Below are 57,671 nucleotides of genomic sequence, written 5' to 3'. Positions count from 1 at the left end.
CGACCGTGCGTCGTACGAAGTGGGGTCCCGACCGTGTTGCCGCGGCCGAGATCAATCCTGTGTGATTCTCTCAGCATCCGTCAGGAACAATGGATCCGTGGCTGACACCCAACCGACTCGCGTCCTGCTGCTGGGCAGCACCGGTTCCATCGGCACCCAGGCCCTCGAGGTCATCGCCGCCAACCCCGACAAGTTCCAGGTGGTCGGGCTCGCGGCGGGTGGCGGGAACATCGACCTGCTCGCCCGCCAGATCCGCGAGACCGGCGTGAGCCGGGTGGCGGTCGCCGATCCCGCCGCGGCGGCCCGGCTGGACCTGCCCGGTGTGCTGTCGGGTCCCGACGCGGTCACCGAACTGGTGAAGGGGACCGAGGCCGACGTCGTGCTCAACGCGCTCGTCGGGTCGCTCGGCCTCGAACCGACCCTGGCGGCACTCGCGTCCGGCGCGCGTCTGGCGCTGGCCAACAAGGAGTCCCTCGTCGCGGGTGGTCCACTGGTCACCGCGGCCGCCGCACCCGGCCAGATCGTTCCGGTCGATTCCGAGCACTCCGCGCTCGCGCAGTGCCTGCGTGGCGGCCGCGCCGAGGAAGTGGACCGGCTGATCCTCACGGCGTCGGGTGGACCCTTCCGCGGGTGGACGGCCGCGGCGCTCGAGGACGTCACACCCGAGCAGGCCGGCGCGCACCCGACGTGGTCGATGGGCCCGATGAACACCCTCAACTCGGCGTCGCTCGTGAACAAGGGGCTCGAGCTGATCGAGACGCACCTGCTGTTCGGCATCGACTACGACCGCATCGACGTCACGGTGCACCCCCAGTCGATCGTGCATTCGATGGTGACGTTCACCGACGGCTCGACCCTCGCGCAGGCCAGCCCGCCCGACATGAAGCTGCCCATCGCGTTGGCCCTCGGCTGGCCGGACCGGGTGCCGGGTGCGGCCGCGGCATGCGACTTCTCCACCGCCTCGACGTGGACGTTCGAACCCGTGGATTCGGTGGTGTTCCCGGCGATCGACCTGGCGCGCCACGCCGGCAAGGCCGGTGGCTGCATGACGGCCGTCTACAACGCGGCGAACGAGATCGCGGCCGAGGCGTTCCTCGACGGCACGCTCCGGTTCCCCCGAATCGTGCGGACGGTCGAGCGGGTTCTCGCGGCCGGCGGCGAATGGGCCGCGCCTCCCGCTACGGTTGACGACGTGCTCGCCGCCGACGGGTGGGCCCGTGCACGGGCACGCGAGCTCGTGAAACAGGAGGGCTAGAACCGCATGGTCTTCGCATTCGGTGTGGTGCTGTTCGCCCTCGGTATCGGCGCGTCCATCGCGCTGCACGAGGCCGGGCACATGTGGACCGCCAAGGCCCTCGGCATGAAGGTCCGGCGCTACTACATCGGCTTCGGCCCCAAGATCTTCTCGTTCCGCCGCGGCGAGACCGAGTACGGACTCAAGGCGATCCCCGCGGGCGGGTTCTGCGACATCGCCGGCATGACGGCGGTCGACGAACTTGCGCCCGACGAGGTCGACCGCGCGATGTACAAGCAGAAGGCGTGGAAGCGGATCGTCGTGATGTCCGGCGGCATCGCGATGAACTTCCTGCTCGGACTCGTGCTGGTGTTCATCCTCGCGGTCGGCTGGGGCCTGCCGAATTCGGAGGACCGCGCGGTCGTCGAGGGCACCGTGTGCGTGTCGCCGACGCAGAGTGCCGGCCCGGACTTCGCGCTCGCGGAGTGCTCGGGTGTCGGTCCTGCCGAGGCGGCCGGTATCCGTGCCGGTGACCTGATCACCGCGGTCAACGGTGAACCCACCTCGACCTTCGGTGACCTCGTGAAGAAGACGCAGCCGTTGACCGGGACGGCGGACTTCACCGTCGAACGGGACGGGCAGACGCTCGTCATCCCGGTCCAGGTGCAGCAGGCACAGCGGTACGTCAACAACCCGGATTCCACTGAGCAGAACCCGCAGCCCCCGGTTTCGCAGGACGTCGGAGCGATCGGCATCCAGGCGCCCCCGGGCGTCGTGCAGTACTCGGCGCTCGCGGCCGTTCCCGCGTCGTTCGCCTACACCGGTGACATCTTCGTGCAGACCGCGCACGCGCTGACCCAGATGCCGGCGAAGGTCGTGGATCTGTGGACGGCGGTGACCGGTGGCGAGCGAGCGCTCGACACCCCGATCAGCGTCGTCGGCGCCTCGGTCATCGGCGGACAGGTCGCCGAGCGTGGTTTGTGGGAGGTCTTCGTCGGGCTGCTCGCCACGCTGAACTTCTTCCTCGGCATCTTCAACCTGCTGCCGTTGTTGCCGCTCGACGGCGGGCACATCGCCGTGACGATCTACGAGCGCGTCCGGAACTTCTTCCGGAACCTGCGCGGCAAGCCGGACGGCGGGCCGGTCGACTACATGAAGCTGATGCCGATCACATACGTGGTGGTGGTGATCGGCGGCGCCTACATGCTGCTCACCCTGACTGCCGACATCGTCAACCCGATCCAGTTGTTCCCGTGATCTCGGCGCTCGCTTCGAGCCGGACCGTGGAAACTCCCGAACGATAGACTTGCCCCGTACCAACGAAAGAAGGCGAAACGTGACCAGCCCCGTCGGTTTGGGCATGCCCGATATTCCCGCGGTCCTCGCACCGCGACGCAAGACCCGTCAGCTGATGGTCGGCAACGTCGGCGTCGGCAGCGACTACCCGGTCTCGGTGCAGTCGATGTGCACCACCAAGACCCACGACGTCAACGCGACCCTGCAGCAGATCGCAGAGCTTACGGCGTCGGGCTGCGACATCGTTCGCGTCGCGTGCCCGCGGCAGGAGGACGCCGACGCGCTCGCGACGATCGCGAAGAAGAGCCAGATCCCGGTGATCGCGGACATCCACTTCCAGCCGCGCTACATCTTCGCCGCGATCGACGCCGGCTGCGCCGCGGTCCGCGTCAACCCCGGCAACATCAAGGAATTCGACGGCCGCGTCAAGGAGGTCGCGAAGGCGGCCGGTGACGCCGGGATCCCCATCCGGATCGGCGTCAATGCCGGCTCGCTGGACCCGCGTCTGATGCAGAAGTACGGCAAGGCCACCCCGGAGGCGCTCGTCGAGTCGGCGCTGTGGGAGGCGGGCCTGTTCGAGGAGCACGGCTTCGGCGACATCAAGATCTCGGTCAAGCACAACGACCCGGTCGTCATGGTCGAGGCGTACCGCCAGCTAGCGGCGCAGTGCGACTACCCGCTGCACCTCGGTGTGACGGAGGCGGGTCCGGCGTTCCAGGGGACCATCAAGTCGGCCGTCGCCTTCGGCGCCCTGCTGTCCGAGGGCATCGGCGACACCATCCGCGTGTCGCTGTCGGCGCCGCCGGCCGAGGAGATCAAGGTCGGCGGGCAGATCCTGCAGTCGCTGAACCTGCGGCCCCGCAAGCTGGAGATCGTCTCGTGCCCGTCGTGTGGTCGCGCGCAGGTCGACGTGTACACGCTCGCCAACGAGGTGACCGCCGGCCTCGAGGGCATGGAGGTCCCGCTGCGGGTCGCGGTGATGGGTTGCGTCGTCAACGGCCCGGGCGAGGCCCGCGAGGCCGATCTCGGTGTCGCGTCCGGCAACGGCAAGGGCCAGATCTTCGTCAAGGGCAAGGTCATCAAGACCGTCCCCGAGGCCCAGATCGTGGAGACCCTCATCGAAGAGGCGATGCGAATCGCGGAGGAGATGGAAGGCGGCGAGACGAGCGGCGCGCCGGTGGTCACCGTGAGCTGAAATCGGCCCACCTCGACGCACCTTCATGGCAATGTGGTCCCCAGATCCGGCACTGACAGCCCGACGCTGACAGACATCACGCCGAGCGGTCTCACAGAGACGTGTGACGAAGGGGGTGCGTCAGTGCTCAAGCTCCTCGGGGCGAGGCAACTGGGCGGTCGGGACACCGCCGAGGTGCTGCGTGTGCTCGAATCGGACCCCGTCGCGGCATGCATGGTCGCGGCCAGGGTGCAGCATTCGGGGCTCGACCCCCGTGCACTGCAGGGTGAGATGTGGAGCCGCGGGGGCCCGGCGGAGTCGCTGTGTTTCGCGGGCGCGAATCTGGTTCCGCTGCTGGGGGAGCTGGACGACCTCCGGTCGTTCGCCGACCGGGCCAGTCGGTTTCCGCGGATGTGTTCGTCGCTGGTCGGACGGGCCGAGTTGGCGCTTCCGCTGTGGGAGTTGCTGGAATCCGACTGGGGCCCGCCGCGCGAGCTGCGATCCGAGCAGCCGCTGCTCGCACTCCGCGACGAGCCGCTTGTGCGCCCCGATCCGCTGGTGCGGCAGGTGCGGATGGACGAGATCGAGTCGTATCTGCCCGCCGCGGTCTCGATGTTCATCGAGGAGGTCGGGATCGATCCGCGGGCCAGCGACGGCGGGCGGAGCTACCGACGTCGGGTCGCGAACCTGATCGCCTCGGGGCGGGCCTGGGCCCGGTTCGAGGACGGGGAAGTGGTCTACAAGGCGGACGTCGGGTCGATGTCGGCCACCGTCGGCCAGATCCAGGGTGTGTGGGTCGATCCAGCGCGGCGCGGCGAGGGCCTGGGAGCGACCGGCACCGCGGCCGTCGCCGGTGCGGTCACCGCGCGGGGACGCATCGCGAGCCTGTACGTCAACAGCTACAACGAGCGCGCACGCCGAACGTACGCGACGGTCGGGTTCACACAGGTCGCCACCTTCGCGACGGTGCTGCTCGACTGATCGTTCGCCGGCTACGCGTACACGACGGCTCTCGTGACCTGCATCGTCTTTCGGTCGAGGTAGCAGAACAGCACCGCGTGCGCGCCGTCGACGGTGCACGTCGCCGTGACGGCGTCGCCCGCGGCAATGAGCTTCGTGACGTCCGCGACGGCTCGGCCACCGAGAAGATCGAGTGCGGTCCGGTCGCCGCGCTGCGCGGATTCGACCAGCCGGCGAACCGCCTGCTTCCCCCTCTCGCCGACGCTGCGCACCGCGAGTCCGAACGCGAGCGAGCCACCGAGGCCCTGCAGGCGGAGCATGCGCGCGCTCATCGCCGCCGCGACACCGAGTTTCGCGCGGTCGATGCCCGCGACCTGAGCGAACATCGGCGCGACCTCCCAGTGCGCCGCGATCCGGCGGATGCGCGGCGCGCCGTCGTCGAGTGTCGTCTCGTACAGCAGGTGCATCGGGGCCTTCGCGACGACCCCGCCGCCGAGTCGGGTTTCGATCGTGACGTCGCGGACGACGTCCAGTCCGCTGACGATGTCGACGTTCTCGACGTGGAACCGGATGTCGTTGGGCGCGATGAACGTGTCCCAGAAACGGGCGAGGGGCTCGCCGCCGCGGACATGGCTGCGGCGGTCGTAGAGACCACCGAGGACAGGGCGTCCGCCCACCGGGTCCTCGACGACGTGGCGGTCGGCGAACAGCCCCAGCCAGGCCTTCTTGTCGTGCACGGCGACGGCGGCGGGGGACTGCCGCGCCAACTCGAGCAGGTCCTCTGGGGTTGCTGTTCGCGTGATCGTGGTGGGCCCGGCCGGTGTCGCTGACATGGTCGCGAGTATCGCACAGAGGGTGGAACGTGTTCCAGAAAACGGGGACACGTCCGGACGCGGGCTTCGGGTCCTACGGGAGCAGGCCCAGCCGCCGTGCCGCGACGACGGCCTCGCGCCGCGAGTGCGCATCGAGCTTGCTCATGGCGCTGCGCAGGTAGCTTTTCACGGTCTCGGCCTTGACTGAAAGGCGCTCGGCGATAACGGCATTCGAGCAGCCGAGGGCGGCGTGACTGAGGACGTCGACTTCGCGCGGTGACAGAGTGACGGCGAGGGCGCCGCGATCGGGTTCCGGGGTCGATCCCACGCCGGCGAGTCGGCTCGACAGGTGGCGCAGCCGTTCCTGCAGCGCGGGGTCGTCGACGGTGTGCGCGAGGCTGCGGAGTTCGGCGTGGACGTCCCGGATCTCCTCGGTGTCGGCGCCGTTCGGGGCGGTGCGCTCGGCGGCCGCCGCGTCGAGCAGTTGGACCCGCCGGTCCACCTCGTCGCGGATCGCGATCTCGTTCGCGAGGCGGCGACCGGCCTGCATCATGACGTCGGCGATGCGGTCACCCAGTTGTACACGCTCGCGGATCGCGGCGTACATGACTGCGCGGGAGTTCCCGCGAACGACCACCGGCACCGCCAGTACCGAGCAGAGTCCCTCCGCGAGGACCGGGCCGTCGTAGTGGTGGGTGATGGTGCGGGCCCGCCCGTAGTCGTGCACCGCCGCGGGGTTGCGGCGCGCGACGACGTGTCCGCCCAGGCCGGATCTCTCGGAGACGGCCAGGCCGCGCAGGCCGTCGGTGTGGGTGCCGACGAACTCGCCGAGGTGCAGGGTGCCGTCGTAGACCTCCCCGCCGAACACGACCGGAACGATGCCGGTCGCGGCCACTTTTCGTAGTTCGGTGCGCAGTGCGTCGCGGTCACGCGGACGCAGCAGGGCCGTGGTGTGGGTGGGCACCCTCATCACCCCTTTCCGGGGGTAGCCGGTCGATGCTGTGACACGGATCATAGGTGGCACGACGGCCCCGCGGCGACGGGGCCCCGACGACGAGGAGTGACGATGACCGTCGACCCGACCACCCGCCTTCGCGAGCTCGCGGACCGGTACGACACCCCGCAGGCCTGTGCCGCGGAGTTGCTGTGCGATCGGCACCCGGCCGATGCGGTCGCGTTCACCGTCGTCGAGAGTGACCTGTCGTCGACCGATCTAACGTACGGGTGGCTGCGGGAGCAGTCCACCCGCTTCGCGGCCGCGCTGGCGGACCTGGGCGTCGAGCCGGGGGACTGCGTCGCGACCTTGATGGGCAAGTCGGCGGACCTCGTGGTGGCGCTGCTCGGGATCTGGCGTCGCGGCGCGGTCCACGTCCCGCTGTTCACTGCGTTCGCAACGCCGGCGATCGCGTTCCGGCTCGAGGCGAGTGGTGCGCGTGTCGTGATCGCCGATGCCAACCAGCTCGACAAGCTGGCGCCGGGCGAGGACATGCCGGCCGACGCAGCGTGGCGCGTCGTCGTGGCCGGTGGTGCCGCATCCGGCGCGCTGTCGTTCGATGCCCTGGTGCAGGGGCATGCGGCGGACGACCCGCGCGGCGCCGCGGTCACCATGGGCGGCGATGCCCCGATGGTCCGGCTGTTCACCAGCGGCACCACCGGCACCCCGAAGGGTGTCCCGGTGCCGATCCGCGCGCTCGCGTCGTTCCAGTCGTACATGGAGTTCGGACTCGACGTCCGCGAGGACGACGTGTTCTGGAACGCCGCGGATCCGGGCTGGGCGTACGGGCTGTACTACGCGCTGCTCGGTCCGATGGCGGCCGGCGTCCGCAGCATTCTGCTGCACGCCGGGTTCTCGGCGCCGCTCACGTGGCAGGTGATGGAGCGGTTCGGCGTCACCAACTTCGCGGCCGCGCCCACCGTCTACCGCAGCCTGCGCGCCGACGAGACCCCGGTGCCGGAGTCGGTGACGCTGCGCCGCGCCTCCTCGGCGGGCGAGCCGCTCACCCCCGACGTCATCGCCTGGTCGCAGGCCGAGCTCGGCGTCACCGTCCGCGACCACTACGGGCAGACCGAGCACGGCATGTTCATCATCAACGCGTGGGCCGACGGCCTGCGCGAGGACGTCGTCGCCGGGTCGATGGGTCGCCCACTGCCCGGGTGGAGTTGCGCGGTCCTCTCCGACGACGCCGACGAGATCGCCCCGCCGAACACCCCCGGCCGCGTGGTGATCGACACCACCGCCAGCCCGCTCATGTGGTTCACCGGTTACAGCGACGCCCCCGAGAAGACCGCGGCCCGCTTCACGCCCGACGGCCGCTGGTACATCACCGGCGACGCGGGGCAGGTCGACGAGCAGGGCCGGTTCTTCTTCTCCTCGCGCGACGACGACGTGATCATCATGGCCGGCTACCGCATCGGCCCGTTCGACGTCGAGAGTGTGCTGGTGATGCACGACGACGTCGTCGAGGCCGCGGTCGTAGGGATGCCGGACCAGCTGCGCGGCGAGGTGCTCGAGGCGTTCGTGGTGCTGCGCTCCGCCGTCGAGGGCACCGACGAGCTGGAGAAGGACCTGCAGCAGCTGGTGAAGAAGAAGTTCGCCGCCCACGCCTACCCGCGGACCGTGCACTTCGTCCCGCAGCTGCCCAAGACTCCCAGCGGCAAGGTTCAGCGGTACATCCTGCGCCAGGGTCAGTGACGTTCGGCCTGAGCGCCCATTCCTTGTCTCTTTCCGCGGAAGCCCGCGAGATCAGGGCAGGAGTGGGCGCTCAGGCTCGTCGGTACAGCAGGGTCTCGAATCGCGGATCGGCATGCGCTGCTGCGAGCCTCTCGGGATCTCGGGCGACGACGAGGGTGTGCATGTCGTCGATTCCGGTGGCGGCACACCACGAGCGATCTGTCGGCCACCAGAAGTTCGGTGTGCGCTGTCGGACAGCGCCCGTCGCGGCAGGCCTGGTGGCCCGCACCACCTGATACGACAGCCCGGTCGGGTCCTCCCGTACCCGGGCGCACTCGCGGATCGGCTGGTCGAGGAACCCGTTCCACCCGTCCCAGAACAGGCCGTGAGCCGCGTCGTCGAGGTGGGCATAGACCGCGTCGAGCAGTCCGGCCGGCAGGGAGCCCAGCTCGGGCGATTCGTCGAACAGTCCGTCGACGGTCGCGCACCGATCGTCGAATCCACTGAGGTCCTGGAAGGCCATGCCGGGCTCGAGGGGCACATTCCGCGCCTCGGCGATCTCGGCCCAGGTGACCGGTTGCGCCTTCCCGTCCGGGCCCCGGTGAGCGGGGTGCAGGATCCGCAGGACATAGGGGAATCGATCGGCCGGCCACCCGCTCGCCGGCCCGGCATCCGGGTAGCGGTAGGGAGCGAGCCACGTCGCGGCGTCGGGTGACGAATCGCCGACCCATCCGAGGGAACCGGACATGAAGTGATTGTGCGACATCGGCCTGAGCGCCCATTCCTTGCCGGCGTCCGCGGAAGCCCGCGAGATCAGCGCAGGAGTGGGCGCTCGAGCTCGGTCGTTCGGGAGGCGAGCTGACGGCTCCTCGCACACAGCGGACTCATTCGGTCTCCAGCTTGTGCAGGATCGGGCGCAGGCGGGCAACGGTTCGCGCGTCCTCGACAGCGATGTCGCCGGTGGAGTCGAAGCGCTCGTCGCGGTCGACGAGGGAGCGGAGCTTCTTCGCGACCGCGCGGCGGACCGTTTCCGGTGCCGCCGCCAGCCGTTCGGCGAGGCGGAGGCCGAGCTCGCGCGCCCACCGGTCGGTCACGGCCCCCGCGACGACCTTCACGATTCGTGCGGGAGCGTCGGGCAGGGGCAGCCCGACGTCGAGGAGGGCGATCGCGGCGGCGGCGCTCGTCTTGACGATCGGGCCGTTGTAGTCCTTGCGGTCGGTGACGACGAGATCGGTGAGCAGCGCCTCGAAGTCGGTGCACGCCTCGGGCGGTAGCAACTGTCGGGCGCGCCAATCGAGCGCGAGACCGATCGCTTCCTCGATGGGGCCGCGACCGGCGTCGATGATGCTGCGGAGCACAGGCCAGCCGGTTGCGGCCTCGTCCGAGTCGACGGCGGCGAGGATGCGCAGCGCGGTGAGCTGGTTACCTCGCTGGTGGTCGCTTGTCGCGGCCTTCGTGCCTACGAGGCCGCGACACCAGTCGAGGAAGCGCCGGTCGGTGGGGTCAGCCCAGTGCGCGAGCACCTCTGACTCCTTGTGCTCGAGGTCGGCGTCGAGGACATGATGGAAGTCATCCGTGTCCTTCGTCAGGCGTGCGAGAGCGAGCAGCACGGTCGCGTCGCCGGTGACGCTCGCCTCGCGGACACGGTCGATACCGGCGGTGTCGCCCCACGTCGCCAGCGCGTCGGCGGACTGCCTCGGCGCGACCGCGAGAAGTTCCCGGACCTCGGACAGCGCGTCCGCGGCAGCCTCGGCGGGCCAGGAGGCCAGCAACTCGACGAGGTGTCCGGCGCCGTCGCGGGACGGATCGGCAGGAGGCTTCTGCCGCAGCGCCTGCCGGATGCCGGCGACGACCATGGTGGAGGACGGTGCGTGCTCGCGCACGAGCGCGTAGCCGAGCGCGGAACGTCCCGACGCGGAGGTGGCAACCATGAGGCCGCGTGCTGCGGGGTTCGTGAGCAGGGCCTGGGCCATCGGGCGAGCCCACCGTCCGTCGCCGGCCCGCAGCAGGGCGAGCGCGGCATCTGTCCGAGCATCCGTGTCGAAGGTGCTCGACCCGATGGCGGAGGTGTCACCGGTGGTGACCCGCTCGGCGAGGGCAACGAGCGCGTCGCGGACTTCGGGTGTCGCCGGGCACTGCCGGAGCGCTGCGATCATCGACTCCGGCCCGGCTTCGGGGAGCGCCGCGAGTGCGAGCAGACGACGGACCGCGGCCGGAGCGTTGCTCCGGGAACCGACGACGACATCGACGAGCCCGGCGATCGTCGTCTCGTCCGGCATCGGCAGCGCAGCGAGTACGTGAGCCGACGCCTCGGGGTTGGTCGCGCTCAACCACTCCGGAAGGTTTCCGACATCGAACGCGATGTGCGAGGCCACCTCGACGGCGAGCTCCCATCCCGTGACGAGCGCGTCGAGGTCCGTGGTCTCGGTGCTCCCGGCCGCGATCCGCGCGAGCGTCGCCGCCATCATCAGGCCGGGATCCCCGTCGGCGAGAGCCGCCGCGACATCGGCACCGAGAGTCGTGAGCGCGGCGACACATGCCTGCTCGACCTGCGCGGCCGGGCGTGCGTCAGCCCGTGCCGAGAGTGTTTCTACCGCAGCGGAATCGGCCGTGCGGGCCGCGGCCTGCAGCAGTGCCGAGGCCGCGGCTTCCGGGCCGTCGTCGGCGATCAGTGGTCGTACGAGCGCTGCGATTCCGAGTAACGAGTCTCGGGCCGAGCGGACGAGGGCAGCCGTCTCGACGTCGTCCACCCCGACCTGTTCATAGTCGTGCACCGCGTCGGCGAACATCAGCAGCAACCACGCCGTGCCCGCAGCATCCGCGGTCTGCCGGGCGCCGAGCACCGACGCGATGGACGTCATCGCAGGCTCGGTCGAGTCGTAGAGGGTTCCCTGATGCAACACCGCCGACGACAGCTCGTGCAGCGATTCCTCGACTGTCTCCGCCCCGGTCAGTCCCTCGATCCAGCCCGGCACGTCGCTCGCATCACCGTATGCGTGCTCCAGCGTCGGCCAGTCGACGTCGGCGAGGTGGGTGCGCCAGTGCGCGCTGTTCATGGGTCTCCTTGCCGTGGGACAGCCCGATGTCGGGCAGGCCGTTGTACAGCTTCGCCGCGTCCGCGACGGGCTGCACCGAGTCGGTGTGCCGCCGCCTGGCGTCGGTGGTCGCCGAGGAGTCTGCCATTGCCGGCGTGCGCTCGGCGGGGGAGGACGCGAGGTCTAGGCTCGTCGCACCGCAGAAGCTGAGATGAGGAGGGGCCGTGTTCAGTCGGTTCGTGGCGATCGGTGACAGCCAGAGCGAAGGACTCAACGACGGGGACGACCAGCTGGGCTATCGAGGCTGGGCGGACCGGCTCGCCGAGCGGCTTGCGGAGATCAACCCCGAGATGCTCTACGCCAACCTCGCGATCCGGGGCCGGCTGGCCCGCCAGGTGCGGGAGGAACAGTTGGCCCCCGCGTTGGCGCTCGAGCCCGACCTGGCATCCGTCGTCGCCGGCGTGAACGACCTGCTGCGACCGAAGTTCGAACCTGTCGCGATAGCAGCCGAACTGGAGATCGGGTTCGAGGCGCTGACCGCGTCGGGCGCGCGGGTGCTGACGATGGCGTTCCCCACGCTCGGGGCGGGCATGCCGGGCGGCCGGGCGATCATGGCGCGGATCTCGGCGCTGAACGAGGAGATCCGGGCGGCCGCGGCACGGCACGGTGTCGCGGTGATCGACCTCGAGGTGTACCCGGTCGCGACGGACCCGCGGCTGTGGAGCTGGGATCGACTGCACCTCAACGCGGATGGCCACGACCGTCTGGCCGCGGCCGCGGCGACGGCGCTGGGAGTGCCCGGCACCGACCTGCGCTGGCAGGACAGTCTGGGTCCGCTGCCGCCGGTCACCGCACTCGGGCGAATTCGTGCCGACACCGAGTGGGCGGTCCGGTTCCTCGGGCCATGGCTCGGGCGTCGCGTGCGCGGGACGTCGTCGGGCGCCGGGCGCGTCGCGAAGCGACCGGAACTTGCTCCGGTCCGGCGGGATGGCGAGCGGGATACGACATCGGCCTGAGCGCCCATTCCTTGCCTCGTTCCGCGGAAGCCCGCGAGATGAGAGGAGGAGTGGGCGCTCAGGCCGACAGGGGTCAGCGGGCCGCGCCGCGTCCGCGGACCCGTCCGAGCACCAGCAGCGCCACGAGGGTGACCAGGAGCAGCAGGGTGGTGTTCGCGGCGGCCTGGAACACCTGGCCGCGGTCGGTGAGGCCGAAGATGGCCACCGGCAACGTCTTCCACGTCGCCGGGTACACCATGATGGTGGCGCCCAGTTCGCCCATCGACAGCGCGACGGACAGGCCCGCGGCCGCGCCGAGGGCGGGCACCAGCAGCGGCAGCGTGATCCGGAACAGGACCCGGACGGGGCCGGCGCCGAGGGATTCGGCGGCCTGACGGTAGGCGGGGTCGAGACGGTCGAGTGCGGCGGAGACCGAGCTGAACGCGAAGGCCAGCACCAGCACGGCGTGCGCGAGGATGACGATCCACTTGGTGCCGCCGAGGAGCAGCGGCCGCTCGTTGAACGCGATGAGCATGCCCAGGCCGATCGCGACGGACGGCAGCGCCACCGGGAGGTGGAAGACCGCGTCGGTGACCTTGCGCAGCCACACCGGCGCCTCGCGCGCGGCCAACGCGGCCCAGGCCCCGAGGAACAACGCGATGCCGCCGGCAATGATCGCGGTCTGCAGGCTCACCGTCATGCTCGCGAGGTTGTCGTCGGACAGTGCCGCCGACAGGTTCTTCGTCCCCAGGTTCGAGGGCAGTGGGCCGTTCCACGCGCCCGCGAGCGCGGCGGCGATCACCGTCGCGATCGGGGCGACGAACACGGTCATGACGACCGCGCCGAAGAACGCCAGCGTGAGGTACCTAGCGCGTCGGGTCCAGAGCAGCACGGCTGCCTCCCATCAGTCGGGTGAACAGGAACCGGTAGCCGCCGTACAGCGTGAGCGACAGCGCCACCTGGACGGTCGCGATCACCGCGGCGCCGGGGAGGTCGAAGGTGACGATGCCGTGCGTGTAGATCAGCACCGGCAGGGTCATGACGTCCTTGGCTCCGGTGAACAGCACGATGCCGAACTCGTTGAGCGTCAACAGCAGTACCAGCGAGCTGCCCGCCATCAGCGCCGGCCAGGCCTCGGGCAGGATCACGGTGCGCAGCACCCGCAGGGGAGAGGCACCGAGGCTCGCGGCGACGTCGAGTTGCTCGCGGGGCATCTGGGTGAACGCCGCGAGCAGCGGTCGCACCACGAACGGGGTGAAGAACGTGATCTCGGCGGCGATCACGCCGAGCGGGGTGTTGAGGAAGTTCAGTGGCACCCGGTCGGCGCCCGTGATGCGGCTGATCAGTGCGTTCACGGCACCGGCGGTGCCGTACAGGAACGTGAACGCGAGCGTGACGAGGAACGAGGGCAGCGACAGGATGGTGTCGATCAGGCGTCCCACCACCTTCGACCCGGGGAACGGCACGAACGCGAGGACCAGCGCCAGGAACGTGCCGAGCACGAGGCACCCGAGCGTGGAGGCGAGCGCCACTTCGATCGTGCGCCACAAGGCCTTTCGGAACGACGCCGACCACAGCATGTCTGTCCACGCCGACCAGCCCCGGCCGGTGTCGGTGACGGTGGACTCGGCCAGCACTCGCGCCATCGGGTACACCGCGAACCCGATCACCAGCAGCAGCGGCGGAAGCACCCACAGCCCGGACCGCCACCGCGACGGCTCCGGCCGGGTCGGCGGGTCGGCGGCGACCGGGGCCTCGAGGAGGGCGGTCACGACACCGCCTCCGGGGCCGGCACCAGGACGGCGCCCCAATCCGGTAAACGCAGCCCGACCTCGGTGCCCACCGGACGTTCGTCGTGGCCGGGCACGTCGACGTCGATCGGCGTCTCGGGCAGTCCGGGTAGCGCGATCGTGACCCGCGTCGACGACCCGCGCCACACGCTCGCGACGATGCGGGCCGGCAGCGCCCCGCGTTCGGCGGGGGAGGTGAGGGTGATCGCGTGCGGTCGCAGGCACAGCAGGGCGCCGGCGTCGGACTCCCACTCGGTGCGGCCGATCTCGGGCTGGGGTGCGTGCGCGGTGACGGGCGTGCCGCCCACGGACACCAGTGCCGACGTTCCGATCACCCGGGTCACCGTGCAGGGCAGCAGGTTCGCGCCGCCGAGGAACGCGGCGGTGAAGCTGCTCGGCGGGCGCTTCCACAGGTTCTCGGCGGTGTCGACGTCCACCAGGCGGGCGTCGCGCATGACGGCGATGCGGTCGGCGAGTGCCAGCGCCTCGGACTGGTCGTGCGTCACGTAGAGCATCGCGGTGTCCGGGAGCGCCGCCCGCAGTTCCTGCAGTTCGGTGAGCATGCTCTGGCGCAGTTGCGCGTCGAGGGCGGCGAGCGGCTCGTCGAGCAGCAGCACCTTGGGGCGGATGGCGAGTGCGCGGGCGATCGCGACGCGCTGCTGCTGACCGCCCGACAGCTCTCGTGGCAACCGCTTGCCGTAGGCCGACATGCCGACCATCGCGAGGGCGTCGGACACCCGGTCCGCGATCTCCGACCGCGGAACACGCTGTGCGCGTAGTCCGAATGCGACGTTGTCGGCGACCCGCATGTGCGGGAACAGGGCATACGACTGGACGACGACGCCGATGCCACGCTTGGCCGGGGGCAGATCGGTGACGTCCTCGCCGCCGAGTCGGACGGTCCCTGAGGTGGGCCGGGTGAAGCCGGCCAGTGCCTTGAGCGCGGTGGACTTACCCGACCCGCTGGGGCCGAGCAGGGCTACGGTCTCGCCGCGGGCGACCCGCAGGTTGAAGTCGACCAGGGCCCGGGTGGTCCCGCGGCCGCGGCCGTAGGAGACGGTGACCCGGTCGAACGTGATGGCCGGAGCGGAGTGCGCGGTCGCGCCGCCGTTGCGGGCTCTGGTGCCGAGGGACCGCCCGGACTCGAATCGAGACATGTCAGTTACCGGTGGCCTTCTGGTAGGCGGCGATGTCGGCGTCGAGCGAGGCGAGGACGTCGTTCCAGTTCGGGGTCCACACCTCGACACCGTTCACGAGCCCGGTCGGGGTGGACTTGTCGGTGGAGGTGCCCGCCGCGTCACGGACGTCGGTGCGCACCGAGACGCCGAGCGCGTCGGTGGCGACCGTCTTCTGCGCCTTCTCCGACAGCAGGTACTCCATCAGCTTCTTGGCGTCGTCGGAGTGCGGGGCGCCCTTCGCCAGGCCCATCACGTACGGCAGTGCGACCGTGGTGCGCTTGCCGCCGTCGGCGGGGAAGAAGATGTCGAACTTGGAGCCGTCATCCTTGATGGACGCGAGGTTCATCTGGACATCGCCGTTCGCGACGAGCAGCTCACCGTTGCTGACCTTGGGCTGCAGCTTGCCGGTGGACGACGACGGTCCGACGTTGTTGGCCTGCAGCTTCGCGAGGTAGTCCAGCGCGCCTTCCTTGCCCTTGAGGTGCTGGAGCAGCAGCAGGACGGCGGTGCCGTCGCCGGCCTGGCCGGGGGTGGAGTACTGCAGCTTGCCCTTGAACTGGTCGGTGAGCAGGTCGTCCCACGTGGCCGGGGCCGGATTGGCGCCGGGGTTGGCGATGAACGACAGGTAGTTGTCGACCAGGGGTACGTACTTGCCCTCCGGGTCCTGGACGTCGGCGGGGACGGCGGAGGTGTCGATGCCGCTGGGCTCGAGCAGTCCCTGTGCGTCGGCCTTCTGGATGAACGGCGGCAGCGTCACCACGACGTCGGCCTGCGGGTTGGACTGCTCCTTCTCCACGCGGGAGACGACCTCGCCGGAGCCGGCCTCGACGAGGTTGACGGCGATGCCTGTCTCCTCGGTGAACGCGGCGAACTGGGTCTTGTACCAGCCGGCGAGGCCGTCGGCGCTGTAGACGGTGACGGTACCGCCGTCGCCGGTCGCCGCGGTGCCGGTGCCGCCGCAGGCGGTCAGGGTGAGGGCCGCGGTCGTCATCGCGATCGCCGCGATACCGACACGGAAACGCTCGGTGTTCCTGCTCATTCGGATGTCCTTGTCTGGGTGAGGGATTCGAACGGTGACGGGAGGGATCAGTTGGTACGGGAGAGAACGAGATCGGTGAACTCGCGGACCGACGGCACCACGTGGGTGGGATTCGCGGTGCGCAGTTGCTGCTCGTCGTGCGCGCCGGTGAGGGTGCCCGCCACGATGGCGGCGCCGGCACGCAGGCCGCTGGTGACGTCGTTGGCGGTGTCGCCCAGCACCGCAACCTCTTTCACGTCGTCGATGCCGAGACGCATGAGGGCGGTGAGGATCAGGTCCGGGTAGGGGCGCCCGCGTCCCGCCTCGGCGGGGGAGAGGGTGAGGTCCGCCAGCGTCTGCCAGCCCAGCGCGGCGAGGAGCTTGTCCTGCGTGGTGCGACTGAATCCGGTGGTCAGTGCCACCTTGACACCAGCATCACGCAGCGCCGTGATCGACTCGGCGGCATCGGGAATCGCGGTGGCGCCGCCCTCGTCGACGAGGCGGTCGTACTCGGCCTCGAACGCGCGGTTCGCGGCCTGGGCCCGGTCCTCGTCGCCGAACAGCGCGCGGAACACGACGATCTTGGACTGACCCATCGTGTCGAGCACGTACTGCCGGGCGGCGCCGGCCTCGGGGCCGGTCGCGGGCAGCCCGGCCGCGGCGCCGGCCGCGTCGAACGCGTGCAGGACGAGGCCGTCGTCGGCGACGGTGGTGCCGGCCATGTCGAGGACGGCGAGCTTGATGGTGGTCACGGTGGCTCCTGTGGGGTTCGGGGCTCAGAGGCCCAGCTGGTCGGCGGTCTGTTCGGCGAGGGCGGGGCCCAGGGTCATGCCGCGTCCGCCCGGCCCGGCGACCACCCACACGCCGTCGGCCGGCTCTGCGCGGTGCACCAGTTGCTGCGGGTCCAGGCACTGGCTGTACACCCCGGCCCAGCGCTTGACGATCGGCGGCAGGTCCCGGCCGAGCAGTTCCTCGACCACGCTGGTCAGGTGCCGGTACGGGGCCTCGTCGACGTCGAAGTCGAACGGCTCGTCGTACTCGTGGGTGTCGCCGATGGTCAGGCCGCCGTGCAGGCGCTGCACGCACAGCAACTGCATCCGGTGCTCGGCGGCGGTGGGCTCCTGCGGCTGGGCGTCGCGCAGGGCGTCGAGGGCCGACCCTGCGAAGGCAGGGTAGTAGCGCATGCTGTCGCCGTCGGCGATCGCGGTGGTGAGCGCCTCGCCGAGCGGTGCGGTCTGCATCATCTGCAGGCGCACCCGGCGCAGCGGCAGGTCGCCGGCGAGATCGCGGGCCAGGCCGCCGAGCGTCGCGCCAGGGCACACGATGACCAGGTCGGCGTCGAACGTGCGCTCGTGGTCGTCGCGGATGCGGACGCCGGTCGCAGTGGAGGTGATCTCGCGGGCCTCGGTGCCGGCGCGGAAGGCGTAGCGGCCCGACGCCTCCAGATGACGGCGGACGGCGGGCAGTGCGACGCGGGACTCCACTGCACCGTCCCGGGTGCAGTGCAGGCCGGCGAGGAACTTGCCCCGCAACGCGGGATTGACGGCGCGGACCGCGTCGGGCTCGAGCAGTGTGAAGCCGCGGACGTCGGCGTCGTCGCGGGCCGCCATGTCCTCGGCGACCGCGACTTCCTCGGGGGTGCGCAGCAGTGTCATCGAGCCCGCGGCGCGGAAGCCGATCCCGGGGACGCGGCGGGCCAGGTCGGCCCACAGTTCACGGGAGCGCAGCGACGCGTCCAGTTCGTGTTCGGCCCGACCGGACACCCACACCAATCCGAAGTTGCGCACGGTGGCACCGCGCGCCTCGAGTTCGCGTTCGAGATGGATGACGTCGTGTCCTCGACGGATCGCCTCGTCGGCGTGTGCCGTTCCGAGGATTCCTCCGCCCACAATTGCAATTCGCATGGGACACAGCATGCGCATTGGTCTAGACCATCTGGGGGATGTTCGGGAAACGTCGGATGAACAATTGGTATAGACCGTATTTGTGTAGTCTGCAGGCATGAACGACAACACGATCGTGCTCGAAGAGGCTGCCGCGCTGCTGGATTCGTTGCGCGGGATCTTCGACGGGGAAGCGGTCGACGAACTCGCCCACGCGCTGCAGGCGGCGGGCCACGCCATCGCCGACGGGGCCGACGACGAACTGGTACTGGCCTGCGCGCTGCACGATCTGGCGCGCAGCCCGCTCGTCGGCGTCGAGGCCGCGACCGCGCACGACCGGTTCGCCCGGGAGTGGCTCACCCCGCGCTTCGGTGAGCGGGTGGGCTGGCTGGCCGGCGCACACGTCGCGGCCAAGCGGTTCCTGGTGGCCACCGAGCCGGGCTACGCGGACGGGCTGTCCGCGGAATCCGTCGCGACCCTGGGGCTGCAGGGGGGTCCGGCGGTGGAGGAGGCATGGACCTCGCACCCGTGGTGGCCGGATGCGGTGCGGTTGCGCCGGTACGACGATCGCGCGAAAGTGCCGGGCGCGCAATCTCCGTCGATCGACGACGTCGTCGTGGTGGCACGACGCGTGCGCGACGGGCTGGGGGTGTCCCGATGACCGCCGAGAGCCTGCCCAAGCACTACCTGGTTCGGACGCATGTCGAGGATCTGCTCGCCGACCTGTCCGAGGGCGATTCCGTCCCCGCCGAGCGGGAACTCGCCGCGCGGTGCGCCGTCTCGCGCGAGACGGTGCGGCAGGCGCTGCACGAGTTGCTCGTGGCGGGCCGCATCGAACGCCGCGGTCGGGGGACCGTCGTCGCGCGACCCAAGCTCGTCCAACCGCTCTCGCTCGGTTCGTACACCGAGGGTGCGCTCAGTCAGGGCCGGGAGCCGGGGCGTTTCCTGGTGCGGTGGGAGGAGATCGACGCTCACGCGAAGCTCGCTGACATCCTGGAGATCGCAGTCGGTGAACCGGTGATCCACCTCGAACGTGTGCTCCTCGCGGACGGTGAGCGCATCGGTCTCGAGAGCACGTACCTGCCGCAGCGGCGGTTTCCGGATCTGCACGACACGTTCGATCCCGAGACCTCGCTGTATGCCGCGATCCGGGCGCGGGACATCGTGTTCACCACGGCGACCGAACGCATCGAGACCGCGCTGCCGACGCCGCGGGAGGCGGCGCTGGTGGAATCGAGCACCGCGATGCCGATGCTGAAACTGCACCGCGTCTCCCGCGACGCCGACGGTGTGCCGATCGAGCGCGTCCGGTCCCTCTACCGCGGGGACCGGATGGCGTTCGTCACCGAACTGCGCTGATCACGAAGCCAGGATCCGGGCCTTCTCGGCGGCGAACTCGGCGTCCGTGAGCACGCCCTGGTCCCGGAGTTCACCGAGTTGTTTCAGGGCGGCGATCCGGTCGGGGCCTCCGGCGGGCGGTGGGGCAGGCGGCGGGGGAGGTGGTGACGCCTGGGGTGCCGCATATTGCGGGGCCGGCTGTTCGGCCGCCCACCGCTGGCCCTGGCGTCGGGACACTCGATTCGAGACCGCCGTCGCGGTTCCGGCCACTGCGGCGGTACGTGCGATTCCGCGGAGAAGTCCGGGCATGGTGTGCTCCTTGATCGTCAGCTGGCGGTGTCGAGCGACTCGAGGTTCTCCAGAATCGTCTGGAGGGGGATGCGCCCCGTGGCCACGAGCTGCGCGCCGCTGTGGCGCAGTGCTGCCGCGAAGGGGGCGGCCCAGCGGTTCTCGTACACGAGAACCGCTGCGGAACAGCCTGGTTCGAGGATGGCGGCGGCTTCCTCGAGGTCGCTCTCCTTCAGCAGATCCGACGACGCCTCCGCGAACAGCGTCACGTCGATCTCACCTTCGAAGCCGACGTCGTCGATCTCGATGCCCGACAGCGATCCGTCGGCCTCCTTGCGGACGAACGCGAGGTCGAGCACGCGGATGATGCCGCGTTCGACGAGCCCGCGGAGGATTGGTAGTGCGGAGCCGTCGGGTTGCCGATCGGCCGGAAACTCCACGACGAGATAGTCGATGGGCCCGAGATCGTCGAGTTCGGTGTCGTTCACTGCGGAGCCTCTCTTTCCGGAAAACAGGTGGACCGCTCGGTCGACGTGAAGTACCTCCCCGTCCCCGTTCGCCCAACAATCGTCTGGGTCTGCCGACGCGTGGTCAAGCTCGAAACGGCATCGAAGTCAGTGCAATTCGAGGCGAACGGCGCGAGTGTCTCGAACACCCCCGACCGGACACGAACCTCTCGGTGATCGTGTCGAATTCCGCGACGAGCGACCCCTGCGGAGAGAGAGAATGGGATGCGCGGCCCGGTCGGGCCGGCACCGAAGGGGTGGCCATGTCCCGAGGACGTGTCCGTCGCGCGACGTACTGAGGGCCGTGGATGACGTGAGCAAGAAGGCTGGGGGCGGGAAGCCCGGCAAGCGCGCGGGGCCGCCCGGTGGGCGCACCCCCGACGCCGGTGAGCTGACGGAGACAGGCACCGTCGAATCTGCGGCGCCGATGAAGAACAAGGACTACCGGCGGGAGCTCAAACCGCTCCACGCCGAGCTGGTGGCGATGCAGGAATGGGTCAAGGCGTCCGGCGCGAAGGTGTGCATCGTGTTCGAGGGCCGCGACACGGCCGGCAAGGGCGGCGTCATCAAGGCGATCACCGAGCGGGTCTCACCCCGGGTGTTCCGGGTGGTGGCCCTACCCGCGCCGACCGATCGTGAGAAGTCGCAGATGTACGTGCAGCGATACATGCCGCACCTACCCGCGGCCGGCGAGGTCGTCATCTTCGATCGCAGTTGGTACAACCGTGCGGGCATCGAGCGCGTCCTCGGCCTGTGCACCGAGGACCAGGCGCGGCAGTTCCTCCAGATCATTCCGACCGTGGAACGCGCGATCGTCGAATCCGGCGTCATCCTGCTGAAGTACTGGCTCGAGGTCGGTCAGGACCAACAGACGCTCCGTCTGCAGAGTCGCATCGACGACCCGCGAAAGATCTGGAAGCTTTCCCGGATGGACCTGGAGTCGTACAGCCACTGGTTCGATTACTCGCGGGCCAGGGATGAGATGTTCCGGTTCACCGACACCGGCTGGGCGCCGTGGTACGTCGCGCTCAACGACGACAAGAGACGCGGACGCCTCAACGTCATCAGTCACCTGCTGAGTCAGGTTCCCTACGAGCCGCTGGAGCATCACGACGTCTCCTTGCCCGAGCAGCAGAGCGCCGAGGGCTACCGACCGCCCACTCAGCCGCTGCACTGGATTCCGACGCCGTTCTGACATCCCCGAGTCACCGGGCAAGGAGGAGGCGCGATGGCCACCGAACACCCCGTGCCCGATCGGGCGCAGTCCCCCAGTGACGGGGAGCCCCGGTCGGAATGGCACATCCGTGACGCCGACGCCGTCGTGTCGGCCCTGGACTCCGACCGCCGTACCGGACTGACGACCGACGAGGCCGACGCGCGGCGCGGGCGGTACGGCGTCAACGAGATCGCCTCAGAGCCCGCCCCGTCGATCTGGGCGGTGGCTCTGCTGCAGCTGAAGGATCCGATGAACCTGATGCTGGTGGCGGTGGTGATCGTCAGTCTGATCATCGGGGAGATCCCGACCGCGCTCGTGGTGGTGGCGCTGGTCGTCCTCAACATCGTGCTGGGCACGCAGCAGGAACTGAAAGCGCGAGCCAGCGTCGACGCCCTGGCCCGGATGCAGATTCCGCAGGCACGGGTCATCCGTGACGGCACACTGATCCAGCTGCCCGCACCGGATCTCGTCCCCGGCGACATCGTCGAACTCGAGGCCGGGGACCTCGTCCCCGCGGACGGCCGACTGCTGCGCTCGGCCACCCTGGAAACCCAGGAGGCGGCGCTGACGGGGGAGAGCGCGCCCGTCGCCAAGGATCCGCAGACACTCGATGCCGTGGATGTCCCACTCGGCGATCGCAGCAACATCCTGTTCCAGAACACCTCCGTCACCCGTGGCACCGCGACGATGGTCGTGACGGAGACCGGCATGCGGACCGAGATGGGGCGGATCGCGTCGATGCTGTCGGCGATCGCTCCCGTCAAGTCTCCGCTGCAACGAGAACTCGATTCGCTGACCAAGGTGCTCGGCGTCATCGCGTGGGTCGCGGTGGCGATCATCGTCGTCATCGGACTGCTGCGTGGGCAGGATCTCACCACCGTCATGCTGCTCGGCATCTCGATGGGGGTGTCCGCGATCCCGACCGGTCTGCCGACGTTCGTGCAGGCCATGCTGGCGTACGGCGCTCGCAGGCTGGCCGATGCGAAGGCGGTCGTCAAGAACCTCAGCGATGTCGAAACCCTCGGCGCGACAAGCGCGATCAACTCCGACAAGACCGGCACCCTGACGATGAACCAGATGACGGTCCGGTCGCTGTACTTCCACTGCCGGTGGTTCACGGTGGACGGCGAGGGCTACAGCAAGATCGGGACCGTCGCGCACGTCGCGGGGGAGCCGGTTCCGGACTTCACGCTGTTGGCGTACGGGCTGTGCCTCGACAGCGATGCCACCGTCACCGACAGCGGGGAGGTGGTCGGCGATCCCACCGAGGCCGCGCTGGTCGTCCTCGCGGCCAAGCTCGGGGTCGACGCCCCGAGCACCCGGCGCACGTATCCGCGGGTGGCGGAGGTTCCGTTCGACTCCGCATACAAGTTCATGTCGACGTTCCACCAGCTACCGGTCGACGGCGACACCCGGTTCGTCGAGCTCGTCAAGGGCGGACCGGACGTGGTTCTCGCGCGGTGCGGGTCCGCCTTCCGGCCGGGTCGGGAACTGGTTCCCCTCGACGACGTCCGCGACGAGATCACGGCTGCCAATCGCGTGATGTCCGAAAAGGGCCTTCGTGTCCTGGCTTTCGCCGCCCGCATCCTCGACGGCCAGGAACGAGCGGTGACCGACGATCCGATGGCGTTCGTCGAGGACCTCGTCTTCGTCGGCATGGTGGGCATCATCGACCCGCTGCGGCCGGAGGCGATCGATGCCGTGCGCACCGCGCACACCGCGGGCATCGACGTCCGCATGATCACCGGCGACCACGCGGTGACCGCGTCCGCGATCGGCGCCGAACTCGGACTCGGGCCGGGGGCGATCGGCGGCGCCGAACTCCAGGCCATGACCGATGAGGAACTTGCGGCCGCGCTGCCGGAACTCCACGTCTTCGGCCGCGTCACACCGCAGGACAAGCTCCGTCTCGCGGGCGTCATGCAGCAGGGTGGCGCGATCGTGGCGATGACCGGTGATGCGGTCAACGACGCCGCCGCACTGAAGAAGGCCGACATCGGTGTCGCGATGGGGTCGGGCAGCGAGGTGACCAAACAGGCCGGCAAGCTCATCCTCACCGACGACAACTTCGGGACCCTGGTCACCGCGATCCGTCTGGGTCGCAGCATCTACGACAAGATCGTGTCGTACATCCGCTACCAGATGTCCAAGCTGTTCTCCCTGGTGCTGCTGTTCCTGGTGGCCAGCGTGTTCGGGATCAACGACGGCGTCGCACTCACACCGCTGATGGTGCTGTTCCAGCACTTCTTCATCACGCTGTTCCCGGTGATCGTCATCATGCAGGACCCGCCACCACCCAATCTGATGGACAAGCCGCCCCGGGACCCGGGCCGGCCGATCGCCAACAAGCGGTCGTTCGTGCAGTGGTTCGCGTACGGGGCCCTCCAGTTCGCGGTCACCCTGGCGGCGATGCTCCTGGCCCCCGGACCGATGAGCCCGACCGAACCGAACGTCCCGATGACGATGGCGTTCGTCGTGCTGTCCTTCGGTTCCATCCTCGCCGGGCTGGTTCTGCGGCGTGATCCCGACTCCGGCCTCACCGCACCGATTCTCGGCGCGATCAAGATCCTGTCGATTCCGACCGTCGTGACGGTGCTCGCGGTCGAACTCGGCTTCCTCCAGGACCTTCTCACCACCACGACGCTGACCGGCGGCCAGTGGCTCGCGTGTCTCGGGTGGTCGCTGATCGTCCCGGTCGTGATCGAGGCGGAGAAGGCGCTGCGACGCCGACGCCGACGGAGGTCGGCGCCGCCCGCACCGATTCCCGCGGCGGAGGTGGTCGCGCCGCAGCGCGCACATCTGCGTTGATCCGCTTCCCGCGACCGCGGACCGATAGCCCCGAATCCCCGTGCCGGCAGCGGGTGTGGGGGCGATAATTCGAGGATGCCCTGGAGGGAGAGCCTCGGACGGCTACCCGGGGTGGCGACGGCCCGGGAGTACCAGCGCGGATGGTTGCGCACCGACGTCACGGCCGGCCTCGTCCTCACCGCGTTGCTGATCCCGGCCGGCATGGGCTATGCGGAGGCCGCCGGACTCCCCGCGTACGCCGGGCTGTACGCAACGATCGTGCCGCTGCTCGCCTACGCCGTGGTGGGCCCGTCGAAAATCCTTGTGCTCGGTCCCGATTCGTCGCTGGCGCCGTTGATCGCCGCGGCGGTGCTGCCGCTGGCGGCCGTCGGTGACCCGGAGAGCGCACTCGCCCTCGCCGGGGTACTCGCCATCCTGGTCGGGGCGATCCTCATCATCGCTGGGTTCCTGCGTCTGGGCTTCGTGACCGAGTTGCTCTCGAAGCCCATCCGGCTCGGCTATCTGAACGCGATTGCGCTCATCGTCGTGGTCGGACAGCTGCCGAAACTGCTCGGCTTCTCCGTCGACGCGTCCGGCCTGCTGGGCGAGATCGCCGCCATCGGCACGTCGATTCTCGCGGGCGACAGCACCCCGGTCGCCGCCGCGGTGGGCATCGGTTCGTTCGCCGTCATCATGGCCTTCCGGGTGTGGCTGCCCCGCGTTCCCGGTGTCCTCGTCGCCGTCGTGGGATCGATCGCGCTCTCCGCGGCGATCGGACTCGACGAGGAGATCGGGATGGTCGGTGCGCTGCCCAAGGGGCTGCCGCTGCCGCAGTTCGGCGGCGTCGACTGGCAGGACACACTCGCGCTGATCGGTCCGGCCGCCGGCATCGCGCTCATCGCCTTCGCCGACACCGGCGTGCTGTCGCGGACCTTCGCGGCCCGCCGTGGTGAGGAAGTCAACGGCAGCACGGAGATGAAGGCGATCGGGGCGGCCAACGTGGCGAGCGGCCTGTTCGGCGGATTCCCGATCTCGGCCAGCGGTTCCCGGACCCCGGTGGCCGAGCAGAGCGGTGCGCACACGCAATTGGCGGGCGCGGTCGGAGCGGTGGCGGTGTTGGTGTTCGTGCTCGTGGCCCCCGGGATCACCGCCTACCTGCCCGACGCCACCCTGGCAGCGGTGGTGATCGTCGCGGCGTCGGCGTTGATCGATGTGCGCGGAATGGTCTCGATGTGGCACATGAGTCGGGTGGAGACCGGTCTCGCCATCGCCGCGTTCCTCGGTGTCGCACTGGCGGGAGTCCTCCAGGGCATCCTGGTCGCGATCGGGCTGTCGTTCGTCGCGGTCGTCGCGCGGGCGTGGCAGCCGTACCGCACGGAATTGGTCGAGACATCCGGGACCGGATTCCACGATGTCGCCCGGCACCCGGAAGGGCACCGCATCCCCGGTCTGGTGCTGGTCCGGTTCGATGCGCCACTGTTCTTCGCGAACGGCGGGATCTTCGACGACTACGTGCGGTCGGTCGTGGCGCGGGCGCAGACCCCGGTCGCATGGGTGGTGATCGCCGCCGAACCGATCACCGGTCTGGACACCACGGCCGTCGACGAACTCGTCGATCTCGACCGCTATCTCGAAGGTCGAGGTATTCGGTTGGCCTTCGCCGAGATGAAGGGGCCCATCAAGGACCGCCTCGTCCAGTTCGGTGTCGGCGATCGGTTCGATGCCACCCACTTCTACCCCACACTCGACGCCGCGGTCGACGACTTTCACCGGCGTGCACATCCGCGCGAAGGCGCCTGACGCGATGGACCCGGAATCGGGAAACCGCCGCGGGCGCACCGAGGATCGGCGGACAATATCTTCATCGCACCCGATGGTCGGGCCTCGGCCGCGCGGCAGGACGGTTCACCATGCCGGACATCGACAGACAGCAACCTGGAGTGGCGACGCTCAGCCGGGCCGAGCGCGCCGAACGTGGTCTGGCCGCCAGGCGCGCGACTCCGTTCTCGGCCCTCGCCGAATGCACGACCGGTGCCCGGCGCGATCCGATCGGCCTGCTCGAGCAGCAGTCCGCGGCCCGCATCCCGGACCTCGTCCGGGTGCGGTACGGGCGCATGGCGAGCAGTCCGTTCGCCTTCTACCGCGGCTCCGCGCTGATCATGGCCGACGACCTGTCCAGCGCGCCCCGGACGGGACTGACCGTGCAGTTGTGCGGGGACGCGCACCTGAGCAACTTCGGGATCTTCGCCACCCCCGAACGGATGCAGGCGTTCGATATCAACGACTTCGACGAGACGTACCCGGGGCCGTTCGAGTGGGACGTCAAGCGTCTTCTTGCGAGCCTCGCGGTGGCGGGCCGCGAGCGGGGGCTCGGCGGCAAACAACGGACGAAGGTCGTCCGCGCGTGCGCCGCGGAGTACCGCGAAACCATGCTGCAGCAGGCGGAACGGGGGAACCTCGCGGTCTGGTACTCACACATCGAGCCCTCCGCCGAATTGGTCGCGCTCCGCGACGAACTCGACACGTCCTCGAAGAAGAGCATGCGCAGAACCCTCGAGAAGTCGTGGCACCGGGACAGTGTCCATGCCCTGGCCAAACTGACCACGGAGGTGGACGGCCGCCGGAGGGTCGTCAGTATGCCACCGCTGATCGTGCCGATCGAGGAGGTCTTCGCCGAGGCGGACGCCGAGTCGCTGTTCGAGGAGCTGCGTGGACGGCTGGACGACTATCGGGAGACGTTGCAGGACAACCGCCGGGTGCTGCTGCGACAGTTCGAGTTCGTCCAGGCAGCACGCAAGGTGGTCGGAGTGGGCAGCGTGGGAACCCAGGCGTGGATTCTGCTGTTGCAGGGCGTCGACGGTGACCCGCTGTTCCTGCAGGCGAAGGAGGCGCGGCCGTCGGTGCTCGCGAACTACGTGGACGGCCCGTCGTTCACGAACCAGGGGGAGCGCGTCGTGGCGGGACAGCGGTTGATGCAGGCCGCGAGCGACATCTTCCTCGGATGGCAGCAGGGGGCGGACCCGGACGGGGTGGTCCGGGACTTCTACGTGCGTCAACTGCGCGACGGCAAGGGCTCGGCGGTGATCGAAGCGATGACGCCGTCGGGCATGGAACTGTACGGGCGGCTGTGCGGACGGGTACTGGCCTACGGCCACGCCCGCTCCGGGGACCGGATCGCGATCGCCGCCTACCTCGACTCCGGAAGCGAATTCGACAAGGCCGTCACCGAGTTCGCCGAGTCGTACGCCGACCAGAATGCCCGCGACCACGCGGTCCTGCTCGAGGCCATCGACGAACGCCGTATCGCCGCACAGTTCGGGGTATGACCAAAGTGCGCGGCGCAGTGTCCGATACCGATGAGGACTGAGATGGGCAACGAGAACACGGACACCCGGCCGCGGGTTCGCCGATGGTGGGCCCGAGCCGCATTCGTGGCGGCATTCGGTGCGGCCGCAGCGCCGATCGCGTTCGCCGGGTTGTTCGGCACCGCCGCCGTGCTGGCGGTGGGCATCGGCGGCGTCGCGGCGACAGTGGCGGCGTCGTACTGGTTTCTCACCAGTCACGGCGTGCTACGCGCGATCTCGTCGGTCCTGGTGGTGCTCGCGCCGATCGTCGTACTCGTCCTATTGCTCCGCGCCGATCTGCTGTGGGCGGTGGTGCTCTCGTGCGTGCTGCTGCTCGCGGCCGTCCTGTGCGCCCGCGCCGCGCTGGGGGAGCCCGAGAAGAACGCGATGCCCGAGTACACCGCCCCCGCCCCACGTCGGCCGTTCCTCCTGATGAATCCGCGCTCGGGCGGCGGCAAGGTGGCGAAGTTCGGTCTGCAGCGCAAGGCCGAAGACCTCGGGGCCGAGGTGATTCTGCTCGACGGACCGGAGAACGCCGACGTCGCCGCACTGGCGCGGCGGGCCGTCGAACGCGGCGCGGATCTGCTCGGTGTCGCCGGCGGCGACGGCACACAGGCCCTGGTGGCCGCCGTCGCGGCCGAGCACGACCTGCCGTTCCTGGTGATCAGTGCCGGAACCCGCAACCACTTCGCGCTGGATCTCGGGCTGGACCGAGACGACCCTGCCACGTGCCTCGATGCGCTGGCCGACGGCGTCGAGGTGCGTGTCGATCTCGGATGGATGAACGGGCACCCGTTCGTCAACAACGCCTCGTTCGGGGTGTACGCGGAATTGGTGCAGAGCCCGGCCTACCGCGACGACAAGACGGGAACCGTGCTGGAGATGCTGCCCGAGCTGCTCGACAGCCATCGGGGCTATCTGCTGACGGTGGAGATCGGCGACGTCACGGTCGGCGGTCCACAGGCGGTCCTGGTGAGCAACGGCCCGTACCGCACCGGTGATCTCGTGGGTATGGGACGGCGAGAACGCCTGGACGACGGTGTCCTGGGCGTGGTGACGATGTCGGTGAACAGTGCCCGGGAAGCCGTCGGTCTGCTGCAGGGCGCTCATGCGCGGGGGGTGAGCACGGCCCGCGCGGCCGAGGTCGTCGTCGACGCCGATCAGTCGGTGATACCGGTGGGCGTCGACGGAGAATCCCGGATGGTCCGCACCCCGGTTGTGTGCACCATCGCGCCCGCGGTGCTGCGGGTGCGTCTGCCGCGGCACCGGCCGGGTGCGCTTCCGAAGAAGCCGGGAATCGAACTGGCGCGCCTGTACCGACTGACGGGCTGGCCGACCGGGTTCTCCCAGCGGAATCGGGTCCCGCGAGGGTGACCCCTTCCGGCGGGCGCCGGTGGACCCCGGGGCTATCGACCGACGAGTTCGAGCGCCAGCCGTACGTAGAGGTTCACTTCCTCCACGGCGTACAGGATGACGATCTCGGGGCTGTCGCCGTGGTCGCTTCGCGCCATCAGGGTGATGCGGGGCGGCTCGGCGTCGGCGTGAAGCGTGAGATCGCTCTGCCGGCTTCGGCTCATGCGCTCGAACGCCTCGGCCCACTCGGGGCGGATGTCGCCGCCGAGTTCGGCGTCGACACGGACGATGTCGCCCGACACGGTCGAGACGACGTTACTGACCTTGACCGGAGCCCACCGACGTTCGGTGGCCCGCGACTGCTGGCCCATTGCCACCCTCACTTCTGATCAGGTTGACCCGCCACCATACCCAAACTGGGGACAAACGCATCTCCGTCGAAATCGACCCCCAAAACTGGAACGCGTTCTACTCTGGGCCTCTCGGTACACCATCGCGAGGGGGAGACATGACGATCGACGTCAGCTACGAGGGCACCAAACGGGAGTTGGTGACGGACGAGGGGGTTCTCCGCTACCACGTGGCCGGCGCCGAGGATGCGCCGCCGCTGCTCCTGCTGCACGGCTCCGGGCCGGGTGTGTCGGGCTGGCGCAACTACCGCGGCAACCTCGGGGTCTTCGCCGAGCACTACCGCTGCTACATCCTGGAGTTTCCGGGGTTCGGCGTGAGCGACCCCACCGAGGGGCACCCGGTTCTCGCGGCCGGGTCGGCGGTCACCGGCTTCATGGACGCCCTCGGGATCGCGTCCGCGGCGATGGTCGGCAACTCGATGGGTGGGATCGTCGCCGTCAATCTCGCGATCCACGCCCCCGCCCGGGTGAGCAGGCTGATCACGATCGGAGGGGTGGGCCCACACGTCCTCAGCCCCGATCCCAGCGAGGGCCGACGGTTGCTGCACGACTTCGTCGCCGACCCGTCGAAGGAGAATCTGGCCCGCTGGCTGCGGGCCATGGTCTACGACACCGACGTCGTCACCGAGCAGTTGATCGAGGAGCGATGGGAGGCGGCCCGAGATCCGGATTCGCTCGAAGCCGCGCGGGTCATGTACGGTGCGGAATCCTTTGCGCTGCAGCAGCAATCCCTGCTCCGGTCTGGACGGCCGCCATACTGGGCGATGATGCACAAGGTGTCGTGTCCCACGATGCTGACGTGGGGCCTCGACGACCGGATGAGTCCTCCCGACATGGGGATGGCGTCGATGCGCCTCATCCCGGACGCCGAGTTGCGGGTCTTTCCCAAGTGTGGGCACTGGGTGATGATCGAGGCGAAGACGGCGTTCGAGCGCTCCGTGCTCGAGTTCCTGCAGCGCTGATCCTGCGGCCGCCGGCTGCGACCGGGCACGCGGTCAGGACCGAAGGATCCTGCGAGCGTGACGGATCTCCGGAACCCCGATGAGCTTCGCCGCCAGCGCGAAGGCGGCGATTCCGGTGAGGGTTCCGGCGACCAGCGCCGCGGCCGCACCGGTCCGGGGATCGCCCAGATGGGACTTCGTCGCGTGCGTGACGACGAAACAGATGGCGCCGGAGATAGTCGCCGCGGCGACGACCCGGACCGCGGTGTCGCGCACGTGATGGAAGCCCAGCAGCCCGAACCGCCTTCGCAACAGGACATGTCCCAGCATCGCCCCGACGACGTAGGAGACGGAACCGGCGACGCACAGCATCAGCACCACGCCCTGATCAGGCAGTGTCGTCACCGCGACCGCGATGACCGCGATCTTCGTGGTCACCATCGCGATGTTGATCAGTGCCGGTGTGCGGGTGTCGTGGTCGGCGTAGAAGACCCGTAGTTGGAGCATCACGATTGCGAACGGCGCCAACCCGAACGCCGAAACGGCCAGCGCCGTGCCGATCAGGTGGGCGTCGGCCGGGTCCACACGACCGACGAAGATGACTGTCGCCAACGTCGGTCCCAGGACCATCAGGGCGGCCGTGACCGGGATGAGCGCGACCACCGAATACCGGGCGCCGCGCCCGAGGTCGGCCAGGACTGCGGCGTGATCGTTCTCGGCGACAGCGCGCGCGATGCGCGGCATCAGAACCGTCAGGAGCGAGACGCCCAGAATCCCGTACGGCACCTGGAAGAGCAGGTCCGCGTAGGTGTACGTGGAGACGCCGCCGTGGCTGAAGGCGACGCGCAGCACCACGACGACGCCGATCTGGCTGGTGACGACGTAGGCGAGGACCCATCCGATCAGCGGTAGCCCGGCGCGCACGGGACGCCACGTGTACGGCAGCAGACGAACCCTCCAGCGCCAGCGGAAACCGTTGCGCCGCAGAGCGAGGACGACGGTCGCCGCCTGTCCGACGATGCCCAGGGTGGTGCCGACGCCGATCACCGCCACCTGGGCCACGGTCATCGACTGCGGCGTGAGCGTGACCGGCCCCGGCAGCAGGACGAACACCGCCACCGTGGCCAGGACGATGCCGTTGTTGACCACGGGCGCCCAGGCCGCGGGGCCGTGGACGCCACGGACGTCGAGCACCGCCGTCGCCAGGGCCGCCAGTCCGTAGAAGAAGATCTCGGGCAGTAGGAGGTACGCGAACACGGTCGTCAGGTCCCGCTGCGCGGCGTCCTTGACGAACACCGACGAGACCAGCGGGGCGCACAGGACGGCGAGCACGGTGACCGCCGCCATCACGACCGTCGCGCCTGCCACCAGTCGCTGCGTGAACTCGACGTCCACCTGGCCGCCACGTAATCGTGAGCGCGTCAGGACGGGGATCAACACGCTCGTGAGCACACCACCGAGCAGCAGTGCGTACACCATGTTGGGAAAGCTGTTCGCGCCGTTGTAGGCATCGCCGACCAGCGCAGTCCCCAGCACCGCCGCCAGCGCCGCCGTGCGAACGAAACCCGTCACACGGCTGACCGTGCCGGCGACGGCGACTCGTCCCCCCGCCCGCGCGACCAGGCGTTCCGGCTCGTCATCCTGCCTGCGATGTCTCCCCATGATTTCAGGCTCTCACGGCGCACCCGACCGGCGCGTTGCCTCACCGTCGAGGGGACGGGCGGATCCGGGCTGGGGCAGGATGTCGACGGCGCGGCGGTGCTGTCGCCGTCGAGGCGTGTAGCGGGGAAGTCGGAAAGCTCCGGGACCACCGGTCTACCCTGAACCCATGTCTGTTCGCACTGCGCTCGTTCCCGGAACCGTCTCGCCCACCCTCGCTGTCCCGAAGGACATCGAGCGTCCCGAGTACGTGTGGAAGGCGACGGCCCGGGAGGGCAAGGAGCCGTGGGTGCAGACGCCCGAGACCATCGAGAAGATGCGGGTGGCGAGCAAGATCGCGGCGCAGGCGCTGCAGGAGGCCGGTAAGGCCGTCGCGCCGGGGGCTACTACCGACGAGTTGGACCGGATCGCGCACGAGTACATGTGCGACCACGGCGCCTACCCGTCGACGCTGGGCTACCGCGGCTTCCCGAAGTCGTGCTGCACGTCGCTCAACGAGGTCATCTGCCACGGCATCCCCGACTCGACGGTGATCCAGGACGGCGACATCGTCAACATCGACGTCACCGCCTACATCGACGGCGTGCACGGCGACACCAATGCGACGTTCCTCGCGGGCGACGTCTCGGAGGAGAACCGCCTGCTGGTCGAGCGCACCCACGAGGCGACGATGCGTGCCATCAAGGCCGTGAGGCCGGGCCGCGAGCTCAACGTCATCGGCCGCGTCATCGAGTCGTACGCCAACCGCTTCGGCTACGGCGTCGTCCGCGACTTCACCGGCCACGGCATCGGTGAGACCTTCCACAACGGCCTGGTGATCCTCCACTACGACCAGCCGAACGTCGACACCATCATCGAGCCCGGCATGGTGTTCACGATCGAGCCGATGATCAACCTCGGCACCGTCGACTACGACATCTGGGAGGACGGCTGGACAGTCGTCACCAAGGATCGCAAGTGGACCGCCCAGTTCGAGCACACCATCGTCGTCACCGACGAGGGCAACGAGATCCTCACGCTGCCGTGACAGCGGCGCTGACCGGCGCACTGCTGGTCGCCGGCACCACCTCCGACGCCGGCAAGAGCGTCCTGGTGGCCGGGTTGTGCCGGATGCTGGCGCGGCGCGGGGTGAAGGTGGCGCCGTTCAAAGCGCAGAACATGTCGAACAACTCCGTCGTCACCCTCGACGGCGGGGAGATCGGCCGGGCCCAGGCGCTGCAGGCGCGGGCGTGCGGCCTCGAGCCGAGTGTCCGGTTCAACCCGGTGCTGCTCAAGCCCGGCGGCGACCGGACGTCGCAGCTGGTGGTCCGCGGCAAGGCCGTCACCAGTGTCGGCGCCCGCGACTACATCACCCACCGCGAGTGGCTCCGGGACATCGTCGCCGACGAGCTGGCGTCGCTGCGCGACGAGTTCGACGTCGTGATCTGTGAGGGCGCCGGATCGCCCGCCGAAATCAACCTGCGCGCCACCGACCTGGCGAACATGGGGCTGGCGCAGGCGGCGCAGCTGCCGGTGATCGTGGTCGGCGACATCGACCGCGGGGGAGTGCTGGCCCACCTGTTCGGGACGGTCGCGGTCCTCTCTCCCGAGGACCAGGCGCTGATCGCCGGGTTCGTGATCAACAAGTTCCGCGGGGACGTGAGCCTCCTCGAACCGGGCCTCGAGCAACTGCGTGCCCTCACCGGACGGCCGACCCTCGGCGTCATCCCGTTCGCCGAGGACCTGTGGCTCGACGCCGAGGACTCGCTCGGCGTGGTCGGCGACGCACCGGTGGGACGGCCCGGCCCGCCCGCCGGCGACGAATGGTTGCGGGTGGCCGCGATCCGGCTGCCGCGGATCTCGAACTCCACCGACGTCGAGGCCCTCGCGTGCGAGCCGGGCGTTTCGGTGCACTGGGTGAGCGAGCCGTCGCGCCTCGCCGACGTCGACCTCGTCGTCGTGCCCGGCAGCAAGTCGACGGTGACCGACCTGGAGTGGCTGCGGCGCAGCGGAATCGGCGACGCTCTCGTCCGCCGCGCGGAGGCAGGCGGCGCGATCCTCGGCATCTGCGGTGGCTACCAGATGTTGGGCGCGGTGATCGACGACGGCGTCGAATCCGGCGTCGGCGCGGTACCCGGACTGGGACTCCTCGACCTCGAGATCGAGTTCGCCGCCGACAAGGTGCTCGCGCAGGTCGACGGTCACGCTGACGGAATCCCGGTGCGCGGCTACGAGATCCATCACGGACGCGTCCGGCGCAACGGCGACGCGCCGCTGCTGAGCGGCGCGGACGGCGCCAAGGAGGGCAGCGTCCGGGGCGGTGTCCGCGGCACCCACTGGCACGGTCTCCTCGAGAGCGACGAATACCGCCGGCGCCTGCTGGCCGAGATCGCCGACGCCGCCGGTCGGCCCAGGTTCCGCGTCGCGCCCGACACCGACGTCGCGCGGGTGCGGGAGGCGCAGTTGGATCTGCTGGCCGACCTGGTGGAACAGCACCTGGACCTGGACGCGCTCGACGCGTTGCTCGGAGGTGGCGCGCCGAGCGGAATGCCCACGATCAGGTCGTCGCTCGGCTGAGGACCGCCCAGGCCGCGGCAATCGCCGCCGCGGAGGCGGCCAGCGGAACCACCGCGAGCACCACCGTCCTGGGCGCGTCGACGAACCATGACCCGACCGCCGGCCACCAACGTGCCCACGTGATGACGACAGCGGCGATGCCCAGTGCTCCGATCGTCCCGGTGCCCGCGAGGAGGAAGCCCGGGGTGCGCCAGCGCTGGTACACCGCGCCGAGCAGTATCGAGATCGATGTGGTCAGCAGCAGGCTCGCGAACAGCGTGACGGTCTGGAGCACACTCGAATCCGTCGCGTAGCGGAGGACGCCGAACATGCGCATCCCGACGCCCCACCCGTCGGTGGCCGCCTCGATCACCGACAGCAGTTGCAGCACCGCGGCGAACGCGGCCGACTGGACCACCGCCACGACGCCGGTCGAGGTGAAGAACTGGCGCCGCGTCACGCTCAAGCCCAGCGCGAACGGGAACGTCTGCGTCATCGCCTGCGCGTAGAACGCCACGACGAAGCCGTACAGCGAGAGCGCGGCACCGGTGGCGTGGGTCTCGCCCTCGGAGTCGATCAGCGCGAAGATCGTCAGGTTGATGGCGAAGGTGACGGCCAGGATCGCGGCGGGTGCGGCCAGCAGGAGCGGCCACGACACGACGTGGAGTCGGCAGACCGCCAGGAGGCGTCGGACGCCGGTGGGCGAGGGGCCCGCCGGAACGGCGGTGCGGGTGGGTGTGGCGACGGTCATGACCGGGTCTCCTTGCCGATGTCGGTGCGGCTGTCGAGAGCGTTGCGAATCGTGATCTGCTGCAGGGAAACCGGCGACAGCTCGATGTCGGTTTGCGCAGCCTCGGCGCGGTCCGCCGCGGAGATCGTGCCCCGCACGGTTGCGCGTGCGAAGCCGCCGATGTCCTCGCGGTGCAGGACCGTCCGTCCCGCCGTGAAGGCGTCCACGTCCGCGGCACGACCACTGGCCAGCACGTGCCGGCTGCGCAGGTCGTCGGAATCGGCGTCGGTGACGACCCGGCCGCCGTCGATGACGATGACGTGTTCGAGCAGGTCGGCCACCTCGTCGATCAGATGCGTGGACAGCACGACCGTGCGCGGGTGATCCACGTAGTCGGCGAGCAGTCGGTCGTAGAACAGTTGGCGGGCAACCGCGTCGAGGCCCAGGTAGGGCTCGTCGAACAGCGTCAGCGGCGCCCGCGATGCGAGCCCGATGACGATGCCGAGCGCAGACGTCATTCCGCGCGAGAGTTTCTTGACCCGGCGGCACTCGGGGAGTTGGAAGTCGTCCATCAATCGGCCGGCGAACTCGCCGTCCCACCCCGGTAGCAGGAGGGCCGCGGCGGACAGGACGTGCTTGACCTTCAGATCGTCCGGATACTTCTGGCTCTCCTTGACGAAGCACACGTTCTGCAGGACGTCCGCGTTCTCGAACGGTGCCCCGCCGAACGCACTGACCTCCCCGCTGCTCGGCAGTTCCTGGCCGGTGAGGATCTTCATCAGCGTGGTCTTGCCCGCGCCGTTGCGGCCGAGCAGCCCGTAGATCTTCCCCTCCCGCAGATCGAACGAGATGTCGTCGAGCGCGGTGACGTCGCCGTAGCGCTTCCCGAGCGCCCGTACCGAGACGATGGTGTCCCGGTCGATGTCTGTGACGGTCATGGACGTTCCTCCCACTTGTCCAGCATGGATTTCAGTTCGGCGATGCTCATTCCGAGCTTGTCCGCCTCGCGGACGAGCGGCGCGACGTATTGCGTCGCGAACTGTTCGCGCCTGCGGAACCGGAGTGCGTCCCGTGCGCCCGTGGTGACGAACATGCCGATACCCCTTCTCTTGTAGAGGATTCCGTCGGCGACGAGCTGGTTGAGTCCCTTCGCCGCCGTCGCCGGGTTGATTCGGTGGAAGGCCGCCAGTTCGTTGCTGGACGGCGCCTGCGACTCCTCCGGCAGTGAACCGTCGATGATCGCGTTCTCGACGAGCCCCGCGATCTGCTGGAAGAGGGGCTTGCCCTCCTCGTTCAGCACCGTGACCCTCCGGCCGCAGGGCTGATTGGTTCATTACTCATGTAATGAACCATAGAGCCGGTGTGGTGTGCGGTCAACCCGATTGCGCCGGGCGTGAGGCGGTTTCGTCCGTTCGGCACGGAGGAGTGGTTCCGGCACCTAAGATCCGGAGCGATGCCGAACGGCCTGGACATCCGCGTGAGGGGAGTCGACGTGCGCAGCAGATTCGATACCGGGACGGGGATTCGTGTCGCGTGCGGCGCGCTGGTCGCGGCGCTCGCGATCGCCGGTTGTTCCTCCGGTGATTCGGGATCCGGCGAGACGGCCTCGAGTAGCGCGCCGTCGAGCAGTAAGGCGTCCGCGACCACCACCGTGGCGCTGCAGAAGATCGACGCGGCCACCCTGAACGAGACCGTTGCGTCGATGGCGAAGGACCTGCAGGTCCCGGGTGCGGTCGCCATCCTCAAGATGCCCGGCGGCGACCTCACGGCAACCTACGGCACGGGAAAGCTCGGCGCGTCGACGGCGGTGACCACCGTCGACCACATTCGCATCGGCTCCAACACCAAGACCATGACCGGCACGGTGATCCTGCAGCTCGTCCAGGAGGGCAAGATCGCGCTGACGGATCCGGTCTCGAAGTACCGGCCGGACGTGCCGAACGGCGACAACATCACCATCGAGCAGTTGCTCGACATGCGCAGCGGCCTGTTCAACTACACCGAGACCGCCGAGCTCAACGAGACCCTCGACAACGACCCGCAGAAGCAGTGGAAGCCGGACGACCTGTTGGCGCTCGGGTTCGCGAATCCGCCGTACTTCCCGCCGGGGCAGGGGTATCACTACTCCAACACCAACATCGTGCTGCTGGGTCTCATCGCGGAGAGCCTGGACGGCAAGCCGTTGCCGCAGATCTTCCAGTCGCGGCTGTTCGGTCCGTTGGGGCTGACCGGAACCTCGTTCCCGGACACCGCCGACAGTTCGATTCCCGCGCCGCACTCACAGGGTTACGTGTACGGGACGAACATGGACACGTTGACCGATCCGGCGCTGCCGGCAGACATGCAGGCCGCCGCGAAGGACGGAACGCTGCAGCCGAACGACGTCACCGACGTCAACCCGTCGTGGGCATGGGCGGCGGGCGCCGGCATCTCGACCGCAAACGACCTCGTGACGTGGGTGCAGGCCCTGGTCGGCGGGAAGCTGCTCGACGCCGACCTGCAGGCCCAGCGCCTCGCCAGCGTGCAGCCGACGGGTCCGGACAGTGCGTCGGCCCAATACGGTTGGGGTATAGCGAAAATGGGTCCGATGTTCGGGCACACCGGGGAGCTTCCGGGATTCAATTCCTTCATGGGTCACGACCCCGAGAACAAGGTGACCCTGGTGGTGTGGACCAATCTGGCTCCGGCCGCGAACGGGCAGGATCCGGCGACCACCATCGCGAAGGAGATCATCGGCAAGGTTTATCCCGCATAGGCGTCCGATTCCGTGACGTGGATCGCGTACCGTTTCCAGCCATGGAGTCGACGCGTGTTGAGGTGGGAAGCGGGACCTGGACGGTCCGTATCGGTGGGCCCGAGAGCCGACACACGGTTCTCTTGCTGCCCGATGCGGGCGATTCGGCCGACGTCTTCGACGCCGTCTGCGCGCGCCTGCACGACTCGGATCTACGGACCGTGGTCCCGGAGAACGTCGATGGGCTCGACGAGCCGTCGGTGATCGCGATGCTCGACGAGCTGAAGCTGCCGTGGGTGAACCTCGTCGGCTCCGGGTCGGGCGCCGAGCTGGCGTGGCTGCTGGCCGCCAAGACGTTCGGCCGGTTCGCGAGCCTCGTCGTCGCCGACCGTGGCCACCCCGCGGTGCCGGGGGCGGACGGCTCGGTTCGGGATGCGGCGTGCCCCGCCGTCGAACTGCCGACCACCGTCGTCGTGGGCACCTCGCTCGGCCGTCCCTGCGCGGACGCCAGCGGGCGGTACGCGTACTCGGAGTTCCGGATCGTCCAGCTCGACGGCATCGGCAACGTCCCCGCGGACGCGGCCCCGGAGCTGGCCAGCGAAATCGTTCTCCGCACGAGCTCCTGGTAGCCGCTCGGGGTGCGGGCTGATCCACGGGCACCGGCGGGAGGTTTCTAGACTCCTCCGGTGCACGACACCGTTCCCGCCCCGTCCGACGTCACGTCCGTTCGCGCCGCGCTGCGTTCCCCACGCCGACTCACCACCGAGGCGCTGGCCGGGCTGGTCACGTCTCTCGCGCTGATCCCCGAGGTGATCTCGTTCGCGGTCATCGCGGGTGTCGATCCCAAGGTGGCGCTGTACACGTCCTGCATCATGGCGATGACGATCGCGTTCGTCGGTGGCCGGCCGGCGATGGTCTCCGCCGCCGCCGGTGCGACGGCGCTGGTGGTGGCCCCGCTCGTGGCCGCGCACGGGATCGACTACCTGATCGCGGCGGTGTGGCTGGCCGGCGCACTCCAGATCGCCTTCGCGGCGGCGGGAATCGCCCGACTGGTCCGGTTCATCCCGAGGTCGGTGATGATCGGGTTCGTCAACGCGCTCGCGATCCTCATCTTCAGCGCGCAGTTGCGGCATCTTTTCGACGTGCCGTGGCTCGTCTATCCGCTGGTCGTGGCCGGGCTGGCGATGATCGTGTTCGTGCCCAGGCTGACGACGGCGGTGCCCGCCCCGCTGATCGCGATCGTGGTGCTGACCAGTGTGGTGGCACTGTTCCGTCTCGACGTGCCCGACGTCGCGGACCAGGGTGAGCTGCCGTCGGGCCTGCCCACGTGGATGATCCCGGACGTGCCGTGGACGTGGGAGACGCTGACGATCGTCGCACCGTTCGCCCTCGGCCTGGCGCTGGTCGGTCTGCTCGAGTCGTTGCTGACCGCCAAACTCGTCGACGACATCACCGACACCCCGTCCGGCAAGACCCGCGAAGCCTGGGGGCAGGGCGTCGCGAACATCGCCGGCGCGTTGTTCGGCGGCATGGGTGGCTGCGCGATGATCGGCCAGACGATGATCAACGTCAAGGAGGGGCGGGCCCGCACCAGGATCTCCACGTTCCTCGCCGGATTCTTCCTGCTCGCGCTGTGCGTGACCGTCGGCGACGTCGCCGGGGCCGTCCCGATGGCCGCACTGGTGGCGGTGATGCTCGTGATCGCGGTGACGACCTTCGACTGGCGCAGCATTGCACCGCGCACCCTGAAGCTGATGCCGCGCAGCGAAACCCTCGTGATGCTGGTGACCGTCGCGGGCACCCTCGCGACCGAGAACCTGGCGGTCGGTGTCGTCCTCGGTGTCCTCACCGCGATGGTGGCGTTCGCGCGGCGGGTCGCCCGCACGGCCCGCGTCGACGTCCACGACCGCGACGACCGTGAGGCCGGCGGGGTCGTAGAGCGGACCTACCGGGTGACCGGGGAGTTGTTCTGGGCGTCGAGTAACGACCTGATCCGCCGCTTCGACTACGACGGCGACCCGGACTCGGTGGTCATCGACCTCACCGACGCCGAGGTGTGGGATGCCTCCACGGTGGCCACGCTCGACGCGGTGCGGCGCAAGTACGCCGCCAAGGGGACGTCCACGCGCATCGTGGGCCTCGACGGTGCGAGTCTGCACCGCCTCGAACGGTTGTCCGGGAAGCTCGGCTAGATCGCTCGACCGTGCCGCCCACGACCGTTCGTCGAACAAATGTCGCCGTTCGTCGCCGTGCGTATACGTTCGATTTGATCGAACGGCTGAAAGGGGGTTAGCCTCCAGGCACGGACACGCCGAACCCGGTGTGTCGGTTTCTCGATCCTGTCCGGGAAGGACCTCGATGCGCGGCACTGCAGCCACCGCCACCGTGACGCGAATGCGTTGCGCGTGTTGTCGCTGCATGCGCGTGAGCTGAGACGAGATCCCCGCGCGACGGCACCTCGAAGGCCGTCCCGCATCCCCGTGCTGATTCTTCCCACCGGGCACCGAAACGTCGCAGCGTGAGTTTTCCGCCGGTGCCCGTGGGGAAAGGATCCGTTCCATGTCCGCCCGTTCCCTCCCGATCATCGATCTGGAAAACCTCGACATCGACGCCCTGCGCACCGTCACGCACGAGATCGGATTCTTCTACCTGACCGGTCACGGCATCGACCAGCAGCTCACCGACGACCTGATCGCCGCGGCTCGCGAGTTCTTCGCGCTGCCCGAGGCCGACAAGCTCGAGATCGAGAACAGCAACTCGCCGCACTTCCGCGGCTACACCCGCGTCGGCGGCGAGCGCACCCAGGGCTACATCGACTGGCGCGAGCAGCTCGACATCGGACCCGAGCGTGCCGCGGTCGAGCCGATCGATCCGGACCGCCCGTGGGACGTGCTGCACGGACCCAACCTGTGGCCCACCCGCGTCCCGCAGCTGCGCGACCTGGCGCTCGAGTGGTCGGCCCAGGCGCAGACCGCCGGACTTCGCCTCATCAGTGGATGGGCGCAGTCGCTCGGCGCCCCCGCGGACTTCTTCGATGCCGCCTTCGCCGACCCTGATCCGCTGCTCAAGATTGCCCGCTACCCGGGCCACGACGGCTCGGTCACCGACCAGGGGGTCGGCAGCCACAAGGACGTCGGGGCCCTGACCCTGCTCTACCCCGAACCGACCAGCGGCGGCTTCCAGGTGGAGACCGAGAACGGTTGGCTCGACGTCGACCCGATCCCCGGGCACTTCCTGGTCAACATCGGTGAGCTCCTCGAGGTGGCCACCGGCGGCTACCTCAAGGCCACCGTGCACCGGGTGCTGCCGCCGGCCGCAGGCACCGATCGCGTCTCGCTGCCGTTCTTCCTCAACCCCGGCTACGACCACGCCCTGCCCACGGTGCCGCTGTCGCCCGCGCTGGCCGCCGAGGCGGCCGGTGTCGGACCCGACCAGCACGGCGGCACCCTGCACGCCCGCTACGGACTCAACGCCCTCAAGTCGCGCCTGCGCGCCCATCCCAACGTCACCGAGCGGTACCACCGCGACCTGCTCGACCTGCCCGCACTGCGTGGCTGACCATCTCGACCCGATCGGAAGGTACCTCCCAATGTTCTTGCGCCGCACTGCTGTTCTGTCCGCCGCCGCCCTGCTCACCGTGGGCCTGGCTGCTTGCTCCTCGGGCGGTGACGGGGAGACGCTGGTGATCTCCGCGTCGAGCACCCCGCACGTGGAGATCCTCGAGCACATCGCCGACTCCGGCGCCCTGGGCGACGTCAAACTCGACATCAAGCCGGTCACCGGCGAGATCGATCCCAACGAACTGCTCGTCGCCGGTGACGTCCAGGCCAACTACTTCCAGCACGCGCCGTACCTCGCGGACTGGCAGAAGCAGAAGGGTGTGAGCGACCTCGTCTCGGTCGCCGACGTCCACCTCGAGCCGATGGGCCTGTACTCGGAGAAGGTCACCGCGATCGACCAGATCGCCGACGGGTCGACCATCGCCCTGCCCAAGGACACCACCAACTTCTCGCGCGGGCTGTACCTGCTCGAGTCGGCCGGGCTGATCCAGATGGACGTGCCGTTCGCGGACGCGGACCTGTCCATCGTCACGCAGAAGAACATCAAGGCCAACCCGAAGAACCTGAAGTTCGTCGAGATCGAGCGCTCGCAGATCGCCCGCAACCTGGGCGACCCGCAGATCACCGCCGCGGTCATCAACTCGAACTACGCGATCGAGGCCGGCCTGATTCCGGCCGACGACGCCCTGCTCTCCGAGAACGTCGAGAACAACCCGTTCGCGAACCTGCTCGTCGTCCGCGCGGCGAACGAGAACGATCCGGGCGTCAAGGCGCTCGCCGACGCGCTCGTCTCCCCGGAGACCGCCGCGTGGATCCAGGAGAACTACAGCGGTTCCGTCGTCCCGGTCCACCCCGCGAAGTGATGATCACCGTCGAGAATCTGGTCAAGACCTTCCCCGCCGCCGCCGGCGCGGGGGAGGTCTCGGCCCTGCGCGGCATCGACCTCGAGATCGCCGAGGGCGAGATCTTCGGCATCGTCGGACCGTCGGGTGCGGGCAAGTCCACGCTGCTGCGGTGCCTGAACCTGCTCGAGCGCCCCACCAGCGGGCGCATCGTGCTCCGCGGCGACGACGTCTCGCAGCTCACCGGTGCCGGCCAGCGGCAGGCGCGCCGCCGCATCGGCACCGTGTTCCAGCAGTTCAACCTGTTGCACTCGCGGACCGTGCGGGCCAACATCGAGTTCCCGCTCGAGCTGGCCGGACTGGACCGCAAGCAGTGCCGGGCCCGCGCCGACGAGCTGATCGAACTGGTCGGTCTCGCGGGCAAGGAGAAGGCGTTCCCGTCGCAGCTGTCGGGCGGGCAGCAGCAGCGCGTGGGCATCGCCCGCGCCCTCGCGTCCGAGCCCGACGTGCTGCTCTGCGACGAGGCGACCAGTGCGCTCGATCCCGACACCACCGATCAGGTGCTCGACCTGCTCGCCGAGCTGAACCGCAGGATCGGCGTCACCGTCGTGCTCATCACCCACGAACTGGGTGTGCTGCGCCGCATCTGCACCTCCGCCGCCCGGCTCGAGGACGGCCGGATCGCGGAGACCGGACGGATCCTCGATCTGGTCGGTACGCCCGGCTCGGTTCTGGGCGCGGCGATCGTCCCGGTCGGGGACGACCCGTCCGCGGGCGCCGACGCGGACACCGCACTGGTCACGACGATCGGTGACGAGGCCCACGGACCGTGGCTCGCGCAGCTCGTCCGCAAGCTCGACGTCGACATCTCCGTGGTCGGCGGTCGGGTCGAACAGGTCGCCGGCGTCACCGTCGGCCGACTGCGTCTGCGTTTCGGTCCCGACGTGGACCGGGCGGACGTCGCCGCGTTCGTGGACGCCCAGCCGGGTACCACCCTGGCGTGGGGTGAAGGACCGGAAACGACCGGCGCCGTGACGCAGGGAGCCGCCGCATGAACAAGCTGACCTGGTACGACTCGCTCCCCGAGGTGTGGGAGGCGACGCAGGAGACCCTCTACATGGTGGGGATCTCCTTCGTGCTCACCGTGCTCGGCGGGATCCTGCTCGGCGTCGTGCTGTACGTGACCGCGCCGAGCGGACTGTGGCCGCAGCGCGTCGTCAACGTCGTGCTCGGCACGATCGTCAACATCTTCCGCTCGCTGCCGTTCCTGATCCTGATGATCGCGCTCATCGGGCTCACCCGCTTGATCGTCGGCACCGCGATCGGGCCGACCGCGGCGATCGTGCCGCTCACGATCGGCGCGATCCCGTTCTATGCGCGCGTGGTCGAGTCGGCATTGCGGGAGGTGCCCGTCGGTCGCATTGAGGCCGGTCAGGCGATGGGGGCGACGAACATGCAGGTCGTCCGGAAAGTGCTGCTGCCGGAGTCGGTTTCGTCGCTGGTGGCGGGTGCGACGCTGACCGTCGTCCTGCTCGTCGGGTACTCGGCGATGGCCGGGGTCATCGGCGGCGGCGGTCTGGGCGACTTCGCGATCGTCTACGGCTACCAGCGGTTCAACACGCCGGTGCTCCTGGTCGCGGTGGTGGTGCTCATCGTGCTGGTGCAGATCCTGCAGTCCATCGGAGACGGGGTGGTCCGGGCGCTCTCGCACCGGAAGTAGGCCTCTGAGACGACGAACGCTCCGCACCCGATTTCGGGTGCGGAGCGTTCCTCGTTGCTGGGGTGTCGACGCGGCCCGCCGACGCCGGACGCCGGCAAGTGCAGCGGCTCACCGGATCCGGCGCATGACCTGGCCGACGTGCAGCACACCCTTGCTGTCGTGCTCGTCGGCGAGCGCCCTGAGCCAATGAGCTGTGTCGTCGTCGTAGGTGCGCGCAATCCTGTCCGGATCGGCGCTGGGCGTGAAATTGGGCAACGAGCCGCCGGTGGTCCACTGTGACAGTGCTCGATCGATGTCGTGGGCATGTCCGACAACGGCATCCGCCGAGGGGGGCACCAAGGCTCCGACGACCATCAGCGCAAAATCGGCATCGCGATGGCAGAAGGCGCTGCGATGACGCGGTTCGCGAGCGAGCGCGCCCCCGAGAAGCCGCAGTTCGATCACGGTCTGCGGGGAGTGTGAACCAGGCCCGGCGACCGACAGGAGAGCATCGATCGCTTCGTGTGACAGTTCGTGTGTCAGAGCGCTGAATTCGTGGACCGGCATCGGATCGACGGGATCAGCATGCACCGCCGCGATGGCCGCATAGGGCATCATTCCGACGGCGTCGATCAACGGGGTGGCCACAGAACGTATTCGGCTGATGAGCGCCTCGGCCTCCGGTTCTTCCACGAGGCTGGCGAACCTGACGGCAAAGGTCAACCGGCCCGCGAGGGGTGGGGGAACCTGCGGTAGCGGCGGAAGCTGCAGAAATGCGATCGATGTCGAACTGTGCTCGGGGAGATCGGCACACCAGTCGAGCCACGCGTGGGCGACCGCGGCAGCGTCCGCACCGTCGAAATAGATTGCACCACCGTAGAAGTGGGAGATCGGTATGAGATCGATCTCGACTGCCGTGACGATTCCCAGTGTCGCCTTGCCGCCGCGCAGTCCCCAGAAGAGTTCGGCGTGTTCGTCGGGGGTTACTCGAAGGAGTTCGCCGTCGCCGGTGACGATCTCGAAGGCACGCACGTGATCGGACGACAGTCCGTAGGTGCGCACCATCGGGCCGATTCCCGCACCGGTGAGGAATCCCGCCACGCCGACGGTGACGGAGGAACCGGCCAACGGCGCCAATCCGTGCGGTGTCGCGGCATCGATGACGTCCTGCCACACCAGCCCCGCTCCGACGCGAGCAGTGCGACCCTCCGGATCGACCACGCATTCGGCCAGGCGTCCAGTGTGGATGAGCAGGACATCGCCGTCCAGGGGCACCGCGCCGTGACCGGTCCGCTGGACGGCGACCCGCAGACCGTGATCCGCCGCGAATCGCACGGTCGCCGCGACATCGCGTGCGGTGTCCACGGCGACCACCGCATACGGACGCACCGGTACCGCGACATTCCAGGGTGTCGCCAACCCGTATCCGGCCTCACCGGGCAGTGCCACCGATCCGGACACCATCTTTCGGAGCGAGTCGATCGGCACGGCGTCGATCGTCGGTGTCTGAGGATTCATCGGAGCTTCCTTCCATCCGCGTTTCGGGTGTGAAGAAAGAATGTCCGAGCTCGCTTGGGTGGTTCTTGCCCCGAGTTTCGGAAACCATCCAAGGTTTCGCCAAGACCGTTACGCCAGGTCAGGCCGCTATCGAGCGCGCATAGGCGGCGAGCGCGAGCATCCCGACACGCTGGGCCTCATCCGCGATCTCGGCGATGGCCCGATCCCGCTCGGGCGACGCCGCGCAGAGTTGAGCCCGCAGCAGGCGGCACCGCAGCAGGGTCGGCGGGCTCGACGTCCGGGTCGCGATGTCCTCGGCCTGCGCGAGCAACGCCACCGCGGCCTCGGTGCGGCCGAGCATCGCATGCAGGCGGGCAGCGACCTCCGCCACCGATCCGATCACCCCAACCTGGCCCACCGTGGCGATGCGGTCGTGGAACGGTGCGAGCAGGTCGATGAACATCTCGGCGTACTCGACGAGCCCCAGATCGGCCACCACTCGGGCGATCAACGTCTGGTGCCCCAACGTCGTCCAGGTGAACGGACCGCCCTTGGCTGACCACCGGGCGATCTCGTCGACCGCCACCGCCCGGTCGCCCCGCGCCCCGGCGATCGCGATGCTCCACGAATCCGGCTCCACGATGCCGGGATCTGCGTCGCCGAGGCTGCCGTGTTCCCATTCCAGGGTGTGCGCGGCGAGGTCGGCGCTGCCCGCGGTGTACAACTCGGTCTGCAGGTGGATCTGGCGGGCCGTGTCGTACTGCCGCCGCGTCTCCTCGAAGTCGCCGCGCCAGGCGGCCAGAGTTGCCTCCATCCACCGCAATTGGACCCGCAACACCGGCAGCCGCAGCAGGTCGCAGCCGGTGATCCCGTGCCGCACGTGCACGACGGCGGCATCGACGTCCGCCAGATTCATCTGCGTCATGCTGGCCGCGGCGTGCGCGATCACATCGTCGAACCGGGACTGCCGGTGCGGCAGCGCGAAAAGCTCGTCGATCAACCGCACCGATTCGTGGCTGTGGGTCGCCACGCCGGAGTAGAGGAGGATGCGGCCCAGCAGAGCGTCGGCGATCACGTCCGGATCGTCCAACTCGCGGGCGATCGTGAGCGCCGTGCTGCTCATCGCGTCGGGGACGGACGAGTCGGGGTGGTAGCAACTGCCCACCGCCAGCGCCGCGAGCACCCGCGCATGCGCGGTCCGATCGGACGCGACGAACGGCTCCAGGCCCGCGAGCCGCTCGAGCAGCGGGCCCGGGTCCTCCCCGTAGGACACCCACGGCCACGCACCGGCGGCCCGTAGCAGCGCCGCGGCCAACCGTCCGGCCGCCGACATCCGCCCCTCGCGGACCGCGTCGAGGAGGCCGGCGTCCACCACGTCGAGCACCGTCTGGCCCCGTCCGGCCCGCGCGAGCGCCTCCACCCGGGCCACCAGCAGGTCGTCGCGGTCGTCGGCGGACTGCTCCGACCCCGGCAGCAGATCGAACGCCTGCACGGCGGCCTGCCACCACTGGGCCGCGGTCTCCGAACTCCACCGCTCGGTCGCCACCCGGGCCGCGTCGGTGCACGCGTCGAGGACGGTGCGCGGATCGACCAGCGGCAGGGCCGCCATCAAATGTTGTGCGCGTCGGCTCGAGCGGTCCGGGTCGGAGGAGTCCGCCAGCACCTCGGCGATGCGGGCGTGGATGCGTTGGCGGCGCAGTTCCGGGATCGCGGCGAGCACCTCGTCCCGCAGCAGGCCGTGCGCAAAGGCGTATCCCCCGATCCCCGGATCGGCGACGAGGATCCGTTCGTCTGCCGCGTCGTCGATGTAGTCGGCCAGGGTGTCCAGGTCGAGGCGAGTCGCGGCGGCGAGGATGTCCATCTCGACGGTGTCGCCGATGACCGCGGCCACCCGAAGCACCTGCAGCACCGCCGGTTCCACGGCCGTCAGCCGTCGGCCCAGGACCGATCGAACGGCCATCGGGATCCCGCCGCCGAGGCGTTCGTCCCGCGGCAGTCTGGCGTACTCGGACACGAACAGCGGATTGCCGCCCGTGCGTTCGGCCAGCACCCGCGCCTCGGTCGCGCTGAGCCGCTCCCCGCAGACGTGACTGGCCAGCGCCGCCACCTCCGTCTCCGCCAGCGCGGGCACCACGATGTGCCGGTTCCCCTCGCGGTGCAGGACCGCGTCGACGAAGGCTCGGACGGTGGGCGTCAGTTCCGAGTCCCGCAGCGTGAGCACGAACCAGACGCGTTCCCGGTGCAGCGCGCCCACCAGGTACATCAGGCACCGCAGCGAGGTCGGGTCGGCCCACTGGATGTCGTCGACGACCACGGTGAGCGCGGGCACACCGGACGCGGCCGACTCGATCACGCCCGCCACCCGTTCGTACACAGCGAAGCGCGCCTCGTCCGGTTCCACGTCGGTCGGGGGAATCAGCACGGCGTCGGCGTCGGCGCCCAACTCCCGCAGCAGGCGCCGGATCGGCCACCACGCGGGCGCACCGTCGTCCTCGAGGCAGCGCGCCCACACCGCCGTACCGTCGATCGACGTCGTCCGGGCGTCGCATTCTTCCGCCAGTCGGGTCTTACCTATCCCGGCCGGACCGGTCAGCACCAGCCAGCGGGGTGCACCGCCGCGGACGTCGTCGAGCATCTGGTCGATCGTCCCGGCTTCCGGCATGCTCCCTACGAACACGCGCCCGGACTCGGCGTCGGGAGCCTCGGGCGCGGTCACCACCGACGCCGGTGCTGGAACCTGCTCCGCCCCAGTCCATCCCGGGGTGCGCGGCCAGGCCGCGAGGCCCGGCTCGTGGCGCAGGATCGCACCCTGCAGGGCGACCAGTTCGGTCCCGGGCCGCAGCCCCAACTCGGTGTCCAACCTCGCCGCATGGATGCCGAACTGTTCCAACGCCTCCGAGGACCGACCGGCCCGGTGCAGGGCCAGCATGCGTAGCCAGCAGGTGCGGTCCCGGAACGGAAACTCGCTGCACAGTTGGGCCGCCTCGATGAGGGCCGGGGCCAGGCGCCCCAACGCGAGGAGCGCCGTGATCCGGGTCTCGCGGCACTCGGTGCGGACCTCCTCGAAACCGGCGGCCTCCATCACCACCCACGGTTCGTCGCTGAGGTCCTCGAGCAGGTGCCCCCGGACCGAGGCCAGGCCCCGATCCGCCATCGTCAGTGCGAGTTCCCACTCCGCGGCGTCCGCATGCCGGCGCGCGGACTCGGCGTCGTCGAGGAACGCGGACAGGTCCACGTCCTCAGCTGCGATGTCGAGCACGTACCCGGGTGGCTGGCGCACGATCGGGGACGTCCCCCCGGACTCGCCGCGCAGCGCCCTGCGCAGGTTGGAGATGTAGGCCTGGATGCTCGCCATGGCACTCGCCGGAGCATCGCCCTGCCACAGCGCGTCGATCAACCGATCCGTGGAGACCACGCGGCCCCGGTGCAACAGCAGGACCGCCAGAACCGCGCGTTGCTTCCGCGGACCCAGATCGACCACCCGCTCGGCGCCACCCGGATCGACCGCACCGCCCGACTCCGGGCGTCGAACCACCTCGAGCGGTCCCAGCAGTCGAAAGATCATGCGTGGCTCCTTTTACAAGGACAGCAACCGTTGAAGTGTAGGGACCGGATTCGGCAGCTGTCCGGCAAAATCGTCAGACGGTCATGGGTGCGGACCCGCCCGTTTCCTCAGCAGGTTCGTCAACCGATCGGGTCGTGCGCAGCGTGGCGGCGCACACCAGCGCCCCGAGCGCCGCGATGAACGCGGCCACCAGCAGGGCCTGCTGCAGGCCGTCGACGAACTCATGCGGCGATCCACCCGGCAGCATCGACTGTGCGGGCAGGAACGCGCCGAGCCCGGCGACGCCGACCGCGATTCCGGTCTGACGGAACGCATCGTTGATGCCCGCAGCCAGTCCGGAGTGGTCCGACGTACTTTCGCCGAGCACCAATCCGCTCATCACCGGGTTGAACACACCGGCCCCGACACAGGCCACGACGAACCCGGGGAGCAGCACGTACTTGGACCCGGTGACGTCGACGGCGGTCATCATCACCAGACCGACCGCCACCAGCAGCAGTGAGCAGGTCAGGGAGACGGACACCGGGACACGCCCGTCGAACTTCGCAGTGGCGCCCGCGACCACGAACATCGCGACGGTCGCCGGCAGGTACACCAGTCCGGCCTCGACCGGCGACAGGTGCAGCACATTCTGCAGGTAGATCGTGGTGTAGACGAACACCGCGAACAACGACGCGGAGATCGCGAAGGCCGCGATCTGCGCCCCGGCGAAGGCCCGGTTGGCCAGCAGGTGCGGGGGCAACATGGGCTCGCTCGTGCGGAGTTCGTGCTGGACGAACCCGACCAGCGCGGCGGCCGCGACGACGAGGGCGACGACCGGTTGCGGCTCCAACCAGCCGGCCTCGTTTCCGCGCAACAACCCGAACACCAGCGCCGCCAGGCCCGTGGACACCAGGATCTGTCCCGGCACATCCGCCCCACGCGGGTGTGGATCGCGCGACTCCGGAACCCAGCGCACGGTGACGGCGAGCGTGATCAGGCCGATCGGCACATTGACCAGAAAGATTGCGCGCCAATCCAGCATCTCGGTCAGCAGCCCGCCGACGAGGGGGCCGATGGCGAACGCGCCGCCGATGGTGGCGCCGTAGGCGGCCAGGGCAGACGCGCGCGCCGGCCCCTTCTCGAAGACATCCGCCAACAGGGCCAGCGAGCACGCGAAGAGTACGGCTCCGCCGACGCCCTGTGCGGCGCGGGCGAGATCGAGAACCCAGATGGTCGGTGCCAGCGCGCACAGCAGCGACGCCGCGGTGAACCACAGGATGCCGATCAGGAACACGTGCCGTCGGCCGCGGCGGTCCGCCCAGGATCCGGCGCTGAGGACCACCGTGGCCAGCGCCAGGGTGTAGGCGTCGACTACCCACTGCAGGCCACTGACGCCCGGCTCCAGATCGGATGCGATAGATGGCAGGGCGGTGTTGACGACCGCGATGTCGAGCATCAACATCGCCGTCGTCACGCACACCGCGACCAGGGTGGCTCGTCGCGTCGCGACATTTCTCGGAACGATCGGTGTGGTCATGGTCTGTCCTGACTCTCCGAAGGGAAGGTGTACCTCGGACACCCTCCGCCTCCCCGCTTGGGACAGGTCAGGAGAAACTCTTGGAACAGTCGCTCGCCCCGCGAGAACCGTGATGCGGATCCAAGGGATCGCCAACGCGGTTGGGCCCCACCCGAGAACACCCCACCCGAGTCCGACGGCCACCACCGTGCGCTGACGCGCTGGTGGCGCCGCGGTCAGCTCGACCCGATGGAACCCGCGGAGGCCGGCTCGCACCCGGGGTCGTCCGATCCGCGGTCGCATTCGAACACCTTCGTGACGAATGTGACCGCGTCTGCCTCGTTGGCGAACAGGCTGCCGATGTGGTCGGCCGGATAGATCCTGAAGTCCGGTCGGGTGCCGGCCAGGTTCATGTCCGCGACCAGCTTGACCGTCAACGGCAGCGGCACGGTCAGGTCCGTGGCGCCCTGTGCGATCATCAGCGGCCGGTCGAATCCGGAGGTCGGCACCTGCAGGTAGTCGCGTAACGCGGCCAGCAGTGCCGGATCGTTGAGTGACCGCGATAGCATCTGGGCCACAGAGACATTCGCGGCAAGTCGGGCGAACTGCGGGTATGGCAGCTCCGGCGCCGCGTCGACCAGCGTGCGCCCGATCGGCGTCAGGAAGCTGTTCACGTCGAGTTCGGGGTGGGTATCGCGGAATCCGGCGATCACGAACGTCATGAAGTTGGTCAGCCCGGCGAGGCCCTGCGGCGGGAAGTTCGGTCCGGCCAGAGGGGCGATCGTCTCGATGTTCGACGGCACGCCGGCGGCGACCGCGCCGCGGTAATCCAGTTCGGGCGCATACTCGGTGGCGGCGTGCGCGGTGAACACCGCCGCCTGCCCGCCCTCGGACAGGCCGACGACCGCCCACCGCGACGAGAGTCGGTCGTCGACGGCGCGGGCCGCGCGCACCGAATCGATGACACTGTGCGCCGCGGACTTCCCGTCCAGATAGGGCGGGACACCGGGAGTGCCCAGGCCGATGTAATCGGTGGCCGCGACGGCGTACCCCCGGGCCAGCCAGTTCGCCACGTAGCGACTGCTGGCCGCGTCGACGCCGTTGACCGACGGGGCATCGGTGTCGGAGTCGCCGATGGTTCCGTGCGCCCAGGCGATGACCGGCCAGCCGCCCGGCGGCGGCGGGCCGGCCGGGACGAACACCATGCCGGTGCAGGGCGTGTCGCCGCGGGGGCCCGTGGTCAGGTAGGTGATCCGGTAGGCGGCGCCGGTGCCCGGCAGCCAGAACGACTGGGGCAGTGGGGCGGACTCGAGGACTGACCCGGGATCGTCGCGCGCCGGCGTGACGGCGGGGACGGCCTGGGCGGCCGGAGCGAGGATTTGAGGTGCGCCCGCGATCAGTGCGACAGCGATCGCGGTGACGATACGGCGGCCGATCCCGGAACCCGTCATGCGCCGAATCTAGCTGAGCGCCATCACTCGTCGAGGTGGTTCGCCGGAACCGACCCCAACGGAAGGCGTGCGGGCGACCTTCCTCAGATCTCCAGGCCGAGTAGCGCGTTCTCGACCACCTCCGGCATCGCCGGGTGGATCCAGTACTGCCCGGTGGCCATGTCCTGTGCCGACAGGCCGAAGGTCATGGCCTGGATCAGCGGCTGGATCACGGTCGGGGCCTGCGCGCCGATCACGTGGGCACCGAGCAGCCGTCCGGTGCCGCGCTCGGCGATGACCTTGCAGAATCCCTCGTCGTCCTCCATCGCCCAGCCGTATGCGACATCGCCGTAGTTCTGCACCTTGACGGTGATGTCGAGGCCGGCCTCGCGGGCCTGCTCCTCGGTCATGCCGACGTCCGCGATCTGCGGATCGGTGAACACCGCCGCCGGGACGAACCGGTGGTCGGTGCGCCGCAGCCCGGCGGTGGAGCTGTTCCAGGCATCGTGGAGCAGGTTGTGCTGGACGACGCGCATCTCGTGGTTCGCGACGTGCTTGAGCTGGTACGGCGACGACACGTCGCCGAGCGCGAACACGCCCTCCGCGGTGGTGCGCTGGAACTCGTCGACGATGACCCGCCCGGTCTCTTCGACGGCAACTCCGCCGTGCGACGCGTCGAGCCGGTCCCCGTTGGGGGTGCGGCCGACCGCGACCAGCAACTCGTCGCCGGCGACGACGGTGCCGTCGGACAGTTCGATCTCGATGCCGTTGCCGGCAGGGCGCGCGGCGACCATCGGGTTGCTCAGGTGGACGTCCCACTTGCGGTGCGCCAGTTCGGTGAACCACTCGGAGACGTCCCGGTCCAGGTGACGCAGCAGTCGCTCGCTGCGGCCGATGATCGACACCTGGACGCCGAGCGCCGAGAACACGTGCGCGAACTCCGCAGCGATGAAGCCGGATCCGAGGATCACCAGGCGCTCCGGCAGTTCGGGTAGCCGCATGATGTCGTCGTTGGTGTGGAAGCGGACGCCGCCTTCGAGGATCTCCTGCGGGATCATCGGCCGCGAACCGGCCGCGATCACCACCTGGTCGGCGGTGATGACCTCGCCCGTGCCGGTGTCGATGGTGCGGGGGCCGACAAACCTGGCGTGCCCGCGGAAGACCGTCACGTTCGCGCAGTCCTCGGTGCGGTACCGCTCGCCGCCGGCCGCGATCGGATCGATCCGGCCGAACACGCGCTTGACGATGTCGTGCCAGCGCACGTCATCGAGGGTGGCGTCGATCCCCAGCTTGGACGACTCGGTGATCGTGCGGGCCACCTCGGCCGCGTAGACGTACATCTTGGTGGGGATGCAGCCCACGTTGAGGCACGTGCCGCCGAACGTACCTTCCTCGAGGATCGCGACCTTCATCCCGTCGTAGCGCTGGTCGAGGATCGAGTTGCCCGATCCGGTCCCGATGATCGCGAGGTCGAAGTGGGTCGTATCGGGGTGATTCACGCGGGGGCTCCGGACTCTCGATCGGACAGGTGATGGGCGTCGAGCCAGTCCAGCCACAGATCCACCTCGGTGAACGCGGCCGCGAGCGGCTTCTCGGTGGACAGGAACACGTCGTGGCGGGCGCCGTCGATCGGCACGATCGTGGTGCGGTTGCCGAGGCAGCCCGCCCACTTGGCGATCTGGTCGACGTCGAGCACGGCGTCGGCGGCGTCGACGGTGGGGTTGTAGCGGGACGCGAAGACGGTGTTCTTCGAGCGCAGGATCAGCGACGGCACCCCGATGTCGAGGCCGCGGTGCAGGTGGGCGTGTCCGCGCCGGATCGCGCGCAGCCAGCCGAACCTCACCGGGAACCCGGTCAGCGGCTTCCAGTCGAGGTTGTACTCCCACGGCCCGTTGGAGCTGACGTGCAGGCTCGAGCCGTACGTGTCGAGCTTCTGCCCGGGGATCGGGGTCTTGCTCGACACCCGGCCGAGTGCGTCGATGGCCGCGGTCGTGCCTGCGGCGCGCAGCAGGGCCGGGCCCTGCAGGTCGAACCACGGGCTGTTGAGGATGAGACCCGCCACACCGGCGCCGGCGGAACCGCCCGGCTTGCGCTCGAGCCGATCGAGCCACAGCGGCAGGATCAGCCCGCCCGTCGAGTGCGCGACGAGCAGGACCTGGCCGCCGCCGATCTGCTCGCGCACCAGGCGGAGGGCCTGGTTCAGCTCGTCGTCGTACATCCGCAGATCGGTCACGAAGTGCGGCGTCTGTCCCGGCCGCCGTGACCGTCCGCATTTACGCAGGTCGAGCGCGAAAAACGAGAATCCCTGCTCGGCGAAATGTTCGGCGAGATGCTGCTGGAAGAAGTAGTCGGTGAACCCGTGGACGTACAGCACGGCCCGGTTCGCGGGTGTGGACGAGGGCTGGTAGCGGACCAGGGTGGCCTCGACGTCTCCCTCTCCGTCGGGATCGGTCCCCAAAGGGATTGTCAGCTGCTGGTATCCGTCGCCGAGGACGTCGGGAGCCCAAGTAGTCACGATCACACTCTATTGGGCGAACAGAGTCGTTTGCGAGGGGCACAATTGGGGGAGGTGACGCACAGGTAACCTAAGCGCCACAGGCGCGCGAATTGCGGTCTGTGCACGCGATGCCTTCAGTGGATTCGGTCGTCGGTTTCGGAACTCCGGTGACAACGAGGATTCTGCGCCGGCGATGCGTGCGAACAGGTCGCGTGTGAACAGACAAGGAAGTCGATTCTCCAGTGTCAGAGCAGAACGTAGTGGTGAAGACCGATGTAGTGCTCGTGGGTGCGGGCATCATGAGCGCGACGCTCGGCGCGATCCTGCGTCAGGTGCAGCCGGACTGGTCGATCACCACCTTCGAACGACTCGACGCCGCTGCCGCCGAGAGCAGCGACCCGTGGAACAACGCGGGTACCGGCCACTCCGCACTGTGTGAGCTCAACTACACGCCTGCGAAGTCCGACGGCACCGTCGACATCACCAAGGCGATCAACGTCAACGAGCAGTTCCAGGTCTCCCGCCAGTTCTGGTCGTACGCCGTGGACAACGGGATCCTCACCGATCCCAAGGAGTTCATCAACCCGATCCCGCACGTGAGCTTCGTGCACGGCGCGGACAACGTGAAGTACCTGCGTGCGCGCTATGAGGCACTGGCGAGCCATCCCTTGTTCGCCGGTATGGAGTACTCCGAGTCCGAGGACTTCTTCACCGAGCGCCTGCCGCTGATGGCCAAGGGCCGCGACTTCTCCGATCCGGTCGCACTGAACTGGGCCGAGTCCGGTACCGACGTCGACTTCGGCGCGCTCACCAAGCAGCTGCTCAACCACGTCGCGTCCTCGGGTGGCACCGTCCACTTCGGTCACGAGGTCCGCAACCTCACCAAGCAGTCCGACGGCAGCTGGATCGTCAAGGTCGAGAACCTGCGCACCCGCGCCAAGAAGACCGTCAACGCCAAGTTCGTGTTCGTCGGCGCCGGCGGCGGCGCTCTGCACCTGCTGCAGAAGTCGGGCATCAAGGAGGCCAAGGGCTTCGGTGGCTTCCCGGTCAGCGGCCAGTTCCTGCGCTGCACCAACCCCGAGCTGATCGACCAGCACCGGGCCAAGGTGTACGGCAAGGCGGCTGTCGGTGCCCCTCCGATGTCGGTGCCGCACCTCGACACCCGCGTCATCAACGGCAAGCCGGGTCTGCTGTTCGGCCCCTACGCCGGCTGGTCGCCCAAGTTCCTCAAGCAGGGCAAGATCACCGACCTGCCCGGCTCGGTCAAGCCCAACAACCTGATGTCGATGCTCGGTGTCGGTCTCACCGAGATGAGCCTCACCAAGTACCTCATCGGTGAGCTCATGCAGTCGCCCGCCGACCGGATCGGCACCCTCGGCGAGTTCGTGCCGAAGGCCATCGGCAAGGACTGGGAGCTCATCACCGCCGGCCAGCGCGTCCAGGTGATCCGCAAGAAGGGCAAGGGCGGCGTCCTCGAGTTCGGCACCGCCGTCGTCAACGCCGAGGACGGCACCATCGCCGGCCTGCTCGGTGCCTCGCCCGGCGCGTCCACCGCCGTTCCGGCCATGCTCGACGTCCTGCAGCGCTGCTTCCCGCGCGAGTTCGAGGCGTGGAAGCCGACGCTGCAGCAGATGGTCCCGTCGCTGGGCCAGAAGCTGTCCGACAACGTGGACCTGTTCCAGCAGGTCTGGGACTGGAGCACCCGCTCGCTGCAGCTCGGCGGCGCGTCCGACTCCGTCCCGGCTCAGGCGGCTCCGGTCGTCGAATCCGCGTCCGTCTGACGATCGCTCACCCACCGCGGCCCGGAGGCAACTCCGGGCCGCGGCTGTGTGTCGACCTCAGGTGTGCGGCTGTGTGTCGCCCGCAGGTGTGCGGCGACGTGCCACCGGGGTCCGCACGGTAGTGTGCTGCTGAGAAACGTCTGCGGGGAAGTCCTGTGAGAATCAGGCGCGGTCCCGCCACTGTGACGGTGTTCGATCCGAACCACCCGAAGCCAGAATGCCGCAACGTTTCGCACCGCCAAGCTCTCGGCGAGGAAACCGAGACGTGAAGGGATTCGATCGTTGCGTCACAGTCATGACCTGGCCGCTCACGAGCCTGCCGGCTTCCCGTTCAGTGCCGTCGTCGGACAGGACCGGCTGCGCCTGGCGCTGATCCTGTGCGCCGTCCACCCCGGCGTCGGCGGGGTGCTGGTCCGCGGGGAGAAGGGCACCGCGAAGTCGACCGTTGTGCGCGCGCTCACGGCGCTGCTGCCCGAGATCGAGCAGGTGGGGGAGCGCCGCCGGGCACGCCTCGTCGAGCTCCCGGTCGGTGCCACCGAGGACCGCGTCGTCGGATCGCTCGATCTCGAGAAGGTGCTCCGCGACGGCGAGCGCGCCTTCCAGCCAGGACTGCTGGCCGACGCGCACCAGGGCGTGCTGTACGTCGACGAGGTCAACCTCCTGCACGACCACCTGGTGGACGTGCTGCTCGACGCCGCTGCGATGGGCCGTGTCCACATCGAACGCGACGGCGTCTCGCACTCGCACCCGGCCAAGTTCGTGCTCGTCGGCACCATGAACCCCGAGGAGGGGGAGCTGCGCCCGCAGCTGCTGGACCGGTTCGGCCTCGCAGTGGACGTGGCCGCGTCCCGGGACGTCGACGTGCGCATGGACGTGGTGCGCCGCCGCCTCGACTACGAGCGCGACCCCGACGCCTTCGCCGCCCGCTACGCCGAGCAGGACGCGGAGCTGGCCCGGCAGATCGCCGCGGCCCGCGCTCGCATCGACGACATCGAGCTGTCCGACGGAGAACTGCGTCGGATCGCGTCGCTGTGCGCGTCGTTCGACGTCGACGGAATGCGAGCCGATCTGGTCCTCGCACGCACCGCCACCGCTCATGCCGCCTGGCGGGGCGCGGACGCTGTCGCCGAGGAGGACGTGCGCGTGGCCGCGGAACTCGTTCTGCCGCACCGTCGTCGGCGCGACCCCTTCGACGAGCCGGGCCTCGACCAACAGCAGCTCGACGACGCGATGACGCAGGCCGACGCCGACGTCAAGGCGCACGACGAGCCCGACCCCGACCCCGATCCCGATCCGGACGGGCCCGGCGGCGGCGAGTCCCCGTCGGATCCGGCGCCGCAGTCGCCGTCCGGCGAATCCGAAGGGGAATCACGCGAACAGGATTCGCCCGCTCCGGGATCCGGACCGGGGACCGG

General features: G+C 69.3%; 48 protein-coding genes and 1 riboswitch (1 of these 49 cut by a window edge). Of the genes, 25 read left to right on the top strand and 23 right to left on the bottom strand.

What is annotated here, in order from left to right:
* The first annotated feature begins 97 nt into the window (after positions 1-97).
* The 4 genes from dxr (at position 98) to J2X34_RS19420 (ending at position 4,685) form a co-directional block, all read left to right on the top strand.
* A complete protein-coding gene (gene dxr, locus J2X34_RS19435; protein WP_114719572.1) occupies positions 98-1,255 on the top strand; it encodes a 1-deoxy-D-xylulose-5-phosphate reductoisomerase in 1,158 nt (385 codons plus the stop codon).
* Between the two features lie 6 nt (positions 1,256-1,261).
* Positions 1,262-2,491 (top strand): M50 family metallopeptidase, encoded by a 1,230-nt coding sequence (locus tag J2X34_RS19430; RefSeq protein ID WP_429519220.1) that lies wholly within the window; start codon positions 1,262-1,264, stop codon positions 2,489-2,491.
* Between the two features lie 79 nt (positions 2,492-2,570).
* Positions 2,571-3,725: a flavodoxin-dependent (E)-4-hydroxy-3-methylbut-2-enyl-diphosphate synthase gene (gene ispG, locus J2X34_RS19425; protein ID WP_114719576.1), complete on the top strand. Its 1,155-nt coding sequence runs from the start codon at positions 2,571-2,573 to the stop codon at positions 3,723-3,725.
* A gap of 123 nt (positions 3,726-3,848) precedes the next feature.
* Positions 3,849-4,685, top strand: coding sequence for a GNAT family N-acetyltransferase (locus J2X34_RS19420; RefSeq protein WP_429519218.1), 837 nt, complete (start codon positions 3,849-3,851; stop codon positions 4,683-4,685).
* A gap of 11 nt (positions 4,686-4,696) precedes the next feature.
* Here the strand turns inward: J2X34_RS19420 and J2X34_RS19415 are convergent, their stop codons facing one another.
* Entirely contained in the window at positions 4,697-5,497 is an 801-nt protein-coding gene (locus tag J2X34_RS19415; protein ID WP_114719580.1) for a nuclear transport factor 2 family protein, read from the bottom strand.
* 73 nt (positions 5,498-5,570) lie between these two features.
* Positions 5,571-6,446, bottom strand: coding sequence for a helix-turn-helix transcriptional regulator (locus tag J2X34_RS19410; protein WP_114719581.1), 876 nt, complete (start codon positions 6,444-6,446; stop codon positions 5,571-5,573).
* 96 nt (positions 6,447-6,542) lie between these two features.
* On the opposite strand from J2X34_RS19410, the gene J2X34_RS19405 reads away from it, so the two are divergent.
* Entirely contained in the window at positions 6,543-8,168 is a 1,626-nt protein-coding gene (locus J2X34_RS19405; RefSeq protein ID WP_114719998.1) for an AMP-binding protein, read from the top strand.
* Between the two features lie 70 nt (positions 8,169-8,238).
* Here the strand turns inward: J2X34_RS19405 and J2X34_RS19400 are convergent, their stop codons facing one another.
* Together J2X34_RS19400 and J2X34_RS19395 are read right to left on the bottom strand one after the other, a co-directional pair.
* Positions 8,239-8,895 (bottom strand): hypothetical protein, encoded by a 657-nt coding sequence (locus J2X34_RS19400; protein ID WP_429519215.1) that lies wholly within the window; start codon positions 8,893-8,895, stop codon positions 8,239-8,241.
* A gap of 136 nt (positions 8,896-9,031) precedes the next feature.
* Positions 9,032-11,203 (bottom strand): hypothetical protein, encoded by a 2,172-nt coding sequence (locus J2X34_RS19395; RefSeq protein WP_114719585.1) that lies wholly within the window; start codon positions 11,201-11,203, stop codon positions 9,032-9,034.
* A 203-nt stretch (positions 11,204-11,406) separates the two neighbouring features.
* Here J2X34_RS19395 and J2X34_RS19390 point away from each other — a divergent pair, with 203 nt between their 5' ends.
* Entirely contained in the window at positions 11,407-12,198 is a 792-nt protein-coding gene (locus tag J2X34_RS19390) for an SGNH/GDSL hydrolase family protein (RefSeq protein ID WP_114719587.1), read from the top strand.
* A gap of 73 nt (positions 12,199-12,271) precedes the next feature.
* Here the strand turns inward: J2X34_RS19390 and J2X34_RS19385 are convergent, their stop codons facing one another.
* Genes J2X34_RS19385 through J2X34_RS19360 form a run of 6 tightly spaced genes read right to left on the bottom strand, consistent with a single transcriptional unit; the run spans position 12,272 to position 18,067 of the window.
* Positions 12,272-13,069 (bottom strand): ABC transporter permease, encoded by a 798-nt coding sequence (locus J2X34_RS19385; RefSeq protein ID WP_114719589.1) that lies wholly within the window; start codon positions 13,067-13,069, stop codon positions 12,272-12,274.
* Positions 13,044-13,949: a 2-aminoethylphosphonate ABC transporter permease subunit gene (locus J2X34_RS19380; protein WP_429519212.1), complete on the bottom strand. Its 906-nt coding sequence runs from the start codon at positions 13,947-13,949 to the stop codon at positions 13,044-13,046. The genes J2X34_RS19385 and J2X34_RS19380 overlap by 26 nt, the downstream gene beginning before the upstream one ends.
* Positions 13,946-15,124 (bottom strand): ABC transporter ATP-binding protein, encoded by a 1,179-nt coding sequence (locus J2X34_RS19375; RefSeq protein ID WP_429519210.1) that lies wholly within the window; start codon positions 15,122-15,124, stop codon positions 13,946-13,948. Before J2X34_RS19375 ends, J2X34_RS19380 begins: the two co-directional genes overlap by 4 nt.
* Position 15,125: 1 nt before the next feature.
* Positions 15,126-16,184: a 2-aminoethylphosphonate ABC transporter substrate-binding protein gene (locus J2X34_RS19370; protein ID WP_114719595.1), complete on the bottom strand. Its 1,059-nt coding sequence runs from the start codon at positions 16,182-16,184 to the stop codon at positions 15,126-15,128.
* Positions 16,185-16,231: 47 nt separating this feature from the next.
* Complete coding sequence (locus J2X34_RS19365; RefSeq protein WP_429519207.1) at positions 16,232-16,915, bottom strand: phosphonatase-like hydrolase; 684 nt, start codon at positions 16,913-16,915, stop codon at positions 16,232-16,234.
* A 24-nt stretch (positions 16,916-16,939) separates the two neighbouring features.
* The gene (locus tag J2X34_RS19360; protein WP_429519205.1) at positions 16,940-18,067 is read right to left on the bottom strand and encodes a TIGR03364 family FAD-dependent oxidoreductase; all 1,128 of its coding nucleotides are present in this window, start codon (positions 18,065-18,067) and stop codon (positions 16,940-16,942) included.
* Between the two features lie 97 nt (positions 18,068-18,164).
* Here J2X34_RS19360 and J2X34_RS19355 point away from each other — a divergent pair, with 97 nt between their 5' ends.
* Positions 18,165-18,707: an HD family phosphohydrolase gene (locus J2X34_RS19355; protein WP_429519204.1), complete on the top strand. Its 543-nt coding sequence runs from the start codon at positions 18,165-18,167 to the stop codon at positions 18,705-18,707.
* Positions 18,704-19,405, top strand: coding sequence for a GntR family transcriptional regulator (locus J2X34_RS19350; protein WP_114719603.1), 702 nt, complete (start codon positions 18,704-18,706; stop codon positions 19,403-19,405). Before J2X34_RS19355 ends, J2X34_RS19350 begins: the two co-directional genes overlap by 4 nt.
* Here the strand turns inward: J2X34_RS19350 and J2X34_RS19345 are convergent, their stop codons facing one another.
* Complete coding sequence (locus tag J2X34_RS19345) at positions 19,406-19,693, bottom strand: SHOCT domain-containing protein (protein WP_429519202.1); 288 nt, start codon at positions 19,691-19,693, stop codon at positions 19,406-19,408.
* 17 nt (positions 19,694-19,710) lie between these two features.
* Entirely contained in the window at positions 19,711-20,160 is a 450-nt protein-coding gene (locus J2X34_RS19340) for a DUF6325 family protein (RefSeq protein WP_429519200.1), read from the bottom strand.
* Positions 20,161-20,569: 409 nt separating this feature from the next.
* Here J2X34_RS19340 and ppk2 point away from each other — a divergent pair, with 409 nt between their 5' ends.
* The 5 genes from ppk2 to J2X34_RS19315 all read left to right on the top strand — a co-directional run bounded on the left by ppk2 (position 20,570) and on the right by J2X34_RS19315 (position 28,899).
* Positions 20,570-21,373, top strand: coding sequence for a polyphosphate kinase 2 (gene ppk2 / locus J2X34_RS19335; RefSeq protein WP_258557742.1), 804 nt, complete (start codon positions 20,570-20,572; stop codon positions 21,371-21,373).
* A gap of 33 nt (positions 21,374-21,406) precedes the next feature.
* Complete coding sequence (locus J2X34_RS19330; protein WP_429519198.1) at positions 21,407-24,202, top strand: cation-translocating P-type ATPase; 2,796 nt, start codon at positions 21,407-21,409, stop codon at positions 24,200-24,202.
* 75 nt (positions 24,203-24,277) lie between these two features.
* Complete coding sequence (locus tag J2X34_RS19325; protein WP_429519196.1) at positions 24,278-25,981, top strand: SulP family inorganic anion transporter; 1,704 nt, start codon at positions 24,278-24,280, stop codon at positions 25,979-25,981.
* A gap of 110 nt (positions 25,982-26,091) precedes the next feature.
* Positions 26,092-27,507 (top strand): DUF2252 domain-containing protein, encoded by a 1,416-nt coding sequence (locus tag J2X34_RS19320; protein ID WP_114719613.1) that lies wholly within the window; start codon positions 26,092-26,094, stop codon positions 27,505-27,507.
* A gap of 42 nt (positions 27,508-27,549) precedes the next feature.
* Positions 27,550-28,899 carry a diacylglycerol/lipid kinase family protein gene (locus tag J2X34_RS19315; protein ID WP_429519194.1) on the top strand — a complete coding sequence of 450 codons (1,350 nt, stop codon included), beginning with the start codon at positions 27,550-27,552 and terminating at the stop codon, positions 28,897-28,899.
* 32 nt (positions 28,900-28,931) lie between these two features.
* Here J2X34_RS19315 and J2X34_RS19310 read toward each other — a convergent pair whose 3' ends face one another.
* Entirely contained in the window at positions 28,932-29,249 is a 318-nt protein-coding gene (locus J2X34_RS19310; protein WP_114719617.1) for a hypothetical protein, read from the bottom strand.
* Between the two features lie 143 nt (positions 29,250-29,392).
* Here J2X34_RS19310 and J2X34_RS19305 point away from each other — a divergent pair, with 143 nt between their 5' ends.
* Entirely contained in the window at positions 29,393-30,250 is an 858-nt protein-coding gene (locus tag J2X34_RS19305) for an alpha/beta fold hydrolase (protein WP_429519265.1), read from the top strand.
* 33 nt (positions 30,251-30,283) lie between these two features.
* On the opposite strand, the gene murJ is transcribed toward J2X34_RS19305, so the two are convergent.
* Positions 30,284-31,891 carry a murein biosynthesis integral membrane protein MurJ gene (murJ, locus tag J2X34_RS19300; RefSeq protein ID WP_429519192.1) on the bottom strand — a complete coding sequence of 536 codons (1,608 nt, stop codon included), beginning with the start codon at positions 31,889-31,891 and terminating at the stop codon, positions 30,284-30,286.
* Between the two features lie 166 nt (positions 31,892-32,057).
* Between murJ and map the strand changes: the two genes are divergently transcribed.
* Positions 32,058-32,915 (top strand): type I methionyl aminopeptidase, encoded by an 858-nt coding sequence (map, locus tag J2X34_RS19295; protein WP_114719621.1) that lies wholly within the window; start codon positions 32,058-32,060, stop codon positions 32,913-32,915.
* An 8-nt stretch (positions 32,916-32,923) separates the two neighbouring features.
* Complete coding sequence (locus J2X34_RS19290) at positions 32,924-34,444, top strand: cobyric acid synthase (protein WP_429519263.1); 1,521 nt, start codon at positions 32,924-32,926, stop codon at positions 34,442-34,444.
* On the opposite strand, the gene J2X34_RS19285 is transcribed toward J2X34_RS19290, so the two are convergent.
* Genes J2X34_RS19285 through J2X34_RS19275 form a run of 3 tightly spaced genes read right to left on the bottom strand, consistent with a single transcriptional unit; the run spans position 34,425 to position 36,453 of the window.
* Entirely contained in the window at positions 34,425-35,174 is a 750-nt protein-coding gene (locus J2X34_RS19285) for an ABC transporter permease (RefSeq protein WP_114719625.1), read from the bottom strand. The two genes, J2X34_RS19290 and J2X34_RS19285, sit on opposite strands and share 20 nt — an antisense overlap.
* Positions 35,171-36,091 (bottom strand): ABC transporter ATP-binding protein, encoded by a 921-nt coding sequence (locus tag J2X34_RS19280; protein ID WP_429519189.1) that lies wholly within the window; start codon positions 36,089-36,091, stop codon positions 35,171-35,173. The genes J2X34_RS19285 and J2X34_RS19280 overlap by 4 nt, the downstream gene beginning before the upstream one ends.
* Entirely contained in the window at positions 36,088-36,453 is a 366-nt protein-coding gene (locus J2X34_RS19275) for a GntR family transcriptional regulator (protein WP_397484417.1), read from the bottom strand. Before J2X34_RS19275 ends, J2X34_RS19280 begins: the two co-directional genes overlap by 4 nt.
* A gap of 153 nt (positions 36,454-36,606) precedes the next feature.
* On the opposite strand from J2X34_RS19275, the gene J2X34_RS19270 reads away from it, so the two are divergent.
* The 7 genes from J2X34_RS19270 (at position 36,607) to J2X34_RS19240 (ending at position 44,009) form a co-directional block, all read left to right on the top strand.
* Positions 36,607-37,908 carry a serine hydrolase domain-containing protein gene (locus J2X34_RS19270; RefSeq protein ID WP_429519187.1) on the top strand — a complete coding sequence of 434 codons (1,302 nt, stop codon included), beginning with the start codon at positions 36,607-36,609 and terminating at the stop codon, positions 37,906-37,908.
* 41 nt (positions 37,909-37,949) lie between these two features.
* Complete coding sequence (locus J2X34_RS19265) at positions 37,950-38,516, top strand: alpha/beta fold hydrolase (RefSeq protein ID WP_429519185.1); 567 nt, start codon at positions 37,950-37,952, stop codon at positions 38,514-38,516.
* Positions 38,517-38,573: 57 nt separating this feature from the next.
* A complete protein-coding gene (locus tag J2X34_RS19260) occupies positions 38,574-40,079 on the top strand; it encodes a SulP family inorganic anion transporter (RefSeq protein WP_429519183.1) in 1,506 nt (501 codons plus the stop codon).
* Between the two features lie 367 nt (positions 40,080-40,446).
* On the top strand, positions 40,447-41,445 hold the full coding sequence (locus J2X34_RS19255) for an isopenicillin N synthase family dioxygenase (RefSeq protein WP_114719635.1): 999 nt from the start codon (positions 40,447-40,449) through the stop codon (positions 41,443-41,445).
* 31 nt (positions 41,446-41,476) lie between these two features.
* Positions 41,477-42,310 carry a MetQ/NlpA family ABC transporter substrate-binding protein gene (locus J2X34_RS19250; protein WP_114719637.1) on the top strand — a complete coding sequence of 278 codons (834 nt, stop codon included), beginning with the start codon at positions 41,477-41,479 and terminating at the stop codon, positions 42,308-42,310.
* Positions 42,310-43,344 (top strand): methionine ABC transporter ATP-binding protein, encoded by a 1,035-nt coding sequence (locus J2X34_RS19245; protein ID WP_429519260.1) that lies wholly within the window; start codon positions 42,310-42,312, stop codon positions 43,342-43,344. Before J2X34_RS19250 ends, J2X34_RS19245 begins: the two co-directional genes overlap by 1 nt.
* The gene (locus tag J2X34_RS19240) at positions 43,341-44,009 is read left to right on the top strand and encodes a methionine ABC transporter permease (protein ID WP_114719641.1); all 669 of its coding nucleotides are present in this window, start codon (positions 43,341-43,343) and stop codon (positions 44,007-44,009) included. The genes J2X34_RS19245 and J2X34_RS19240 overlap by 4 nt, the downstream gene beginning before the upstream one ends.
* Positions 44,010-44,117: 108 nt before the next feature.
* On the opposite strand, the gene J2X34_RS19235 is transcribed toward J2X34_RS19240, so the two are convergent.
* The 6 genes from J2X34_RS19235 to J2X34_RS19210 all read right to left on the bottom strand — a co-directional run bounded on the left by J2X34_RS19235 (position 44,118) and on the right by J2X34_RS19210 (position 54,493).
* Complete coding sequence (locus J2X34_RS19235) at positions 44,118-45,506, bottom strand: FAD-binding oxidoreductase (protein ID WP_114719643.1); 1,389 nt, start codon at positions 45,504-45,506, stop codon at positions 44,118-44,120.
* A gap of 118 nt (positions 45,507-45,624) precedes the next feature.
* Positions 45,625-49,050, bottom strand: a complete 3,426-nt coding sequence (locus J2X34_RS19230; RefSeq protein ID WP_114719645.1) for a BTAD domain-containing putative transcriptional regulator — start codon at positions 49,048-49,050, stop codon at positions 45,625-45,627.
* Between the two features lie 73 nt (positions 49,051-49,123).
* Complete coding sequence (locus J2X34_RS19225; protein ID WP_429519179.1) at positions 49,124-50,569, bottom strand: MFS transporter; 1,446 nt, start codon at positions 50,567-50,569, stop codon at positions 49,124-49,126.
* A 215-nt stretch (positions 50,570-50,784) separates the two neighbouring features.
* On the bottom strand, positions 50,785-51,999 hold the full coding sequence (locus J2X34_RS19220; RefSeq protein ID WP_114719649.1) for a lipase family protein: 1,215 nt from the start codon (positions 51,997-51,999) through the stop codon (positions 50,785-50,787).
* Between the two features lie 83 nt (positions 52,000-52,082).
* Complete coding sequence (gene mtr / locus J2X34_RS19215; protein ID WP_114719651.1) at positions 52,083-53,477, bottom strand: mycothione reductase; 1,395 nt, start codon at positions 53,475-53,477, stop codon at positions 52,083-52,085.
* Entirely contained in the window at positions 53,474-54,493 is a 1,020-nt protein-coding gene (locus J2X34_RS19210; RefSeq protein WP_181818697.1) for an alpha/beta hydrolase, read from the bottom strand. Before J2X34_RS19210 ends, mtr begins: the two co-directional genes overlap by 4 nt.
* Before the next feature lie 224 nt (positions 54,494-54,717).
* Between J2X34_RS19210 and mqo the strand changes: the two genes are divergently transcribed.
* Both mqo and J2X34_RS19200 read left to right on the top strand, forming a co-directional pair.
* On the top strand, positions 54,718-56,256 hold the full coding sequence (gene mqo / locus J2X34_RS19205) for a malate dehydrogenase (quinone) (RefSeq protein WP_429519176.1): 1,539 nt from the start codon (positions 54,718-54,720) through the stop codon (positions 56,254-56,256).
* A 134-nt stretch (positions 56,257-56,390) separates the two neighbouring features.
* Positions 56,391-56,487, top strand: a riboswitch (adenosylcobalamin-variant (AdoCbl-variant) riboswitch).
* Between the two features lie 51 nt (positions 56,488-56,538).
* On the top strand, positions 56,539-57,671 hold the 5' portion of the coding sequence (locus J2X34_RS19200; protein WP_258557698.1) for a magnesium chelatase subunit D family protein. Its footprint extends 811 nt past the window's final position; the window shows 1,133 of its 1,944 coding nt (coding positions 1-1,133); its start codon is at positions 56,539-56,541; the stop codon falls past the right edge of the window.

Source organism: Rhodococcus sp. BE178, assembly GCF_050433545.1.
Taxonomy (GTDB): domain Bacteria; phylum Actinomycetota; class Actinomycetes; order Mycobacteriales; family Mycobacteriaceae; genus Prescottella.
Note: the sequence above shows the minus strand (reverse complement) of the source record. Positions and strands in the feature narration are given on the sequence as shown.

Bases quoted from the DNA above. Each gene is read 5' to 3' on its own strand.
- J2X34_RS19285 (WP_114719625.1), bottom strand. From the start codon at position 35,174: ATGACCGTCGCCACACCCACCCGCACCGCCGTTCCGGCGGGCCCCTCG.
- J2X34_RS19355 (WP_429519204.1), top strand. From the start codon at position 18,165: ATGAACGACAACACGATCGTGCTCGAAGAGGCTGCCGCGCTGCTGGAT.
- J2X34_RS19410 (WP_114719581.1), bottom strand. From the start codon at position 6,446: ATGAGGGTGCCCACCCACACCACGGCCCTGCTGCGTCCGCGTGACCGC.
- J2X34_RS19315 (WP_429519194.1), top strand. From the start codon at position 27,550: ATGGGCAACGAGAACACGGACACCCGGCCGCGGGTTCGCCGATGGTGG.
- J2X34_RS19225 (WP_429519179.1), bottom strand. From the start codon at position 50,569: ATGACCACACCGATCGTTCCGAGAAATGTCGCGACGCGACGAGCCACC.
- J2X34_RS19280 (WP_429519189.1), bottom strand. From the start codon at position 36,091: ATGACCGTCACAGACATCGACCGGGACACCATCGTCTCGGTACGGGCG.
- J2X34_RS19400 (WP_429519215.1), bottom strand. From the start codon at position 8,895: ATGTCCGGTTCCCTCGGATGGGTCGGCGATTCGTCACCCGACGCCGCG.
- J2X34_RS19415 (WP_114719580.1), bottom strand. From the start codon at position 5,497: ATGTCAGCGACACCGGCCGGGCCCACCACGATCACGCGAACAGCAACC.
- J2X34_RS19230 (WP_114719645.1), bottom strand. From the start codon at position 49,050: ATGATCTTTCGACTGCTGGGACCGCTCGAGGTGGTTCGACGCCCGGAG.
- J2X34_RS19235 (WP_114719643.1), bottom strand. From the start codon at position 45,506: ATGAATCCTCAGACACCGACGATCGACGCCGTGCCGATCGACTCGCTC.
- J2X34_RS19430 (WP_429519220.1), top strand. From the start codon at position 1,262: ATGGTCTTCGCATTCGGTGTGGTGCTGTTCGCCCTCGGTATCGGCGCG.
- J2X34_RS19320 (WP_114719613.1), top strand. From the start codon at position 26,092: ATGCCGGACATCGACAGACAGCAACCTGGAGTGGCGACGCTCAGCCGG.
- J2X34_RS19220 (WP_114719649.1), bottom strand. From the start codon at position 51,999: ATGACGGGTTCCGGGATCGGCCGCCGTATCGTCACCGCGATCGCTGTC.
- J2X34_RS19245 (WP_429519260.1), top strand. From the start codon at position 42,310: ATGATCACCGTCGAGAATCTGGTCAAGACCTTCCCCGCCGCCGCCGGC.
- J2X34_RS19370 (WP_114719595.1), bottom strand. From the start codon at position 16,184: ATGAGCAGGAACACCGAGCGTTTCCGTGTCGGTATCGCGGCGATCGCG.
- J2X34_RS19360 (WP_429519205.1), bottom strand. From the start codon at position 18,067: ATGCGAATTGCAATTGTGGGCGGAGGAATCCTCGGAACGGCACACGCC.
- J2X34_RS19405 (WP_114719998.1), top strand. From the start codon at position 6,543: ATGACCGTCGACCCGACCACCCGCCTTCGCGAGCTCGCGGACCGGTAC.
- J2X34_RS19345 (WP_429519202.1), bottom strand. From the start codon at position 19,693: ATGCCCGGACTTCTCCGCGGAATCGCACGTACCGCCGCAGTGGCCGGA.
- J2X34_RS19350 (WP_114719603.1), top strand. From the start codon at position 18,704: ATGACCGCCGAGAGCCTGCCCAAGCACTACCTGGTTCGGACGCATGTC.
- map (WP_114719621.1), top strand. From the start codon at position 32,058: ATGTCTGTTCGCACTGCGCTCGTTCCCGGAACCGTCTCGCCCACCCTC.
- J2X34_RS19240 (WP_114719641.1), top strand. From the start codon at position 43,341: ATGAACAAGCTGACCTGGTACGACTCGCTCCCCGAGGTGTGGGAGGCG.
- J2X34_RS19270 (WP_429519187.1), top strand. From the start codon at position 36,607: ATGCCGAACGGCCTGGACATCCGCGTGAGGGGAGTCGACGTGCGCAGC.
- murJ (WP_429519192.1), bottom strand. From the start codon at position 31,891: ATGGGGAGACATCGCAGGCAGGATGACGAGCCGGAACGCCTGGTCGCG.
- J2X34_RS19395 (WP_114719585.1), bottom strand. From the start codon at position 11,203: ATGAACAGCGCGCACTGGCGCACCCACCTCGCCGACGTCGACTGGCCG.
- J2X34_RS19310 (WP_114719617.1), bottom strand. From the start codon at position 29,249: ATGGGCCAGCAGTCGCGGGCCACCGAACGTCGGTGGGCTCCGGTCAAG.
- J2X34_RS19255 (WP_114719635.1), top strand. From the start codon at position 40,447: ATGTCCGCCCGTTCCCTCCCGATCATCGATCTGGAAAACCTCGACATC.
- J2X34_RS19330 (WP_429519198.1), top strand. From the start codon at position 21,407: ATGGCCACCGAACACCCCGTGCCCGATCGGGCGCAGTCCCCCAGTGAC.
- J2X34_RS19265 (WP_429519185.1), top strand. From the start codon at position 37,950: ATGGAGTCGACGCGTGTTGAGGTGGGAAGCGGGACCTGGACGGTCCGT.
- J2X34_RS19325 (WP_429519196.1), top strand. From the start codon at position 24,278: ATGCCCTGGAGGGAGAGCCTCGGACGGCTACCCGGGGTGGCGACGGCC.
- J2X34_RS19375 (WP_429519210.1), bottom strand. From the start codon at position 15,124: ATGTCTCGATTCGAGTCCGGGCGGTCCCTCGGCACCAGAGCCCGCAAC.
- J2X34_RS19250 (WP_114719637.1), top strand. From the start codon at position 41,477: ATGTTCTTGCGCCGCACTGCTGTTCTGTCCGCCGCCGCCCTGCTCACC.